The sequence below is a fragment of the Micromonospora sp. NPDC047521 genome (assembly GCF_055587305.1).
In genome coordinates this window covers 115,344-173,014 of the sequence record NZ_JBVJGN010000008.1, presented here as the reverse complement: position 1 = coordinate 173,014, position 57,671 = coordinate 115,344, and the positions used below count along the sequence as shown (strand labels likewise).

Sequence of the window (57,671 nt, the reverse complement as noted above, 5' to 3'; positions counted from 1 at the left end):
GGGCGGTGGAGGCTGGGGTGACCCGCTCGACCGGGAACCCGCAGACGTCGCCGACGACGTCGCGCAGGGATACCTCAGCGCCGCCGAGGCCGAGCGCCGCTACGGCCTGCGGCTCGACGACGACGGCCGCGTCGACACCGCCGCGACCGCGGCGGCCCGGCGGGAGATGCGCGGGGAGCGGCGGTGGCTGCGCGTCACCACGAGCGACCGCAGGCCGTACGCCGGGGAGCGCGGCCGGCAGCGGCTCGCCTACGTGGCCCCCGGCACCGGCCTGGCCGAGGGCGCCCTCGTGGAGATCCACGGCGCGCACCCCGCACCCCTGCGGGCCTGGGTCCGGCACGACGCCGGCCTGGCCGACGACCAACTGGCCCTCGACGACGACGGGCTGCAGATCCTCGGCGCCGAACCCGACGAGCGCACGTTCGTGCGGGTGCTGGCCGACCGGGGCACGACCGGGGAGGGACAGGCATGAGCAGAGTCTTCCGGGTTCCCGTGGCGCCCGCCCGCACGGGCGGTGCCCACCGCACCGACAGCGCGGACCGGCTGCCGGAGGTGCCGTCCGCCCGCGCCGGCATCGTCGCGGGTGTGCTCAGCCCGCATCCACCACACCTGATCTACGCCGAGAACCCGCCGCAGAACGAGCCACGCTCCACCGGTGGGTGGGAGGTGCTGCGCTGGGCGTACGAGCGGCTGCGGCAGCGCATCCGCGAGGTGCACCGCCCGGACGTGCTGATCGTGCACGCCCCGCACTGGATCACGATGGTCGGCCACCACGTGAACTGCGTGCCCAACCCGCGTGGCGTCTCCGTCGAGCCGATCTTCCCGCACCTGTTCCGCTACTCCTACGACTTCCGCTCCGACGTGGAGCTGGGTGAGGCCATCGCCGACGAGGCCAGCGACCTGGGCCTGGTCACCCGCAAACTGCGCGACCCACGGGTACGTGTGGACTACGCCACCATCGGCGCGCTGCACCTGGTCAACCCGGCCTGGGACATCCCGGTGGTGTCGCTGTCGGCAAACAACAACCCGTACTTCTACTCCGACGCGTCGCTGGAGGAGATGGAGGTGCTGGGTGAGGCGACCCGCCGGGCCGTCGAGCGCACCGGGCGCCGCGCCGTGCTGCTGGCCTCCAACTCGCTGTCGCACCTGCACTGGCACGAGGAGCCGGACCTGCCGGAGGACATGGAGCGCGAGCACCCGTACAACAACCACCAGTACCGCTGGGACATGAAGTTGCTGGAGGCGATGCGCCGCGGCCCGACCGCGCCGCTGCGGGAGCTGATCAGCGAACACATCGAGGCGACCTCGTCGGAGACCAAGGCGGGCAGCCTCACGTGGATGCTGGCCGCGATGGGCTGGCCGAAGGTGCCCGGTGACGTCCTGGGCTACGGCACGATCATCGGCACCGGCAACGCGGTAGTCGAGTGGACCCCCAAGGGAGGACACCGTGGCTGACACCGGGATCGTCGCCGGTGCGCTGCTGCCCGGCATGCCGCACCTGCTGGCGGAGAAGCCCGCCCAGTGCTGGGCCGACCTGGCCGGCGCCGCCCGCGACGTCGGCGACCGGCTGCGCCGCCTCAAGCCCGACGTGGTGCTGCTGCTGTCCACGCAGTGGTTCACCGTCCTGGGCCACCAGTTCCAGTGCGACCCGAACCCGCGCGGCGAGCACGTCGACGAGAACTGGTACGCCTACGACTACGGCCTGCTCCGCTACGACCTGCGCTTCGACGTGCCGTTCACCGAGCGGTGGGCCGATCACGTGCAGAAGGGCGGCATGCAGGCCCGGCGTACCCGCTACGACGGGTTCCCGATCGACACCGGCACCATCATCACCTCGGCGCTGCTCGACCCGGACCGCGAGCTTCGCTGGTCGCAGGTGTCGTGCAACCTCTACGCCGATGCGCAGACGCTCGCCGACGTCGGCGCGGCGGGCGCCGCCGCGGCCCGCGAGGCTGGCGTACGCGCCGCCGTCGTCGTGGTCACCGGCATGTCGTCAGGCCTGATCCAGCAGTGGATCGAGCCGCACGAGGACCACATCGGCGACCCCGCGCACGACCGCTGGAACCGGCGGGTGCTGGACCTGCTGACCGCCGGCAAGGTCGACGAGGTGCTGAAGATCCGTGAGGACTTCGCCCGCCAGGCGCAGGCCGACAGCCAGTTCCGCGCGCTGGCGTTCGCCGCCGGCGCCGGGGCGGCTGCCGGTCCGGCGCAGTTGCACGCGTACGGACCGCTCTGGGGCACCGGCGGCGCCGTCCTGTCCTGGAATTTGCCCTGAACACTGGAGAAGGAGAACTCATGCGGAACATGGCTGCCGGCTTCGTCGAGGCCGAGGGCTACACCGCCATCTTCGACGCGGTCGACGCGATGGTGAAGGCCACCGAGGTCGAGGTGACCCGCGTCGTCCGTCTGGGCGGCGGCATCGTCGCCGTCGCGCTGCGCGGCGACCTGGCCACCGTCGAGGAGGCCGTCGACATCGGCGAGGCAACCGCCAAGGCCAAGAGCCGAACGGTGCACTCAATCGTCTTCGCCAGCCCCTGCGACGCGGTGTCGGCGCTCGCCGTGGACCCCCGCCTCGTCGGCAACTGATCCGGTAAGGAGAACAGAACATGCCTTCTGACATCGCCATCGGCATCGTCGAGACCCGGGGCGTCGTGGCCCTGTCCGCCGGAATCGAAGCCATGATCAAAACTGCGGACGTCCGTTGCGTCGCGGTGGAGCGGGTGACCAGCGGCTACCTGGCCGTCGCCGTGCAGGGCAGCCTCGCTGCCGTCCGGCAGGCCGTCGCCGCGGGCGAGGCCGCCGTCCGGGCGCACGGCGACCTGCGCAGCTCGCAGGTCTACCCCAAGCCGCACCCCACCACGGCCGCGCTGCTGGAGGATCCGGAGGCCGCCCGGATCCGCGAGGTCATGGCGAGCATGCGGGGAGAGGGCTGATGCTCCTCGGTGAGGTCGTCGCGAAAGTCTGGCCGGACAAGATCCTGCCGTCGCTGCAGGGCCGCCGGCTGGTGCTGGTCCGGCCCCGCGGCGACGGACCCGACCTCGTCGCGATCGACCCGCTGAACGTGGGCGTCGGCACCGTCGTGCTGGTCGCCACCGACGAGGCGGCCGCCGCGGCCACGGGCGAGCCGACGGCTGACGCGGCCGTCGTGGCGCTCGTCGCCGACTCCGCGACCAAACGATAGGGACCGAGAGGCGTTGCCCATGACATCCGGGCGTACCACCCGCTGGCCGAGCGGCCTGATCGACGGCCGCCCGAGCGGAGATCTGCTGCTGCCGAACTACGTCGGCGGCGAATTCGTCACCGGCGGCACCCCGTTCGCGAAGGTGTCACCGGTGACCGGCGAGACGATCCTGCACGTCGCCGAAGCCGACGCGTCCACCGTGGATGCCGCCGTGGACGCCGCCCGGGCCGCGCTGCGCGGGCCGTGGGGCGCGATGGGCGAGGGCGAGCGGGCCGTCGTGCTCCGCCGCGTCGCCGACGAGTTGGAGCGCCGCTTCGACGACCTCGTCGCCGCCGAGGTCGCGGACACCGGAAAGTCGGTGACGCAGGCCCGCACGCTGGACATCCCGCGCGGTGCCGCGAACTTCCGGGCGTTCGCCGACATCATCACGTCCACTCCGACGGAGTCCTTCACGACTGTCACGGCGGGTGGCGGGCGGGCGCTGAACTACGCGGTCCGCAAGCCGGTAGGCGTGGTGGCGATCATCGTCCCGTGGAACCTGCCGCTGCTGTTGCTGACCTGGAAGGTGGCGCCCGCGCTGGCGTGCGGCAACGCGGTGGTCGTCAAGCCCAGCGAGGAGACACCGTCGTCGGCGACCGTTCTGGCCGAGGTGATGGCCGCGGCCGGTGTGCCCGACGGCGTGTTCAACCTGGTGCACGGCTTCGGCCCCGGTTCGGCGGGCGAGTTGCTCACCCGCCACCCAGGCGTGGACGCGATCACCTTCACCGGCGAATCCGCGACCGGCTCGGCCATCATGCGCTCCGCCGCGGACGGCGTGAAGGCCGTCTCCTTCGAGTTGGGCGGCAAGAACGCCGGGCTGGTCTTCGCCGACGCCGACCTGGACGCGGCAGTCGAAGGCTCCGTGCGGTCCAGCTTCACCAACGGCGGCCAGGTGTGCCTGTGCACCGAGCGGCTGTACGTACAGCGGCCGGTATTCGACGAGTTCGCGGCCCGGCTGGCCAAGCGTGCCGGGGAGCTGGCGTACGGCTGGCCGTCGGAGGCCGCGACGATGACGATGCCCCTGATCTCCGGCAAACACCGGGAGAAGGTGCTCGGCCACTACGACCTGGCCCGCACCGAGGGTGCCACGGTGCTCGCCGGCGGCGGCGTGCCCGCGTTCGGCGACGACCGCGACGGCGGCGCGTACGTGCAGCCCACGGTCCTGACCGGGCTCGGGCAGGACGCCCGCACGGTCCGCGAGGAGATCTTCGGACCGGTCTGCCACATCGCGCCCTTCGACGAGGAGGACGAGGCGTTCGCGCTTGCCAACGACAGCGAGTACGGCCTGGCCGCCACCGTGTGGACCCGTGACGTGGGCCGCGCGCACCGGGCCGGGGCGCGACTCGACGCCGGCCTGGTGTGGGTGAACACGTGGTTCCTGCGGGACCTGCGCACCCCGTTCGGTGGGGTGAAGGCGTCCGGCGTGGGCCGTGAGGGCGGCGTGCACTCGCTGCACTTCTACTCCGAACTCACGAACGTCTGCGTGGACCTCGGATGAGCGCCGACATCGACGGCGCGGCCGCTGCACTGCGGGACGCGTACGCCACAGGGGTCGCCCGCAAGCCGCTGCGCGACGACCTGCTGCCGGCCGGGGACCTGACTGCCGCGTACGCCGTGCAGCAGGCGCAGGTCGAATCCTGGCTCGCCGGGGGCCGCCGGCTGGTCGGGGCGAAGGTGGGTCTGACGTCGCGGGTGGTGCAGGAGTCGTTCGGTGTCTTCCAGCCCGACTTCGGCGTCCTCTTCGGCGACATGGCCGTCCCCGACGGCGCCGAGATCGACCCGCGAAACCTGCTGCAACCGCGCGTCGAGGCGGAGGTCGCGTTCGTCCTCGGGCGCGACATCCCCGACGAGCAGGTCACCGTCGCCGACGTGGTGCGGGCCACCGATCACCTGCTGCCCGCCATCGAGATCGTCGATTCGAGGATCGCCGGCTGGGACATCTCCATCGTGGACACGGTTGCGGACAACGCGTCCAGCGGCCGGTACGTGCTCGGCACCACCCCGCGCCGGGTGCGCGACGTCGACCTGCGGCTGTGTGGGGCCGTGCTGGAGCACGCCGGCGAGCCGGTCTCCGTCGGGGCGGGGGCGGCCTGCCTCGGCAACCCGCTGCACGCCGTCGCCTGGCTGGCGGCGACGCTCGCCGCGAACGGTCGTCCGCTGCGCGCCGGGGACACCGTGTTGTCCGGCGCGCTCGGGCCGATGGTGGCGGTCACCCCGGGCGCCGCGTACGAGGCCCGGATCTCCGGCCTGGGCAGCGTCCGGGCCTGCTTCTCGAAGGGCGACGCATGAGCACCGGCGTGGCGGTGATCGGTTCCGGCAACATCGGCACCGACCTGATGATCAAAGTGTTGCGGCTGTCGGAGTCGCTGCGGATGGTGGCGATGGCCGGCATCGATCCGAACTCCGACGGCCTGGCCCGGGCCCGCCGGCTCGGCGTGGCCACCACCGCGGGGGGTGTCGACGGGCTCGTCGCGATGCCGGAGTTCGCGGACGTCGGCATCGTCTTCGACGCGACGAGCGCGGGCGCGCACCGGCACAACGACGCGGTGCTGCGCCGGCACGGCACGCGGGTGGTCGACCTGACACCGGCCGCGATCGGCCCGTACGTCGTACCCCCGGTGAACCTCGACGCCCACCTGGGTGAGCGCAACGTCAACATGGTCACCTGCGGCGGGCAGGCGACCGTGCCGATCGTCGCGGCCGTCGCGGCGGTCACGCCCGTGGCGTACGGCGAGATCGTGGCCTCGATCGCCTCCCGCTCGGCGGGGCCCGGCACCCGCGCCAACATCGACGAGTTCACCGAGACGACGGCCCGCGCCATCGAGGTGGTCGGCGGGGCCGGCCGCGGAAAGGCGGTGATCGTACTGAACCCGGCGGAGCCGCCGTTGCTGATGCGCGACACCGTCTACTGCCTGTGCCCGGACGCGGACGCCGACCGGGCGGCGATCGCCGCGTCGGTGGAGGCGATGGCGGCCGCGGTGCGGCAGTACGTGCCCGGTTACCGGCTCAAGCAGGAGGTGCAGTTCACCGAGGTCGACGCGCACGTGCCGGCGCTCGGCGGGCACTTCTCCGGCGTGCAGGTCTCCGTGTTCCTGGAGGTTTCCGGTGCCGGTCACTACCTGCCCGCGTACGCCGGCAACCTCGACATCATGACCAGCGCCGCGCTGCGCACCGCCGAACGGATGGTCTCGTCGTGACCGACCTCTACATCCAGGACGTCACACTGCGCGACGGCATGCACGCCATCGGGCACCGTTACACGGTCGGTCAGGTCACCGAGATCGCGGCGGCGCTGGACGCCGCAGGGGTGGCGGCGATCGAGGTGGCGCACGGCGACGGCCTCGCCGGGTCCAGCGTCAACTACGGCCACGGCGCGGCGACCGACGCCGACTGGATCAGCGCGGCCGCGTCGGTGCTGACCCGCGCGAAGCTGACGACGCTGCTGCTGCCCGGCATCGGCACGATCGCCGATCTTCGGGCCGCCCGCGATCTCGGCGTCACGAGCGTGCGGGTGGCGACGCACTGCACCGAGGCGGACATCTCCGCTCAGCACATCGCGTGGGCCCGGGAGAACGGCATGGACGTCGCCGGGTTCCTGATGATGTCGCACATGGCCGACCCGGTCACCCTGGCGCGGCAGGCGAAACTCATGGAGTCGTACGGGGCGCACTGCGTCTACATCACCGACTCCGGTGGCCGGCTCACCATGACGGACGTGGCGCAGCGGGCGGACGCGTACCGGCAGGTGCTCGACCCCGGGACGGAGATCGGCATCCACGCGCACCACAACCTGTCGCTCGGGGTGGCGAACAGTCTCGTCGCGGTCGAGCACGGGGTGCGCCGGGTGGACGCCTCCCTGGCCGGGATGGGTGCCGGGGCGGGCAACGCGCCGCTCGAGGTGTTCGTCGCGGTGGCCGAGCTGAACGGCTGGCCGCACGGCTGTGACGTGTTCGCGCTGATGGACGCCGCCGAGGACCTGGTGCGCCCGTTGCAGGACCGGCCGGTACGGGTGGACCGGGAGACGCTGTCGCTGGGCTTCGCCGGGGTCTACTCGTCGTTCCTGCGGCACGCCGAGAGCGCGGCCGACCGTTACGGGGTGGACGTGCGCACGATTCTGCTGGAGCTGGGCCGCCGCCGGATGGTGGGCGGCCAGGAGGACATGATCGTCGACGTGGCGCTGGACCTGGTCCGGGACGCCGGGAAGGACATCCAGTGATCGACACCCTCGCCGGCCGTCTCGACGAGGCCGCCGTGTCGCGGACGGCGGTGGCGCAGTTCGGGGCCGACGCCGGCCTCGACGTGGCCACCGCGTACTCGGTGCAGGAGGCCCTGGTGGCGCGGCGGCTGGACCGCGGCGAGACGGTGGTCGGGCTCAAGCTGGGCCTGACCAGCCGCGCCAAGATGGCACAGATGGGCGTCGACGAGGTGATCTGGGGCCGGCTCACCGACGCCATGCACGTACCGGACGGCGGCACGGTGAGCCTGTCCGAGCGCATCCATCCGAAGGTCGAGCCGGAGGTCGCGTTCCTCGTCGAGGGCGGTGCGATCGTCGCGGTCGCTCCCGCCATCGAACTCATCGACTCCCGCTACCTGGACTTCCGGTTCACCCTGCCGGAGGTGATCGCCGACAACACGTCCGCGTCGGGCTTCGTCGTCGGGCCGTGGCGGCCGGTGCCGGACGGTGTCGACAACCTCGGCGTACTGCTGGAGGTCGACGGCCGGGTCGCGCAGGTCGGCTCGACGGCGGCGATACTCGGCGACCCGCGTCGCGCCCTGCCCGAGGCGGCCCGTCTCGCCGGGGAACTGCGGGACGGCTGGGTGCTGCTGGCTGGCGCGGCGACCGCCGCTGTGCCGCTGACGCCGGGCGCGCACGTGCGGGTCACCGTCGAGCAGATCGGCACGGCGTCGCTGCGGGCGTCGGCATGAGCGGGGCCCGGACCGTCACCGGCAAGGCCGTCCCGCGCGGCCGGTTCCCGCATGTCAAGGTCGCGGGCGGTTTGGTCTTCGTCTCCGGTACGAGCAGCCGCCGCCCCGACAACACGATCGCCGGTGCGACTGTGGACGCGCTGGGCACCGCGTCGCTGGACATCGCCGTGCAGACCCGCGCCGTGATCGAGAACATGCGCGACATCCTGCGCGACGTCGGCGCGGACCTGTCCGATCTGGTGCAGGTCACCACGTACCTGGTCAGCATGAACGACTTCGGTGGCTACAACGCCGTGTACGGCGAGTTCTTCGACGAGACGGGGCCGACGCGCACCACCGTGGCCGTGCACCAACTGCCCCACCCGTACCTGCTGATCGAGATGCAGGGGGTCGCGGTGCTGCCGCTCGGGTGACGTCCCCGGCCGGCCGCCCCGCACCGACGGACCGGGGACGGGCGGCGATGGTGTCCCGTTTCACCGCGGTCTGCCCGACAGGACCACGGTTGGGGGCCGTACTGTTGATCGGGTCCAGACTGCACCCAAATGTCCGCCATCCGGAGGGGTGACCATGCCCGATCACGCGTCTGACCGTATCGATCTCGCAGGCCTTCAGGACGTACTCGACGGACCGTGGGCCAAGGTGCGCAACGCGCACCGGGAGCACCTCGACGAGCGCTTCCTCCCGGTGTACGGCGAGACCGGTGACCAGGCACGCGAGCGGATCACCCGACTGCTCGGCGAACTCCCCGCCGAGCTGGGAATGGCGTCCGCCTTCCCCGCCGAGTACGGCGGCAGCTCCGACATCGGTGGCTCGATCATCGCCAGCGAGATGTTGGCGCAGGTCGACCTGTCGCTGATGGTCAAGGCGGGCGTGCAGTGGGGCCTGTTCGGCGGCGCGGTCGCGGCCCTGGGCACCCGCCGGCACCACGACGCGTACCTCCGGGACATCGTCTCGGGCAAGATCTTCGGCTGTTTCGCCATGACCGAGACCGGGCACGGCTCGGATGTCCAGCAGCTGCGCACCACCTGCACGTACGACCCGCAGACGCAGACCTTCGACCTGCACACCCCGCACGAGGCGGCCCGCAAGGACTACATCGGCAACGCCGCCCGCGACGGACGGATGGCTGTCGTCTTCGCGCAGCTGATCACGAACGGTGAGCGGCACGGCGTACACGCGTGGTTGGTGCCGATCCGCGACGCGCAGGGCAACCCGATGCCCGGCGTGAGCATCGGCGACGCCGGGCCCAAGGCCGGCCTGCTCGGCGTGGACAACGGGCGGCTCACCTTCGACCACGTGCAGGTGCCGAGGGACATGCTGCTGGACCGTTACGGTCAGGTCGCCGAGGACGGGACGTACGCCAGCCCGGTCGAGAACGACTCCCGGCGCTTCTTCACCATGCTCGGCACCCTGGTCCGCGGCCGGGTGAGCGTGGGCGGCGCCGCGTCGGCGGCCACGAAGTCGGCGCTGACCATCGCGGTGCGCTACGGCGACATCCGGCGCCAGTTCGGCACGCCCGACGCGGAGCGCGAGGTGCTGCTCAACGACTATCTGGCCCACCAGCGCAAGCTGCTGCCCGCGCTGGCCACCACGTACGCGCTGCACTTCGCCCAGACCGAGCTGGTCGCCGCGCTCAGCGAGGTGCAGGGCGGCGACGGGCCGGTCGACGAACACCGGCAGCGGGAGCTGGAGTCCCGGGCCGCAGGTCTCAAGGCCGCGCAGACCTGGCACGCGACACGCACCATCCAGATGTGCCGCGAGGCGTGCGGCGGCGCCGGCTACCTGGCCGAGAACCGGCTGCCCAGCCTCAAGGCCGACACCGACGTCTTCACCACCTTCGAGGGCGACAACACGGTGCTGTTGCAGCTGGTCGCCAAGGGGCTGCTCACCGGCCACCGGGACGAGTTCGGCTCGCTGGACGGCTGGGGGCGCGCCTCCTTCGTCGCCGAGCAGGTCCGCGAGATGGTGCTCGAACGCACCGCCGCGCGGTCGCTCATCGAGCGGCTGATCAGCGCCGTGCCCGGTCGCGACGAGGAGGTCGCCGTCACCGACCGCGGCTGGCAGCTCAAGGCCTTCGAGGACCGCGAGAGGCACCTCCTGGACGGCGCGGTCCGCCGCCTGCGGGGCGGCGCGACCACGAAGAAGGACCGCCCCTTCGACATCTTCAACGACGTCCAGGACCACGTCCTGACCCTGGCCGCCGCGCACATCGACCGGATCACCCTCGAGGCGTTCGTCGCCGGCATCGAGGACACCGCCGACCCGGCGGTCCGGGCGCTGCTGTCCCGGGTCTGTGACCTGTACGCGCTGAGCGTCATCGAGGCCCACAAGGGCTGGTTCCTGGAGCACGGCCGTCTGACACCGGCCCGTTCCAAGGCCATCACGGGCGTGGTCAACGCTCTGCTCAAGGAGCTACGCCCGCACATGCGCACCCTCGTCGACGGTTTCGCCATCCCGGATCCGTGGCTGCACGCCGCGATCCTGCGCGAGGAACCCCTGCGGCAGGACACCATGGCCGCCGACGACGAGCAGACACGCGCCGCGGCGGCGTGAGGCAGTTCGCGGACAGGACGGAGTTGTGATGCGCTACGCCGTTCACCACGTACGCAGGCCGAGCCTGACCCGGGACCTGCCGTACGGCCCCCAGGACCTCTTCTGGGTCACCAACACCGCCACGCTCCTGATGGGAGACGAGGACGCGGTGCTCGTCGACACGTTCGTCACCGTGGAACAGAACGAGCAGCTGATCAACTGGGTGCGGTCGTTCGGGCGCCGGCTGACCCACGTCTACGTCACCCACGGCCACGGCGACCACCTCTTCGGCCTGAGCCAGTTGGCGCAGGCGTTCCCCGGCGTGCGCGCCGTGGCAACCGAGGCGACGGTGGCGGCGGCGCGGGTCCAGACGGGGCCCGAGATGGTGAGCTCGTTCTGGCAGCGCCTGTTCCCCGGCCAGATCCCGGCCCGGCTGGCGATCCCCGAACCGCTCGGCGACGACCACCTCGAACTCGAAGGGGAGCGGCTGGAGGTTCTCCAGGCCGGCTTCAGCGACACGGCGGGAAGCACTGTCGTCTGGGTGCCGGGCCTGCGGCTGGTCGTGGCGGGTGACGTCGCCTACAACGACACCCATCCGTACCTGTCGGAGACCACCGCCGCGACACGTCGGGAGTGGGCGGCGACGCTCGACCGGCTCGGTGGACTCGACCCGGCCGCCGTGGTGGCCGGGCACAAGAACCCCGACCGGCCCGACGACCCACGGATCCTCGCCGAGACGGCCGCCTACCTCCGCGAGTTCGACGAGCTCGACGCCGACACCGCGACCGCCGACGAGTTGTACCGCGCGATGCTCGACAGGCATCCGCGACGGGTCAACCCCGGCTCGCTCTGGGGTGCCGCGAAGCAGGCGAAGCAGCAGCGCTAGCACGGCACCCGCCGGGGCGTGACCTCACCGAGGTGTCAGGGCGACAGGCAGGGTGCTCAGTCCGCTGATGAAGTTCGACGGCAGCCGCCGGACCGGCCCGGTCACCTCGACGGTCCGCACTGTCGACCGCAGTTCGGCGAGGAGGGCACGGATCTCCTCGCGGGCCAACTGGGCGCCCAGGCAGAAGTGCGGGCCGTACCCGAAGGTCAGATGACGGTTGGGCCGCCGCGCCAGGTCGAAGGTGTCCGGGGCGGGAAAGACCTCCTCGTCGCGGTTCGCCGACACCATCCACAGTGTCACCACGTCGCCCTCGGACAGCGCCCGGCCGCACAGTTCGGTGCCGGCAGTCACGGTACGGCCCACGTGCGCGGCAGGTGTGGTCCAGCGCAGGATCTCCTCGGTGCCACTGTCGACGAGGGCCGGGTCCGTCATCAGCCGTACCCACTGATCGTCGTGTGTGGCAAGGGCCAGCAGTCCGCCCGCGAGGGCGAGCCGGGCCGTCTCGTCCCCGCCGATGACGAGGTTGTAGCAGTTCAGCAGCACCTCCTCGTCGGTCAGTGGGCGATCGTCGACGGTGCCGCCGACCAGCAGGCTGATGACGTCGTCGGCGGGTGCGTCGCGGCGCGCGGCGGCCAGCCGGGTGTAGTAGAGCAGGATGTCGCTCTGCGCGATGCGGGCCTCCATCCCCGCCTGGTCGGCGGACTCGCCGAGCATCGCCGCTCCGGTCAACTCCAGGACGCGCGGCCGGTCCACCTCGGGTACGCCGAGCAGTTCGCAGATCGCCTGAAGGGGCACCTGCGCGGCGACCTCGGCGACGAAGTCCCCGCCGCCGCGCTCCACCAGGCCACGAAGGAGTTCGCGGGTGGCCCGCGTGATGGAGTGGGTCACCGGCCGCAACGCCCGCGGACCGAACCCGCCGGCGAGCAGACTGCGCAGACCCGTGTGGAACCGACCATCGGTGACCACGAGCATCCGGCCCGCACCCGGGTCGCGACCGCGCAGCAGCGTACCGAGCATGTTGCCGCGCATCGAGGTGAAGGTGTCGCTGTCCCGGACCACCCGCAGTACGTCGGCGTGGCGAGTGACCACCCAGAAACCCGTCGCGGCGCCCGCCTGATGCCAGTGCACCGGGTCGTGGCGGCGCAGCCACCGCCACCTGTCGGTCAGATCCCGGGTCGCGTGCACGTACGGGTCGAGCAGGTCGACAGCCTCCGGCTCTCCCGTCACTGCGACGACTCCGCCTCGTCGAGCAGGGCGGCGAGCAGGTCGTCGTCCGCGCCAATGCCCATCGCGGTCAGCCGGGCGACGAGTTCACGGAGGCTGACCGGTTCGAGGAAGAGTTCGATGGGTGCCCGGACGCCCAGGTCGTCGCCGAGCCGACCGATCAGGTGGACAGCGGTGAGCGAGTCCCCGCCCACGCTGAAGTACGACTTGTCGAGGTCGTCCGGTCCGGTCAGCCCGAGGACGGTGACGAGCAGCTCGGTCACGGCGGCCTCGGTGACCGGCCGGGCGGGACCGGCAGGCTCGCCAGGAGGTGGCGACGCCACCGGCTGCGGCGCCGGGGTCGTGGTGGCCGCCGTGGTGAGGCTCAACGCGCCGAGGCTCTCCCCGGCGAACGGATAGGTCGGCAGGTGCGTCCGCCGCGCCCCGTCGGCCGGCGCCGGCCACCGTACGTCCGCGCCCCGGACCCACGACTCGCCGAGCATCCGCAGCTCCTCGGCCTGCCCGGCGTCCGTCACCCGCCTGCCCTCGGCCAGGGCGTCCAGCGCGTCGGCCGCTCCGGCCGTGCTGCCGGCCACCACGTACGCCCGCGCGGCGTGCGCGCTGCGCCCGCTGCGCAGGGTGTACGCGACGTCCGCGAGGATCGGCGGCGCGGGCGCGCGCAGCGCGGCGGCCAGCTCGGCGGCCGCGCGGCGCAGTTGAGTGTCCGTCCGCGCGGAGATCGGCAGCAGCTCGGCACGGTCCGGCGGAACCGGGCGGTCCGGTTCGGGCGCCTCGGCCAGCACCACGTGCACGTTGGTGCCCCCGATGCCCAGTCCCGTCACCCCGGCCAGCCGCTGGCCGCCGTCCGGCCGGTCCCACTGGCTCAGCGTGGTGACCCGCTCGAACCCCGGCATCCGCGCCAGGTCCGGATGCGGCCCGCTGGCGTTTGCCGTGGGCGCCATGCTCCGGTGGCCCAGCATCAGCACGACCTTGATCAGGCTCGCCACCCCGGCCGCCGCGTCGAGGTGCCCGATGTTCGACTTGACCGAGCCGATCCCGCAGGGCCGGCCAGGTCGGGTGGCGCCGACCGCGGCGGCGGTAGCGGCCAGCTCGACACGGTCGCCCAGTTCGGTGGCGGTCCCGTGCATCTCCAGGTACTGGCCGGCGCTCGGGTCGAGGCCCGCCGCCGACCAGGCCTCGACGATCGCCCTGCTCTGCGAGTCGACGCCGGGCGCGGTGAAGCCCACCTTCGTCGCGCCGTCGTTGGTGACCGCCGAACCCAGGATGACGGCGTGGATCGGGTCCGCGTCGGCGAGCGCGTCCGCCAGCCGCCGCAGCACCAGCACCCCGACGCCGTTGCCGCTGACCGTGCCGGCCGCCTTCTCGTCGAAGGGCCGGCACCGGCCGTCCGGCGAGAAGATGCCGCCGTCGCGGTACAGGTAGCCGCGCGGGCGCACCGAGTCCACCGAGACCCCGCCCGCCACGGCCGCGTCGCACTCGCCGAGCAGCAGCGCCTGCGCGGCCAGGTGCACCGCGGTCAGCGAGGTGGAGCAGGCGGTCTGCACGCTGAGGCTGGGACCGTCCAGCCCGAGACGGTACGACACCCAGGGCGCCAGGAACTCCCGGTCGGTGAGGATGCGCAGTTGCAGCGGCCCCAGCTCGGCGGCGAGCCGGCGATCCACCGCGGCGGCGAGCATGTGGTCGGTGGGGCTGCCGCCGACGTACACGCCAGTCCGGTGGGGCACGTGGCGGGGGTCGTAGCCGGCGTCCTCCAACGCGCTCCAGGTGGTCTCCAGGAGCAGTCGGTGCTGCGGGTCCAGGATCGCGGCCTCGGTGCGGTTGAAGCCGAAGATCTCCGCCTCGAAGCGGTCCGCGCCGGCCAGGTGCCCCTTCGCGGGCACGTACGCCGGATGGGCCAGCTCGGCCGGGTCGACACCCGCGGCCCGTAGCTCCTCGGAGTCGAAGGTGGCGATCGAGCAGACACCTGAGCGGAGGTTCTCCCAGTACTCGCCGAGGTCCCGGGCGCCGGGGAATCGCCCGCTCATCCCCACGATCGCCACTGCTGGCGCTTCGGTCATGTCAGGCCACCTTCCACTGTGTCGTCACCGGCCGGCCGGGCTCGCGCCGTACGGGTCATGAGCCGGGCCCGCCGGTCCTGGCCCCGACGCCGACCCGCGTCGACGCCGGCTGACGGATCGCCGGGACCGTCCAGGTGCGCGGCGAGGGCGGCGACTGTGGGGTACCGGAACAGGTCGACCATGCTCAGCCCGGCGTCGCCCTGCTCGTGCAGCGCGGACAGCACCCCCAGCAGCCGCAGGGAGTTGCCGCCCAGTTCGAAGAAGTTGTCGTGGACGCCGACCCGGTCCAGCTCCAGCACCTGACGCCAGACCGTCGCCAGCCGGAGTTCGGTCCCCGTGGTCGGCGCCACATACCGGTGCGCCAGGTCGGGTCGGGTGGTCGGCGGTGCCGGTAGCCGGGAGCGGTCCACCTTCCCGGTCCGTCCGGTCGGCAGCTCGGCGAGCGGCACCACGCTCTCGGGCACCATGTAGCCGGGCAGCCGCTCGGCGAGCCAGCCGCGCAGTTCGCCGGCGCCCGGCGGCGTGCCGTCCACGCCCACCACGTACGCCACCAGCCGGCGCAGGGCGCCGTCACCGAGCACCGCCGCGACGGCCGCCGACACCGCCGGATGGCGGACCAGCACGGTCTCGATCTCCCCCAGTTCGACCCGGAAACCACGGATCTTCACCTGGTTGTCGGACCGGCCGAGGTAGCTGAGCGTCCCCTCGGCGTCGTACCTGCCGAGGTCCCCGGTGCGGTACATCCGCTCCCCCGGCCGGCCGAACGGGTTGGCGACGAAGCGCTCGGCGGTGAGCCCGGGCTGGTTGGCGTACCCCCGGGCCAGGTGGGCTCCGGCCAGGTAGATCTCGCCGACGACGCCGACCGGCACCGGCCGCAGCCGGCGGTCCAGCAGGTACGCGCGGCCGTTCGCCACCGGCCGGCCGATCACCACGGGCTCGCCGGGGCGCAGCTCGGCGGTGGTGGCGTAGATGGTGGCCTCGCTCGGCCCGTACGCGTCGAGCAGACGGCGGCCGGCCACAGCCCACCTGTCGACGAGTTCCGCCGGGCAGGGCTCGCCGCCGACGGCGATCGTGCGCAGGTCGGGCAGGGCGTCCGGCGAGCAGGGCAGCGACATCGCGGCCGTGGGTGGCAGGAAGACGTACGTGATGCGGGAGTCCCGCAGCCGTCGGTACAGCGCCTCGCCGAGCCGTTCGTGCTCACCGGCGATGTGCAGTTCGGCTCCGGCGACCCAGGTGAAGAACAGGTCGGACACGGCGACGTCGAAGCCGAACGCGACGTACTGGAGGACCCGGTCCGTCACGGTGACCGGGAACTGTGGACGCACCGCGGTGGCCAGGTTGGTCAGCGCCCGATGGGGCACGCTCACGCCCTTGGGAGTGCCTGTCGAGCCGGACGTGTAGAGGATGTACGCCGCGTTGTCCGGGCCCGGCGCTCCCGTGCCGATCCGGGGGGCCGGCTCCGGGCGGCTGAGCACGTCGGCCGCGCCTGCCGTCACCACGAGCGCCGGCAGGCCGAGTTCCCCGGAGCGCCGGGCGGTGCCGACGCCCAGCAGCACCAGTCGGGCACCGGCACCGGCGAGCATCTCGCGCAGCCGCGCCGACGGCTGGTCCGGGTCGAGCGGCAGGTACGCGCCGCCGGCCCGGAGCACGGCGAGCGCGCACACGGCCATCTCGGCGGACCGGGGCAGGCACAGTCCGACCGGAACCTCCGGGCCGACCCCCGCGGTCACCAGCTCGGCCGCCAACCGGTCGGCCCGGGTCAGCAGCTCGCGGTAGCTCAGCACGATGTCGCCGCAGACCAGCGCCGTCGCCTCGGGACGTTCGGCGGCGCGGTCGGCCACCAGGTCGGGAACGAGGCGGGCCGACACTTCCGCCGTGGTGCTGTTCCACTCGTGCAGCATCAGGTGCCGCTGCCGCGCGTCGAGCATCTCGGCGGCGGCCGTCGGCCGGTCCGGAGCGTCGAGCAGGTCGTCCAGCAGCACCTGGAAGCCGCGTACCCAGTGCCTGACGGTGGCCGGATCGAACAGGTCGCTGCGGTAGATGAACTGCCCGACCAGGTCGGTCCCCCAGCGCTCGACGTACAGCAGGAGGTCGAACTTCGCCACGTCCAGCACGAGCGGCACCCGCTCGACCCGGGCCGGCGGCAGGTCCAGTTCCAGCACCGTCTCGTCGTCGTAGGCGAACACCACCTGCACGACCGGGTCGTGGCTCGGCTGACGTTGCGGGGCCACCGCGTCGACCACGGCGCTGAACGGCGCGTCCTGGTAGTCGCGGGCGTCGTGCAGCAGGTCCCGAACCCGGTCCACGAGGTCGGTGAAGCTCGGCCCGTCCGCCAGGTCGACACGCAGCACCTGGGTGTTGGTCAGCAGGCCGACCATGCCCTGCACGTCGGGGTGGTCCCGGCCGGCGACCGGGATGCCGACGACCAGGTCGTCGTGGCCCGACAGCCGGTTCAGGAACGCGGTGTAGGCGGCCAGCAGGACCACGAACGGCGTGGTGTGCCGGGTACGGGCCAGCCCCGCCAGCCGTTCCCGCAGCCCGACAGGCAGGAGGAACGACTCCACCCCGCCGGCCGGGGTCTGCACCGCGGGGCGGGGCCGGTCACCGGGCAGGGCGAGCACCGTCGGCGCTCCGCACAGCATCTGCCGCACCTGGGCCACCGAGTCGGCGTACCCGCCGGTGGCGAGGCGGTCCCGCTGCCAGGCCGCGTAGTCGGGGAACTGGATCGGCAGCGGCTGCGGGGGCGCGCCGTCGCCGTCGCGTTCGGCCCGGTAGCTGTCGGCCAGCTCGCGCAGCATGATCTCCATCGCCCAGCCGTCGCAGACCAGGTGGTGGACGGTCACCAGGATCCGGTGGTCGCCGTCGGTGAGGGCGTACACGCGGCAGCGCAGCAACGGGCCGCCCGCGAGGTCGAACGGCCGGGCCGCCTCGGCGCGCATAGCCGCGTCGACCTCGGCCGGCGACACGTCCCGGTCGACCCGCACGTCGGCGGTCGCCTCGGCGGCCACCACCTGACGGTGCTCGCCGTCGACGGTACGGAAGACGGTGCGCAGCGACTCGTGCCGGGCCACCAGCGCGTCGAGGGCGCGGGTGAAGGCGTCGACGTCGAACGGGCCGTGGACGGCGAACGCGACAGGCACATGGTATTGGGCGCTGCCCGCGTGCAGCCGCTCCAGCACGAGGAGGCTGGCCTGCGCTGGTGACACCGGAAACTCGTACTCCACCGGTTCGTCGGCGCGGCCGCTCACGTCAGCGGGCAGCATGGTCGGCCCTTTCGAGAAACGGATCGATGGTGGCGGCGATCTCGGCGACGGGCCCCGGCCGGAGCACGTCGCGGTGGGCGCAGTCGAGGTCGCGTACCCGGACCCTTCCGGCGGTCCGTCGCCAGGCGGCGGCCTTCGCCTGCGAGGTCAGGCCGCCGGGTTCGGCGGTGGCCGAAAAGAGCAGCACCTCACCGTCGTACCGCGACGGCTGGTAGCTCTGGGTCAGCCGGAGATGATGGCCGCCCAGCTCGACAAGCGCGGTGAGCCGCTGCTCGGTGGCACCCCGCAGCGGGCCGTCGGCGGTCCGCACCGCCGCGAACACCTCGGCGCGGCGCAGTGGGCCGGGTCGGTCGAGCAGCTCCGGTGGCCCCGCCTGGAGCAGGATGCGCAACATCTCCTGCTCCAGCAGGTAGTCGTCGGGCGGCGCGGGCGGCGGGTCGGCAAGCGCCGTGACCGGCACGGCGTCCAGCACGGCCACCAGTCCCACCTGCTGCCCGGCCCGGCGCAGCTGGCCGGCCAGCTCGTACGCCAGCAGGCCGCCGAACGACCGGCCCATCAGCAGGTACGGCCCGCTCGGCTGCGCCGCCCGGATCCGGGGCAGGTACTCCCGGGCCATCTCCTCGATGCTCACCGGCGGCGGGGTGTGCCCGCCGAGCACTGTGGACTGCAGGGCGTACACCTGTCGGCCCGGCAGGTACGGCAGCAACGCCGTGTACGACCAACCGAGCCCCATCGCCGGGTGCAGGCAGAACAGCGGCGTACGGTCGCCGTCGCCGCGCAGCGTGAGCAGGGGCGCGAGCCCGAGGTCGCCTCGGGGGGCGTCGAGCCGGCCGGCGAGAGCGCGCGGGGTCGGCGCGTCGAACAGCGCGCCGATCGGGATCCGGCTGCCGAGGGCACCCTCGACGGCCGCGACGAGGCGCATCGCGAGCAGCGAGTGACCGCCGGCCAGGAAGAAGTTGTCGTCCGGCCCCACCGCCGGCACGCCCAGCACGGTGGCGAACAGCTCGCACAGCTTCGCCTCCCGTGCCGAGGCCGGCGTCGTCGCGGTCGGCGGGCCGACCTGGTTCACCTGCTGTGGCAGGGCGGCCCGGTCCAGCTTCCCGTGCCGGGTCAGGGGCACCTCGTCGACGCGCTGGTATCCGGTCGGCAGCAGGTGAGCGGGCAGCCGCTGCGCCGCGTACCCGCGAACGGCCGCGAGGTCGCCGTCGCCGTCCAGGACGAGGTAACTGACGAGCTGCCGGCCTCCGTCCGGTCCGGCCGTGGCGGCGACCACCGCGTGGCGGACGCCCGGGCCGGAGCGCAGGACGGCCTCGACCTCGCCCGGCTCGATCCGGTAGCCCCTGACCTTCACCTGGTCGTCGGACCGACCGACGAACTCCAGTTCGCCGTCGGTGTTCCAGCGCGCCAGGTCGCCGGTGCGGTACATGCGGGCACCCGGTTCGGGCGTGTACGGCGAGGCGACGAACCGCTCGGCCGTCCGGGCCGGCTGACCGAGGTAACCCCGGGCGAGGCCGGCACCGGCCAGGTACAGCTCCCCCACGACGCCTACCGGAACCGGGCGCAGCCGCGCGTCCAGCACGTACGCGCGGGTGTTGTCCAGTGGACGGCCGATGGGGACCGGGCCGGCGGCCGGTGGGCGGCGGATCGGGTGGCGGGTGGCGAAGGTGGTGGTCTCGGTGGGGCCGTACCCGTTCACCACCCGCAGCCGGGGAGCGGCCCGCTGGACCCGGCGCACCGCGTCGGGGTCGACGACGTCCCCGCCGGTCCACACCTCGGCGAGCCCGGCGAGGACGTCAGGGGCGAGCTGCGCCACGGTCCGGAACAGCTCGGCGGTGAGCCAGAGCGCGGTGATCCGGCTGTCCGTGAGGATCCGTTTGAGGGCGTCCGGTTCGAGTGGTCCGGGTGGCGCGACCACCACCGTGCCGCCGGTCAGCAGCGGCACCCACAGTTCGTAGCTGGCCGCGTCGAAGGTGTGCGGGCTGTGCAGCAGCACCCGGGCGTGCGCGCCGCCGTCGAAGCACCTGTCGGCGGCCAACGCCAGCAGGTTCCGGTGGGTCGCGACCACGCCCTTCGGGGTGCCTGTCGAGCCGGAGGTGTACATCACGTACGCGGCGCGGTCGGGGTGGGACGCCGCCGGGGCGGGCAGGGGTGCGGTCGCGTCGGTGCTGTGTGCGGTGAGGGCGCGCATGTCGTCGGGGAGCCAGTCCGGCACCCGGTCGGCAAGGACGATCCGTACTCCGGCGTCCCGCATCAGGCGGACCAGCCGGGACCGGGGTTGGGCGGGGTCGAGCGGCACGTAGTGCCCCCCGGCCACCAGCACCGCGAGCTGGCCGACCACCAGCTCCGTCGACCGGCCCAGCAGCAGCGCGACCGGCGACTCCGGGCCGACGCCCGCCGCGGCGAGCCGACCGGCCAGGTCATCGGCCCGGGCGGCCAGCTCGCGATAGGTGAGGACGCCGCCGGGGGACTCGACGGCCACCGCGTCGGGAGTGACTGCCACCTGGGCCGCGAACCGCTCGGGCACGCTGTCGCCGGGCACCGGGCGCGCGGTGTCGTTCCAGGCGCTCAGCAGGTCGCGCCGCTCGGTCGCCGGCAGGACGTCGATCCCGTCCACGCGTGCGTCCGGATCACCCGCCAGCAGGTCGAGGGCGCGGACCAGCCGCCGCGCCACCAGATCCGCCTCGGCGGCGCCGAAGCAGTCGGGGCGGTAGCCGAGCCGCAGCCAGAGGCCGTCGGCGGCCACCAGCGTGACGGTAAGCGGATAGTGGGTGGCGTCCCACACCTCGACCAGGCGTGGACCGGTTGCCTCGTCCGGGGCGGTCGCGCCGCGCGGGAAGTTCTCGAACGCCAGCATCGTGTCGAACAGCTCGCCCACGCCGGCCAGGCGCTGCGTCTCGGCCAGCCGTACGTGGTGGTGCGGGGTCAGCGCCACCTGCTCGTCCCGCACGCGGGCGAGCAGGTCGCCTACCCGCTCGCCCGGACGAAGCCGGACCCGGACCGGCACGGTGTTGATCAACAAGCCGACCATCGTCTCCACACCGGTCAGCTCCGGAGCGCGACCCGACACGACCGCACCGAAGACCACATCGTCGGTACCTGTCATCCGGGCGAGAACCAGCGCCCAGGCGACCTGGACGATGGTGTTCACCGTCAGCCCGGCCCCGCCGGCCCGCCGGCGTACCGCGGCGACAAGCGCGGCGGACAGTTCACACTCGACGGTCGCGGGTTGGGCCGGAGTGCGGGACGCCGGGCCCGGCGCGACAAGCGTCGGCTGCCCGAGGCCGGCCAGGGCGTCCCGCCATGCTCCGGTGGCGGCCTCGCCGTCGAGGCCGCGAAGCCAGGCCAGGTACTCCCGGAACGGCGGCGCGGACGGCAGCTCGGCGCTCCGACCCGCGTACAGCGCTGCCAGGTCCCGGGCCAGGATCGGCATCGACCAGCCGTCGACAAGGATGTGGTGCAGCGTCACAATCAGTTCGGCCCGCTGCGCGCCGAACCGGACCAGGGCGCACCGCAGCAGCGGCGGGCGGGTCATCTCGAACCGGCGGACGCGGTCGGCCGCCAGCAGGCGCCGCAGCTCCTCCCGCGCCTCGGCCGGATCGCGTCCGGTCAGGTCGACCTCGGTCCACGGCACCGACACCTCGCGCGGCACCACCTGCACCGGCCGCGCCAGGCCCTTGTGCCGGAAACAGGCCCGCAGGTTCGGGTGCCGCACGAGCAGCGCCGCCACCGCCTCCCGCAGCCGGTGCGGGTCCACCGGGCCGTCGATCCGGAACCGGACCTGCACCAGGTAGACGTCCAGCCCGGAATCGTCGACCAGGGCGTGGTAGAGCAGACCCTCCTGAGCCGGTGTGAGGGGCAGCAGGTCGGCCAGGGCGCCGCCGCTCACCACGAACCGCCCCCGTCCGGGGCGTCCAGGTCGTCCACCAGGGCGTCGAGCTGCTCCTGACTGAGATCCACAAGCGGAAAGTCGGAGCGGGTCACGCCGCCGGCACCGGCGGTCGACGCGTGGTCGGCGAGCACCAGCAGGGCTGACCTCCAGTGCCCGGCCAGCTCGCGTACATCCGCCTCGCCGAGCGTGCCGCTCGCGTACGACCAGGTGGTGAGCAGGTACGGGCCGTCCGGGCCAACCCGTGTGACGGCGTCCACGTCCAGCGCGTGGGTCACCGGCAGCGCCTCGGCGCACACCACACCGAGCAGCTCGACGCCGCCGGCCGTGGACTCGAAACGACCCAGGTAGTTGAACCCGACGTCCGGCTCGGGCAGCTTCGCGAGCGTCGAGGCGGTCTCCGGGTTGACGTACCGCAGCAGGCCGTAGTCCAACCCGCCGGCCGGCACCGCGCGGAGCTGCTCCTTCACCTCCTTGAGCGCCGCGCCGGTGTCCGCCCCGCCCTGCCAGAACGCCTCGGTCGCCGCCGCCGGGGCGTCCAGCCGGACCGGGTACCTGGTGGTGAACCATCCGACGGTGCCGGCGAGGTCCACCCCGTCCACAGGCGCGTCCCGGCCGTGCGCCTCGCGGTCGAGCAGCAGCCCGGTACCCCTGCCCCGCCACCGTACGACGGCCGCGAGCAACGCCGTCAGCAGCACGTCCTCGGGCCTGCAGCGGAAGGCCTCCGGGATCTGGGAGAGCACCGGCTCGGTCTCGGCCGCCGGCAGGCTGACCGTCACTGTGGCCCGCAGACCGGTGGTGGCCCGGTCGGGCAGCAGCCTGGTGTCCGGCCCGGTCAGCACCTCGGTCCATCGTGGAAGCTCGTCGGCGACCTCGCCGGCCCGCGCGTGGAGAAGTTCCGCCCAGCGCCGCAGCGACGTACCCGGCGCCGGGCCGGCCAGCGCCGACCCGGCGGGCCGGTCGGCTGTCAACAGCTCCACCAACTCCCGGTGCAGGACGTGCAGGGAGACCGCGTCGACGGCCAGGTGATGCACTGTCAGCAGAAGGCGCCCGTCCTGCCCGGGACCGTTGTCGAACCACACCGCCGCCAGCAGCCGGCCGGCCTCCGGTGCCAGCCGCACTCGGGCCGCCGCCTCGCGTATCGCCGTCGCGCGCTCGGCCTCGCTCATCGCGCCGGCGTCCACCCGCACCACAGTGTCGATCCGGACCGAGCCGGGCGGCGAGATCTCCAGGCCCGGGTCGTCGGCCGCGGGCCGCAGCAGCCGCAGCCGCAGCGCGTCGTGCCTGTCGGTCAGGATCCGCAGCGCCTCGTCGATGCGCCAGGCGTCGAGCGCGGCCGGGACCGGGAAGTGCACCGACAGGGCGAACGCGGCAGGCTCGGTGCCGTGCTCGCACCACCAGGACATGACAGGGGTGAGCGGGAACCGCCCCGGACCGGACCACTCTGGCGCACCGGCGACCACACCGGTACGGGCGAGCACCGCCAGACCGGCAGGCGTCCGGGCCGTGAAGACCTCGCGCAGGGTGAGTTCCCACCCGGCCGCCCGGGCTCTGCTGACCAGCAGCAGCGCCATGATGCTGTCCCCGCCGAGCTCGAAGAAGCCGTCGTCCACGCCGACCTGCGGAACCCCCAGCACCTCGGCGAAGAGCCCGCAGAGCACCTCCTCTGCGGCGTTGCCGGGCCGGGCCGACCGGGGCTTCGGCGGGATGACCGGAGCGGGCAGCGCGGCCCGGTCGAGCTTGCCGTGCGCCGTGGTGGGAAGGGCGTCGAGCGTGACGAACGCGCTCGGCACCATCTGCACGGGCAGTGCGGCCAGCGCGTGCGCCAGGACCTCGTCCGGTTCGAGTCGCGCTCCGGGGCGCGGCACCAGGTAGGCGACAAGTCGGCGGTCGCCCGGGGTGTCCTCACGCAGCAGCACCACCGCGCGGGCCACCGACGGGTGCCCGGCCAGCACCGCCTCGATCTCGGCCGGCTCGATCCGGAATCCGCGCAGCTTCAGCTGCTCGTCGGTGCGGCCGAGGAAGTCCAGTTCGCCGTCCGCCCGCCACCGCACCAGGTCACCGGTGCGGTACATCCGGGCACCGGGCCGCCGGGCGTACGGGTCCGCGACGAACCGTTCGGCGGTCGCCGCCGGTTGGCCCAGGTACCCCCGGGCCAGGCCCTCGCCGGCGAGGTACAACTCGCCCGGCACCCCGACCGGCACCGGGCGCAGCCGCGCGTCGAGCACGTGCACAGTCGTGTTGGTGATCGGGCGGCCGATCGGCGGGGCGCCGCCGCCGGCCGCGAGCGGATCGCTTACCGTCACACCCACAGTGGTCTCGGTCGGCCCGTACGCGTTGTGGAACCGGCGACCCGGCGACGCCCACGCCGCGACCAGCTCCGGTGGGCAGACGTCCGCCCCGACGCACACCGTCCGCAGCTGCGGGTACTCGTCGGCGGGAACGCTTGCCAGCACGGCCGGCGGAAGCAGCACGCAGGTGACCCGGCGCTCGCGCAGGACGTCCCCGAGGGCGGGGCCGACGAGCGGCCCCGACGGTGGGATCACCAGGGTCCCGCCGGAGCCGAAGGCCATGCACAGCTCACTGACGGAGATGTCGAAGCTGGGCGAGCTGAGGTGCAGGACGCGGCTCTCCGGGGTCAGCCCTAACCGGCGTACCAACGCCTCGGCCAGGCTCGCGATGCCGCTGTGGGTGACCACCACGCCCTTGGGCCGGCCGGTCGAGCCGGAGGTGTACATCAGGTAGCCGGCGGCGGCGGGCACCGTCCGGACGGCCGCGCCGGCCGGTTCGCCGGCGAGGTCCGCAGGATCCAGCACCAGCAGGGGTACGCCTGTCTCCGGCAACTCCGCCGCGCCGTCGGTGACCACCAGCACCGGCGCGGCGTCGTCGACAAGCAACCGGATCCGGTCGACCGGATAGTCGAGGTCGATGGGCAGGTACGCGCCGCCGGCCCGCTGCACCGCGAGCACGGCGACGACGGTCGCCACGGTACGGCCCAGTGCCAGCGCCACCACGCTCTCCGCGCCGACGCCGTGCTCCCGCAGGCGGCCCGCCAGCCGGTCGGCCCGGTCGAGCAGTTCGGCGTACGTCAGGGAAAGGTCGTCCGATTCGACGGCGACCGAGTCGGGTGTCTCGGCGGCCCGGCGGGCGGCCAGGTCCGCGATGGACGCCGCCGGTAGGTCGAGCCGGTCGCCGTCGCCAGCCGTCCGCAGTCGCCGCCGTTCGTCAGCGCCGAGCAGGGCGACGGCGTCGACAGGCGTCTCCGGTGCGGCGAGCAGCCCGGCCAGCAGGACCGGGAAGCTCTCGGCCCAGCTCCGCACCACCTCGGCCGGGTAGACGTCGGTACGGATCTCGAACGTGCCCTCGATGCCGTCCTCGGTGTCCCTGGTGATGCCGACGAGGTCGTGTTCGCCACCGGTGTGGACACGCTCCGGTTCGGCGATCTCCCGCAGTGCGCGGACGCTCTCCTGTCGGTTCAGGTGCATGAACACCCACTGGAACAGCGGGGAGCGGCCGTGTGTGCGCTGCGCGCCGACCGCGCTCACGATCCGGCCCACAGGCACGTCGGCGTTGGCAAGCATCCGGGGAAACCCGGCGGTGAACCGGCCCAGCAGGTCGGCGAAACTGTCGGTGGGTCCGATCCGCCAGCGGGTGGGCAGAGCGTTCATCACGTAGCCGATGACCCGGTCGAGACCCGTGGCCGAACGGTTGGCCGTCGGGGTGCCGATGACGAAGTCGGCCCGCCCGGACAGCCGGTACGCCAGCACCGCGAACGCGGTCATCAGCACGCCGTACGCGGTCGCGCCGCGCTCCCTGGCGAACGCCCGCAGGGTCGCCTCGGTGCCGGCGTCGATGTGGAACGGGATCTGCCGGATCCCGCTGCCGGTCGCCGGTGCGACGGCCCCGGTGCCACCGACGGTCAGCGGCCCGGGTGGGTCGGCCAGGCGCTCGCGCCAGAACCCGAGCTGCGCGTCGAACACCCCGGCGGCCTCCAGCTCACGCTGCCAGGAGGCGAAGTCGGCGTACTGGATCCGCGGACGCCCCCGACGGGGCGCGACGCCGTCCCGCACCGCCCGGTACGCCTCGACGAACTCGCCGTGCAGCACGTCGAAGGACCACCAGTCGGTGACGATGTGGTGCAGCGCCAGCACCAGCGACGAACGGGTGTCGTCGACGGTGATGAGGCATCCCCTCATCAGTTCGTCGCGGGTCAGGTCGAACGGTCGGCGGCTGAACGCCGCGAGTTCCTCGGGCAGGGTCGTGCCGCGGTCCCGAACGTCGATCCGCTCCAGGACGAACCGGTCGGCGGGAAGGAGTTCGAGGCGTAGGTCGCCGACGTCGCCGACGATAGTGGTGCGCAGGATGTCGTGCTGCTCCCGCACGATCGTCAACGCCCGCTCCAGGTCGGCGGCCGCCACCGGCCTGTCGAAGTGGTACGCGCAGCAGAGGTTCAGCGCCGCCGTACCCGGATAGAGCGATTCGTAGACCCAGAGGTCCTCCTGGGCGAGGCTGAGCGGTACCGGGCCACCGTCGTCACGCGGTGGCACGACTGCCGGGATCTCGCCGAGCCGGTCCGCCTCGACGAGCCGGCGCAGAAGGCGGATCCGCTGCTCGCCGCGGAGCGCGGCGAAGCGGGCGGCCGTCGAGGTGCTGGCCGGGCCCGCGCCGGGCCCACCGCTTGGCACCGTCATGCCGTCAGGTCCTTTCGCAGTTCGGCGAGCCGGTGCAGCCCGGCGAGGATGTCCGACCGGTCGAGGCCGAAGTCGACGAAGCAGGCCACCTCGTCGCAGCCGAGGTCGCGCAGGTCGAGCAGGGATCTGCGGCAGGTCTCCGGTGAACCGAGCAGGCTCCCCCAGCTCAGGTAGCGCTGCCTGGCGAATTCCACGAGCGCGTCGGTCTGCTCGGCGGTGAGCGCCGCGGCCCGGCCGTCGCCGGCCCGGTTGGCGGCCGTCTGCGCCACGTACGACCGCAGGTACGCCCGCAGCGACCCGCTCGCCAGCCTGGTGGCCTCGGCGTCGTCGGCCCCGACGTACGTGTGCGCCATCAGCGTGACAGTGCCCCGGTCGGTGGTGCCCAGCTGCTCGGGTGCGGCCTGGTACGCCGTCCGGTAGCGCCGGATCTTCTCGGCCAGCTCCTCCCGGGTCTGCCCGATGGTCGCGCCGAGCACGTTCGTCCGGAGCCGTCCGGCGGCCTCCCACGTCTGCGGGCTACCGGAGGTGGTCAACCAGATCGGAAACCTGGGCGACACCGGTCGGGGCTGGGGTCGTACCGCCACCGGACGCCCGGTGCCGTCGGGCAGTTCGACCGCCTCGCCCGCCCAGAGCCGGCGCAGCAGCGGGATGTCGGCCAGGGCCCGCTGCCGCCGGTCGGCGTACCGGTCGGGGGCCAGGACGAAGTCGGTGGAGTGCCAGCCGGTGGCCACCGAGATGCCGGTCCGGCCCCGGGACAGGTTGTCCACGACCGACCAGTCCTCGACCACCCGCAGCGGGTGGTGCAGGGGCAGCACCACACTGCCGGCCCGTACGGCGACCCGGTTGGTGACCGCGGCGAGGGCCGCGCAGAGCACCGGCGGGCTGGGGAAGACCTGCCCGACCTGCTGGAAGTGCCGCTCGGGGGTCCACACGGCGGTGAACCCGAGCGAGTCGGCGGCCCGGGTGATCTCCAGGATGTCGTCGTACTTGGCGGCATGGCCGCCTGCGCCGTCGCAGTCGTCGGCGCCGAAGAACATCACGCTGAGGTCCATGGCGTCGGTCACTCCTCACCGTGGGAGGTCCGGCCGGAGCGGACCCGTGGGATGCGGGGCAGGCGGGGAATCGGGGTCGTGGCGACCGTCGGGGCGGCGGTCAACGCCCGGGCCAGCTCGGCGATGGTCGGGGCGGCGAAGATGTGGCTTGCGGTCGCCGGCAGCCGTTCCACTGTGGCGATCCGCGCGGCGACACGCACCGCCCGCAGCGAGTTCCCGCCCAGGGCGAAGAAGTTGTCGTGCGCCCCGACGCGCTCGACGCCGAGCGCGTCGGCCCAGAGCGCGGCCAGCCGTCGTTCCAACTCGGTACGCGGCGCGACGTGGACCGGCCGGCCGGACGGCTGCCGGGGCGGCGGAACCGCCGCGTCCGCGCCCGCCGGCAGGGCCAGCCGGGCGTCGAGGTCGGTGAGCCGGGTCCACGGCGCCCCGGCCATCGTGTCGAGCACCCGCAGCAGGACGTCCGCCAGCCACTCCATCACGGGCCTGCCGAAGACCTCCGCCTGGTACTCGACAGTCACCGCGATCCCGGCCGGCGTACGGTCCGGACCGTAGTCGTCGGTCACGTCCACCAGCAGCTCGAACCGTGCCGCGCCGGTGCGGATGACCTCCACCCCGCTCCGTACGCCGGCCAGGGCGAGACTGCTGCGCGCGTTGTTCTGCAGCGCCAGCACGACATCCACCAGCGGGTGCCGACCGGGCGACCGCGGCGGGTTGAGGTCCGCCACCACCTGTTCGAACGGCACGTCCTGGTGGGCGAACGCCGCGACGTCGACCTCCCGGACCCGGACCAGCAGCTCGGCGAGCGTCGGGTCGCCGGACAGGTCCGTTCGCAGGGCCAGCATGTTCACGAAGAACCCGACCGCGTCGGTCGGGGCGACTGTCCGTCCGGCGATCGGCGCGCCGACCGCGATGTCGTCGCCCGCGCCGGCCCGCCTCAGCACGACGGCCAGCGCCGTGTGCAGCACCATGAACAGGGTGGCCCGATGCCGCCGGCCCAGCTCGACGAGCTGGGCGTGCACGGCCGGGTCCACCTGCCGTACCGCGGTCTCCGACCGAGGGCCGGGGGCGGCGGGCCGGTCGGCGAGCCGGGGCAGGGCCAGCCCGCCCGGCAGGCCGGCCAGGACCGAGCGCCAGTGGGCGAGCTGCCGGGCGGCCACGCTGCCCGGGTCGGCCGGGTCGCCGATCCGCGTCCGCTGGTCGACGCCGACGGCGTGCCGTTCGGGCGCCGGCAGCGCGGGCGCCGCGCCGACCCGGCGGGCCTCGTACGCGCCGGACAGGTCGTGCAGCAGCGGCGCCAGCGACCAGCCGTCCGCGGCGATCTGGTGCATCACCAGCAGCAGCGCCGCTCCGGGCTGGTCCTTCTCGACCGTGAACACCACGGCCCGGAACGGAAGCTCGGCGCTCAACCGGAACCGGTACCGGGCGGCAGACGCGACCCGCTCGGCGAGTTCGGCGTCGTCGGCGACCCGGACCACCGCGACGTCGAGCCGTGCCCGCCCCACCGGCAGCACCCGCTGCTCGGGTTCGCCGTCGTCGACTGTGAACACCGTCCGCAGCGCCTCGTGCCTGTCGACCAGATCCTGGAGCGCGACCCGCAGGGCGGCGGTGTCGACCTCGCCACGGAGCCGGACGAGGATCGGCATGTTGTACGCGATTCCCGCGTCGACCTGGTCGAGGAACCAGAGCCGCCGCTGGGCGAACGACAGAGGCGTACCGCGCCCGGCGTTCCCGGTCCCTGTCGACGGCGGCTGCTCCGTCGCGGGGCCGCGGACCTCGTCCAGGCGCCGTGCCACCGCGGCCACGGTGGGCGCCTCGAACATCGCCCGTACGCCGATCTCGGCGCCCAGCACGGTGTGGATGCGGCTCAGCAGTCGCGCCACCCGCAGCGAGTCACCGCCCAGGTCGAAGAAGTCGTCGTCGACCCCCACCGACGGTACGCCGAGCACCTCGGCGAAGAGTTCGCACAGCGCCTTCTCGGCGTCGGTGCCCGCCGGGCGCGACGGACCGGAGCCGTCCGCCCCGAGCGGCGGGTGCGCCGGCAGGGCCGCGCGGTCGAGCTTGCCGTTCGCGGTGAGCGGCAACGCGTCCACCGCGACGACCACCGCCGGCACCATGAACTCGGGCAGCATCCCGGCCACGTGGGTCCGCAGGTCGTCGCGCCCGGGCGGGCGTTCGCACCCCTTCGCCGGCACCACGTACGCCACGAGCTGCCGCTCCCCGTGCCTGTCGTCGGTGGCCGCGACGGCGGCCCGTTCCACAGCCGGATGCCTCGTCAGCGCCGCCTCGATCTCGGCCGGTTCGACCCGGAAGCCCCGGATCTTGACCTGGGCGTCGGCGCGTCCCACGAAGTCCAGCGGACCGTCCTCGCCCCGGCGGACCACGAGGTCCCCGGTGCGGTACATCCGTTCACCGGGCCCGCCGAACGGGTTGGCGACGAACCGGTCGGCGGTCAGCCCGGCACGGCCGAGGTAACCGTCGGCCAGGCCGGCCCCGGCGGCGTACAGCTCACCGACCTCGCCGTCGGGCACCACCCGCAGCCGCTCGTCCAGCACGTACGCGTCTTTCGCGGCCAGTGGCCGGCCGATCGGCACCGAGGCGCCCTCCGCCTCGGCCCGGACCACCGGGTGGGTGGTCACGAAGATCATCGCCTCGACCGGCCCGTACCCGTTGCGCAGCCGCAGCCCGGGGAAGCGGTCCAGGGCCCGGCCGACGTGCGCCGGCGAGAGCGCCTCGCCGCCCACCAGCAGGTCGCGGACGCCGTCGAGCGCGGCCGGGTACTCGTCCACCACCACGTTGAACAGGCTGCTGGACAGGTACATCGTGGTGACGCCGTGCTCGCCGGCCAGGCGGGCCAACACCACCGGGTCCACGCGGCGCCCCGGGTACAGCACGCAGGTGCCACCGTGCAGCAGCGCGCCCCACAGCTCCAGCACGCAGGCGTCCCAGGAGACCGGCGCGCACTGCAACCACACCGCGTCGGGCGCGGCCGGCAGGTCCTCCTGCCCGGTGAGGGTGCCGACGATCGCCAGGTGCGGCGCCGCGACGCCCTTGGGCCTGTCGGTCGAGCCGGAGGTGAACATGACGCACGCGACGTCTCCGGGCCGGGCCCGACCGGCGCCCCGGGGCAGCTTCCGTCCCTGGTCCGCGTCGACGCCGACGAACCGCGCCCCGTTCCCGAGCCGCCGCACGGCCGCGTCGGTGGCGGCGACCACAAGGGCCACGCCGGCATCCTCCGCCATGCCGCGCAGCCGGTGCGGTGGAAAGGCGGGGTCGAGCACCAGGTATCCGGCCCCGGCCTTCAACACCGCGAGGACCGCGACCACCAGGTCGACGCCGCGCTCCAGGTGCACCCCGACCACCGCGCCGGGCCGCGCGCCGGCATCGGCGAGACACCGGGCCAGGCGGTCCGCCCGGGCGTCCAGGCCGGCATAGGTCACCCGTTCCGAGCCGTGCACCAACGCTGTCGCATCAGGGGTACGGGCGACCTGCTCCTCGAAGACCTCGTGTACGCAGTGGGCGTCCACCTCAGGAACCCGTGGACGCGGTGTCCGACGAGACCGGGTCGGCTCCGGAGCGGTCACCCAGAAGACTCGCCGGGCGGATGTCCGACCAGTGGGTCTCGACATAGGACAGGCAGTCCGCCCGACCGGCCGCCCCGTGAACGGTCCGCCATCCGGCCGGCACGTCGATGTCGGCAGGCCACAGTGAATGCTGGTTCTCGTCGTTGACCAGCACCAGGTACTCGCCGTTCTCGTCCTCGAACGGATTGCTCGTCATGTCGGCACCTTCCTCTCTTCCTTCTGCTCGGCAACGCCGTCCCAGTCGGGAAGGATCACGTCGATGTCGCGTACCTGGCGGTTGGCCATCCCCCACACGGCGACAGCCATCCCGCACGCGCCGGCGATCAGCAGCATCGTCGCCATTCCGCTGCCGGGGCCGCTCCCGACGACCGGCCGGAGCAGGCCGACCAGCCCGGTGCCCGCGGCGGCCTGCGGCTCGAAGACCCGGTCGGCGACCAGGCCGGAGCAGACCATGGCCAGCGGCGCGGAGATCTGGGACACGAACATCACCGCACCGAAGACGCGGCCCTGCCGCTGCGCGGGCACCTTGGTCTGGATGATCGCCTGCATGGTGCCGTTCACGATCGGCATGAGCAGTGCCCCGGCCAGGATGGCCGCGCACCAGGCGGAGACGTCGCGGGACGCGGCCACCAGAACCTGGGAGGTCAGACACATGCCGACCACGCCCAGCAGCATGCCCCGGATCCGTGCCTTCGGGCCGCCCCACACAACCATCAGCAGGCCACCGAGGATTCCGCCGACGCCGATGCTCGCCATGACACTCGCCAGCGCGGACGCGTCGTTGCCGGTGCGGGCCAGGATCATCGGCTGCACGATCGCGTACCCGAAGACCATCACCAGGTTGACCACGAAGATGACGATCACGAGGCCACGCAGGCTGGGCCGTGCGAACAGGTATCGCAGTCCGTCGAGCGACTCGGCGCCGAGCCTGCGGCGAGGCTCGGCTGTGGCGCCGTCGCGGGGCTGTTCGTGCAGGCCGGCCGCCTGGATGGTGAGCAGGGCGAGGACGAAGCTGAGCAGGTCCACCAGGAGGATCGTCCCGAGCCCGGAGGTGGCGACGAGCACCCCGGCCAGGGCGGGTCCGCAGATCTCCGCCGTGCTGCGGGCCGTCCCCAGCAGACCGTTGGCGCGTTGCAGCTGGTCCTTGGCGACCAGCAGGGGGATCGCCGAGAAGAGCGCCGGGTACTGGAAGGCGGCGGCGGCGCCGAGAAGCGCGACGGCCACGTAGATCTGCCAGAGCTGAAGGTGCCCGGAGAAGTGCAGGGCCGCCAGCGCGCCCACGACCGCCAGCCCACCGATGTCCGCGAGTTGCAGCGCCGTCCGCTTGCGCAGCCGGTCGACAAGCGCCCCCGCCGTGGGACTCAGCAGTACCTGCGGCACCACCGCGAGGACCGAGAGGAGCACGACGGCTGTGGCCCGCTGGCCGGACGTCCAGGCTTGCACCACGAAGGCGAACCGGAGGACCGAGTTTCCGATCAACGTGACGAGCTGCCCTGCCCAGATGATGCTGAATCTGCGCATGAACGGGCCAGCCCCCCGAAGTCACTGCCCGGCTGACAACGTTCGCCCGCCCGACATGATCGCTTCCCCGAGGCTAACGACGCGCATGACAACGGTCAATGTCCGTACCCGTTGATCATTCGCATGCGTGGATCAGCGCCGGGTCAGCGGTCCTCGTCGTCGAACGCCGTACGCGGGTCGAGACGCTGACCCTGCGCGTACTCCTCGGCGAAGCCGGCCGGGCCGAGCGCCTCGACCGCGGCCGCCCGTACGGCGGCCAGGTCTGCCGCGTCGTCGGGATCGGGCACCTGACCCAACGCCGTGAACGCGTCGTCCGCGACGGCGACCATCCGGGCCGCCCGGGGATGGTCGCCCTCGGCCGACGCGAGCGCGGCGCCCGCCACGCAGACGTACGGCACGAAGTCCGCCCAGCCGTTCCGGAACGCCGTCGCGCGACTCGTGGCGAACAGTTTTCTCGCCGCGTCGAGGTTGCCGAGACCCAACTCGCAGAAGCCGAGGTTGTGCGTCTCCGAATTGACGATCGTGGGCTGGCCCAGGGCCTCGTTGAGCGCGATGCTCTCCCGGTACAGGTCCCGGGCGCGGGTCAGGTCGCCGGACATCCGGGCGACGGCCGCCAGGACGTGCCGCGGCCGCTCCTCCAGCCTGCGGTCGCCCGAGCGCAGGGCGACCTCGAGGGCCTCCCGGGCGCGGGCCTCGCCGCCCGGCAGGTCGCCCCCACGGATGGCGACCCGGGCGAGGCTGTACCGGGCCTCCACCTCCCCCGCCGGATCACCTGCCGCCCGCGCCCTGTCGATCTCCGTCTCGCTCATCCGCACCACGGCGTCGGTCTCGCCCCGCCGAAAGGCCGCGCGAACGTCGTCGCTGAAACCCATGTCTGTCACCTCCTGCGTCGCTCCTGTGCTTGCGGGCGTGCGCACCCGTCACAACACCTCGAACACCGTCCAGGTCTCCACGAGCCGGAACCCGATCGACTCGTAGAGCGGCCGGCCCATCGCGCTGGAGTGCAGGTACGCGGCGTCCGCGCCGGCCGCGATGCCGTCCAGCAGCGCGACCTCCGTGAGCGCCCGTCCCAGCCCTCGCCCCCGGGCGGCGGGAACGACGGCGACGTTGAACACACCCACCACTCCGGAGGTGAGCACTCCGAGCCCGGTACCGACGGCCTGCCCGCCCTTCTCGCCCAGATAGCCGGTGACGGGACCGGCGTCGAGCACCCCACCGCCCATCAGCGAGCCGAAGAGTCCCTCGGGAGCATCGAAACCCCTGGTCAGAACGTCTGTGTAGAGGTCCGCCTCCGCCGCACCGACCCGGCGGACCAGTCGCCGCTGCGCCGCGCCGGCCCGGACCACGACGTCGTCGGCGGCGCAGGCCATCATCGGCACCTCACGGCGCCCGAGCAGCCCGTGCCGCGCCGCGAGGTCGGCGACCCCGTCGGTCGCCTCGCCCCGAACCATGATCGACCAGGGCACGGCCCGCCTGCCGACCTCCGTCGCCAGCTCGTCGAGCGAGCCCAGGTCCGGCGCGAGCGACGTGTCGTAGGCCATGTTCAGAGACGCGACCCCGGCGTACGTCACCGCGGCGCGGGCGGTGCCCCGCTCCGCGTACCAGCCCTTCGGGGTGACCCGAAGGAGAGCTTCGATGGCGTCGACATAGGCCGCCGCCACGAGTTCGGCGGTGCTTGTCACAGCGTGCTCCTTCCGTCTTCTTCGACAGCTCACAGCACGCTAGCCCCGGCGACTTGACGAACTCTGGATCGTGCGGTCAGAGCGGCCCCGCCGCCGGCTGTCTATGCCGTCCAGTCCTCGACAGGGGTGAGCGGGACGGGCGCGGGCCGTCGTACCACAGTCGTCAGCTCGATCCGTCGCCCTTCGGCTGCCGAGCGCAGCAGGGCGGTCATGGTGTCGAGGACGTGCAGCGCGAGGTCGCCACCGGCGCGCGGCGGACGCCGACCGTCGGCCCGGACGAGGTCGATCAGACCGACGCCCCGGGAAGCCCCGACGTACCCGGCCAGCGGTTCGAGGACCCGCCATTCGCCGACGCCGAGCGCGAACAGGCGGACCTCACCGTCGAAGACGTTCGGATCGGGTACGGCGAGGGTGCCGGTCTCGCCGTGCACCTCGATCGGCGCGGCGCTCGTCGCGACGCCGTCGAAGCTCGTCGTGATGGTGGAGAGCGCGCCGTTGGCGTGTTCGAGCACACCTGTCACGTGGCTGTCCACCTGCACGGGGATCCGCTGGCCGGTGCGGGGGCCCGAGCCGATGACGCGCTCGGTGCGCAGCCGGCTGGCGGCCCCGACGACCGCCCGGACCGGCCCGAGCAGGTGCACGAGCGCCGAGATGTAGTACGGCCCCATGTCCAGCAACGGGCCGCCGCCCGGGGCGTAGTAGAAGTCGGGCTGGGGGTGCCAGCGTTCGTGCCCCGGCGTGACCATGACGGCCGACGCGGACAACGGCCGCCCGATGAGCCCGTCGTCGATCGCCGCCCGCGCGGTCTGCGTACCCGTACCCAGAACGGTGTCCGGAGCGCACCCGACGCGGACGCCTGCCGACGCGGCCCGGCTGATGATGGTTCCGCCGTCCTGGAACGTCACGGCGAGCGGCTTCTCGACGTAGACGTTCTTGCCGGCGCCGATCGCGCCGAGCGAGATCTCGGCGTGCGCCGCGGGGATCGTGAGGTTGAGGACGGTCTGCACGTCCGGGCGGTCGAGCAGGCGCGGCACGCTCAGCGCCTCGGCGCCGGGAATCGTGGCGGCGACAGCTGCCGACCGGGAGGCGTCGAGGTCGGCCACCGCGGCGATGGACACCGCGGGGTGGTTCGCGAGCGTGTCCAGGTACGCGCGGGAGATGACCCCGAGACCTACTACGCCGACGCGATGCGGGTCGCCCACACCATGCCCCTCTCGATGACGGTACGGACGCTCGGGTGCTCCAGCACGTCGAGGCTGTGCCCCGGGGTGGTCACGACGATTCGCCCGGCACCCCACAGCCGGGTCCAGATCGCCGGGGACGTGACCGGCCGCTGCCACGGATGCCAGGCCCGCGTCGGGTGGGTCGTGGTGGCCAGGACGTCGATCAGGTCGTCGTGCAACACCCAGTACTGCTCGGTGACCAGGTCGAAGTCCTCGACGCCAGTGGTGACGGGGTGCTCGCGACCGAGGTCCGTGATGGCCACCGTGTGCGGCAGGAAGTTGTCCTCGGCCCCACCGTGCCGCTCGCACGGCTCCTTGCCCGGGTGGGTGGCGAACTGTCCGCCCACCAGGTGCAGGTAGTCCGACGACGCGCGGAACGAGTCGACGATGCCGCCGTGCCAGCCGGTGAAGCCCGTTCCGGCGGCGACCGCCGCGCCGAGGCCCGCCACCTGCTCCGGGGTGATCTGCGACATCGTCACGCACTGCACGACGAGGTCGGTGTCCGCCATCTCGACGGCGTCGGCGTAGATCTCGGTCGACCCCTCGACGCGTACCGTGTAGCCGTTGCCCTCGAGGAACGGGATGAACAGGTCTGTCGCCTCGACCGGCTGGTGCCCCTCCCACCCGCCTCGAACCACGAGTGCTCTCCGCTGCGTCACGCTCGCTCCCTCCCCCGTCCGTCGTCGGTGGGCTGGCCGCTCCCGCCCGGCGACGAACCGCCGATGCCTGTGCTCGTCGAGCATCGAAAACCGTACTCGTCGTTGCCGCCGGAACCACCGGGGGCCACGATCGACGCGTTCTCAGTGCGTCAACCAGGGTGGGTACGGCCGTTCGGGTGGCTTTCCGTGGGCACGGATCGCGTCGGAGGTCGCGATGCCGGCGAGGACGACGACGGCGGTGACGGCGGCGGCCAGTGGGGGCAGGAGGGTCATGACGGGCGCGGCGCCGACGAGCGCCAGTGCGCCGATGATCCGGGAGCGGGACACCCTGTTGAACACGGCGTGCTCGACCAGGGACCGGCCGATCAGGAACAGCGTCGGTCCGCCGAGGACGACGAAGATCCACCCGGTGTCGGTGTCACCGAACGGGTGATCGATCACGATCTCGTATCCGACGGCGACGGCCACGATGCCGGCCACCATGAGTACGTGAGCCAGAAAGACCTCCCGGATGAGGCGGGCGGGTTCACCGGAGACCCGGATCGCTTCGGGCAGCAACTGGCCCGCCCGGAAGAGGTAGACCCGGAACAGCAGAATGGTCGTGACGAATGACACCGCGAAGGCCGCCGCGGCCCCACCCTGGCGAAAGGACGTGTCGCTGTACGCCGAACCCGTCGTCAGAATCAGCTCGCCGAGCGCGATGATGAAGAACTGCCGGTAGCGCTCGGAAAGGTACTCGGCCAGGACGGGCCATTGACGTTGGGTGGGGCGGGTCCACGGCGCGGGATAGAACAGCAGCAGCGCCGCGCAGTCGATGCTGATCGCGAGCGCCCACAACCACCCGCGTGCCGGATCCGACACGATCGCTCCGGCGATCCACGGCACGGCGGATATCGAGAACCAGAGAAACACCCCTGCCGCTCGGCGCTGCGCTTCGTGGCCGCGCAGCCCGGGCACGATGACCAGCCCACGGACGATGTGCACGGCAACGTACGCGCCGGCGAAGGCAAGGGCCCGGTCACCGAACGCCTGCGGCACCGCGACCGCCATCATCATCGCGCCGAGCATCGCCGCGTAGACAAGCAACTGGAGTCGCAGTCTCTGCGGATCGTAGAGGTCGGTGACCCAGGCCGTGACGAACCACAGCACCATGAAGGCCAGCAGCAACAGCAGCGATTCGCCGACTTCGCTGGGGATCATCCGCCGCTCGGTCAGGTCCTCGACCAGCCTCTTGGAGACCCGGTTGAGGGCGAAGACGAACACCAGATCGAAGAAGAGTTCGAGAAGACTCGGTCGCTGCGGTTGCCCCGGTTTACGAAGCAGCGCCGCTGCCCTTGTCGACATGGCCGCCCGATTCTGCCGGTCTCGTCTACTCGGGTATTGGTACCACGGCCGGCGGGGACGTCGAGTCGATACGACGGTCTCCGGAAGGGCCCGGACCGTCGGCACATCGACCGGCGCCTCTCCGGCGTGTCGCGTGACGACATGGCCTGCTCACGGGCGATCCCTTGGGAGCGGTACCAGTCGGGGCCGAAATCCATCCCTCCCTGTCGCTACACTCGCCGCAACCCCGGCACCGCCCGCAGCTTCGGCGGGCGCTGATCCGAATCGAATGGAGACGCCTGTGACCGGCGACAAGGCGGCACCCCCCGGCATCGACCCCAGTATTCCCAGCGTGGCCCGGGTCTACGACTTCTTCCTGGGCGGCAAGGACAACTTCGAGTCCGATCGAAGGGTCGCCGAACACGCCCTGCGGATCACACCGGACGGGCCGGCGGCCGGCCAGGCGAACCGCGCCTTCCTGCGTCGGGTGATTCGCTTCCTCGTCACCGAGGCGGGCATCGACCAGTTCCTCGACATCGGCTCGGGGCTGCCCACCCAGGGCAACGTGCACGAGGTCGCCACCGAGCACAACCCGAAGGCCCAGGTCGTGTACGTGGACAACGATCCCATCGTCCTGAGCCACGGGCGCGCCCTGCTCGCCGCGGAGGGCACCGCGACGGTGATCCAGGCGGACATCCGGGCACCACAGGAGATCCTCAACCACCCGGACGTACGTCGGTTCCTCGACTTCGAGCGGCCGGTCGGGCTGCTGCTCTTCGCGATCCTGCATCACCTCGGAGACGACGAGGATCCGCGGGCGGTGGCGGCAGAGTTGATCGACGCGCTGCCCTCCGGCAGCTACGTGGCGATCTCGCACTTCCGCGACCCGGGTGAGCGGGACCCGGAGGGCTCCCGCAAGGCCCGCGAGGTCGAGCGGGTCTTCAACGAGTCGCTGGGCACCGGTCGCTGGCGTACGGACGAGGAGATCGTCTCCTTCGCCGACGGGCTGACGCTGCTGGAGCCAGGTCTGGTGCCGCTGGCCGAGTGGCGTCCGGAGCCGGGTGCTCCCGCCCCTACCCAGACCGACACCTACCACACCTTCGTCGGGCTCCTCGCCCGCAAACCGTAGGCCCCGCCCTGCGGTGAGGCGGTCGGCGGGGACCGCCCCGCCGGCGCCGCCGAACCTCCCCCGCCGATCCATATTTTGCGTGGCACGCATATTTGCGTGCCACGCAATAAGTGCTAGCGTGATGGCATGACGGGGCTGCGGGAGCGCAAGAAGGCCGAGACGCGGGCGGCGCTCGGCTGGGCCGCGATCCACCTCACCGTCGAGCGCGGCTACGACAACGTCCGCGTGGAGGACATCGCCGAGGCGGCCGGCGTCTCCCCGCGTACCTTCAACAACTACTTCTCCAGCAAGGCCGAGGCGATCGCCTCCCGTCACCTGGACCGCAGCCTGCGCACCGCCGCCGCGCTGCGCGAACGCCCCGCCGACGAGCCGCTCTGGGCGGCACTGACCCAGGCCGCGCTGGAGCAGTTCACGCCCGGCCCCGAGGTCGAGGCGATGCCGTCTCCCGCCCATACCCAGTGGGCGGCAGGCATCCGCACCATGCTCGCCGAGCCCGCGCTACAGGGCGAGCGACTGCGCGCCGTCGCGACAGCCGAGGCCGAACTCGCCGCCGCGGTCGCCGACCGCACCGGCACCGACCTCGCCACCGACATGTATCCGCGACTGGTCGCGGCCGCCGCCAGCGCCGCCGTCACCGTGGCCATGCAGCACTACCTCGACAACGCCGACCCGCCCACCCCGATCGAGCGCCTCATCACCGACGCCTTCACCCAGGTCGCCGCCGGCCTTCCGCCGCCCCGCCGCTGAAGCACGCACTCGACGCCGACAGCACCCACATCCTCAGCCGCGCACACCCCGCGGCGGGCCGGCCGCGCGCCGCCGCCCGCCGTGGCGATGACGCACGTCCGAAAAGGATCACGATCATGATTGATGTCCTCATCGTCGGGGCCGGCCCCAACGGCCTCATGCTCGCCTGCGAGCTCGCCCTCGCCGGCGTCCACCCGGTCGTCCTCGAACGCCACGCCGCACCCACCGACGAGCCCCGCGCCAACGGCCTCGTCGGCCAGGTCGTCCGCCTGCTCGACCGACGCGGCCTCTACACAGGGCTCACCGGCGGGAGCACCCCGCCGCTCCCCCAGCCCGCCTTCGTCTTCGGGGCGTTCCCGCTGGACCTCACGGTGCTCACGGAGAACCCGCACTACGCGCTCGGGGTGCCACAGGCCCAGCTCGAGGCCGCCCTGGCCGCCCGGGCCGTCGAGCTGGGAGTCGACCTGCGTCGCGGTCACGAGGTCGTCGACCTTGCCCAACGCCCCGACGCGGTCGAGGTCCGACTTGCCGACGGTACGCGGCTCACGTCCCGTTTCCTCGTCGGCGCCGACGGCGGCCACAGCGCGGTGCGCCGCCTCGCCGGCATCGACTTTCCCGGCGTCACCAACGACCGGTCGGTCTCCCGTACCGCCACGGTGACCGTCCCCGCGTCCTTCCTCGATCCCGGGACCGGCGGCCTGCGCGCCCCCGGCTATGGCGTCGTCCCGCCGTTCCAGCACACCCGCACCCCGCGCGGCCTCATCGCCTGGGCTCCGTTCCCCGGTCGCCCGGCGATCCTGAGCACGACGGAGTGGCCCGACGCGCCGACGGGTGACGAGCCCCCGATGACCCTGGCGGAGCTACGGGCCAGCGTCGCCCGGGTACTCGGTGCCGACATCCCTCTCGGGCCGCCCGACGGTCCCGGGCTGCTGCGGCGGCTGACCGCCGGCAACACCCGCATCGCCACCGGCTACCGCGCGGACCGCGTGCTGCTCGTCGGCGACGCCGCGCACGTGCACCCCGCGATCGGCGGCCCCGGCCTCAACCTGGGCCTGCAGGACGCCGCCAACCTGGGTTGGAAGCTCGCCGCCACGGTGCGCGGCCGGGCACCGCAGGACCTGCTCGACACGTACGAGACCGAGCGCCGCCCCGTCGCCGAACGGGTGGTCATGTCCACCCAGGCGCAGTCGGCGCTCATCGGCCCCGGCGACGAGATCACCGGCCTGCGGGAACTCTTCGCCGAACTGTTGCGCATCCCGGAGGTGACCGGGCACATCGCGGCGCTGATCTCGGGCGCGGACGTCCGCTACCCCGCCGACCCCGCCGACCCGCTGGCCGGCCGTAACGCCCCCGACGTGGTCGTGCACGGGGAGCACGGCCCGACCCGTCTCGCCGAGCTGACCCGCGCCGCCCGGCCGCTGCTGCTGGATTCCACAGGCGCCTACGCCGAGGTCACCGCGCCATGGCGTGACCGCGTCGACGTGGTGACCGGTCCACTGGAGGGCACGACCGCCAGCGCGCTGCTGGTACGCCCCGACTGCTTCGTCGCCTGGTCGGCCGGAGACGCCGGTACGCTGCGCGCCGCCCTCACCCGCCACTTCGGCCGTCCACAGTGATCAGCGCACTCCCCTCGTCCCCGACGGGCTGGCTGCGACAGCGCGACCGGCGGGCGTACCGGAGGGCCGCAGTCATCCGGCCGACGCCCGCGCTCCGACGAGGAACATCGGCACGGCGAGGAAGAGGCGGTCCCTGCGCGCGCGTTCGGCCTGCCGACGCATGTCCTGCGGCACTGGGAGTCGGTGGGCCTGCTCTCCCCCACCCGCGCCGACGGCGACCGCCGCCGCTACACCCGCGACGACCTCTTCCGGGTCGCGTCGATCCTGCGTGCGAAGCAGTCGCGGCGCTGACGGCGATGCGCTGGTACGACAGACTCGCTCGCATGCTCACGTCATTTGCGCAGTGTCTCGGCAGCAGCGCCACGACATCGTGGTGGCCGGCAACACGGCGACGTTCGGGCAGGATCCCGCGCTGCGCGCCTACCTGCTCGGTACCGGTGAGCGGGTGGTCGTGGAGGCGAGCCTCTCGACCGGATCTGGGCATGGGCCTGGTCGCCGGGTGAACGGCCTCGTCTGCCGACAGCGTCACGAGGCCGGCGCTTCCTGAACGGTGAAGGCCGCGCGGGTTACCCACGCCGCGGAGGGGCCGACGGAAGGTTCCCGCCGGCCCCTCCGAGCCGAGGTCACCGTCCGTACAGCTCGAACTCGTAGAGCGAGAACCCGTAGGAGGTTGCCCGCTTGACCCCGTACACCCGCACGTAGCGGGCGCTGACCGGCGCGAAGGTGGCGTTGTCGACGCCGCCGTTGCCGGCGGTGGTGGTGAACACCGGCGTCCAGGAGTTGCCGTCGCCGGAGACCTCGATCCGGTACGACGTGGCGTACGCGGATTCCCAGCGCAGCACCGCCCGGCTCACCGTGCGGGCCGCGCCGAGGTCGACCCGGAGCCACTGGTTGTCGTTGTAGCTGCTGGCCCACCGGCTGCCGAGGCTGCCGTCGACCGCCTTGTCCGGCGTGTAGCTGGTCAGGAACTGGGTGCTCGACGCGCTCGCCGGGCGTCCCTGGGCCAGGTTGGTGACGTCGTCGCCCCGGCGTGCCGGGAACGAGACGACCTGCTGGTAGGTGGGGCGGTTCTGCCAGGCGATCAGGGGGTGGGTGATGCCGCCGAGGCCGGACTGGGCGATCGAGTCGGCGCACCACTGGTCGCCGGCCCCGCAGGACGTGTCGCCCGGGTAGACGGTGGTCGCCGGCACGGCGGCGGCCTGGCCGAGCGTGCCGGTCAGCGACTGCCGGCACGCGCCGAGGTTGCCGTTGCCGCAGTACGCGCGGCCCAGTCCACCGGCGACGGGGTCGCCGAGCACGGTACGCAGGTCCTTGTCGACGTAGCCCCACCAGCCGTACTGGAACGACGATCCCTTGTGGGCCTGGCCCTGGGGCGCCCAGCTCACCGCGCCGTCACGCCCGCCGTTCTGGCCGCCCGACGGCGCCTCGTTCACCTCGATGGCGTCGACGAGCGCGCCGTAGAGGTCCGGCCCGAGGCCGGGGCGGAACTCCGCCGAGGCCAGCAGCGGCCACCACGCGTCGAAGATCCGGATGGCGTCGGCGTGCTGGTAGACCTTCGAGCCGGGTGCGGTCTCCACCCGCCGGGAGCCGGCCTGCTGCCAGGCCCGCAGCTTGCCGATCGCGTCGGCCAGCGCCGGGTCGGTGACAGGCGCGCTGTCCAGCACCCGCAGCAGGTCGCCGAGGACCTGCTGACCGCGCAGGTCGGTCACCGCCGCGTCCGCCATGATCTTGACGAGGTCGGCGCGGCCGAGCTTGCGCTGGGCGATCGCGGCGCGCACCGGGCCGTCGAGCAACTGACCCCTGTGTACGGAGCCGAAGCTGAAGTTGCCGTCCGCCGCCCCGAAGTCCCGCGCCTGCTTGTTGTTCCAGCTCACGTAGTAGTCCTGGTTCACCGACTGCGGGTGCGCCGACGGCGGGGCGTACGTGGCGTCGTTGGTGTCCGGGTTCCAGCCGACCCACTCGTACGCCGGTTCGGCCTTCGCTGGCAGGTTCGGGTCGGTCATCGACGACCGGATCGGGTTGGAGCCGGAGTTGTAGTACGCCGCCTCGGTCGAGTTGACGTAGAACCAGTTGAACGCGTAGCCGACACTTGCCGCGGACGCCTGGAACGCCGCCGCGCTGCCCATCGCCGTCGGGTCGTTGAAGGCCTGGAAGCCGATCGCCGAGTCGGCCTCGTGCCGGTAGGTCGAGCGCAGCTTGGTGAACGCGGTCGGCTGCCCGTTCACCAGGCCCCGGTAGGAGACCAGCCCGTACTTGGTGCGCAGCGCGCGCAGGGTGTACGAGCCGGCCGGGGTGGAGTCGGCGATCGTCGGCGACCAGGAGTTGCGCTGCTCCAGCGCCTCCATGGCGAGGCACTGCCCGTGGTAGAGGTAGCGGTTGGACCGCAGCGTCGGCGCGCTGCCGTCGGTGGTGCACAGCGGCACCGCGTACGTGTCGGTGAGGTCCTGGGAGGCGGAGGTCGCGCTCCACGCGTAGTCCTGTCCCCGACCGAGCAGCACGTAGAGGTTCAGCCCGGCGAACGCGGCGCCGCGTGCGCTGATCCCCGGCCCCTGCAACTCCTGGAGCATCAGCAGTTGCGGGGCGAAGTAGCCGGTCTGCGGGCCGAACACGGCTACCGGATTGCCTGTGGTGGTGTGCCGCCCGGAGACCACCACGGCGTTGGACATGCCGTGCGCGCGCAGGTTGGACAGCCCGCCGATCAGCCCCTCGGTGGTGGTGCTGGTGCCGGTGCGGGCGGCGGCGCCGCCGGTCTGGTCGTAGGCGAGCGGCTCGGCGACCACCGAGCCGGCGTCGGGCAGCACCGCGCTCGTCGCACCGGGCGGCGTCGCACCGTACGGGAAGCTCTGCCCGTCGTGCAGAGTGAGCACGGTCTCCGGGTCGTTCTGCGACCGGAACGCCGCCCACACCCGGTCGCCCTCGGTGGCGCCGTACTTGGCGCGGGCGGCCACCCGGACCAGCGCGGACTGGATCTCGCTGCCGCCGCCTCCGCCGAAGAGCCCGCCGACGACACCGGCGGTGGCGATCAGGTCGGTCATGGTGAAGTGCTTCGGCTTGCCGGCGCCGGCGAGCACGTACTCGCCCGGGTAGTTGTCGTCGGCGATCGACTTGTCGATGTAGGCGTTGATGCCGGCGATGTAGTCGACCACGTCGGTGTAGAGCTGCTGACCCCGCGCGCCCTTGGTGCGCAGCGCGTCCACCTGGGCCTGGAGGTCCGCCTCAGTGTAGGGCGAGTTGGCCCAGACGCTCTGCTCCAGTTCCCGGTTGCCGGGGGCGCCACCGGCGAACGAGGTGACGTTGCCCCGGCCGACGTGCCGCAGCAGGTCCATCACCCAGAGCCGGTCCTGGGCACCGGCGTAGCCGGCGCCGAACATGGTGCCGGCGCGGGTGGTGCCGGTGATGTGCGGGACTCCGGTGGCCTTGTCCCGCACGATCGTGACGTCCGCGCGCGGCGAGACGGTGCTCTCCACCTGCGCGGCGGGTACGCCGAACGAGGCGTCGTTGTAGAAGTGCGCGATCTGTTCGTCGGTCAGCCCGGCGTAGTTGTAGACGAGGTTCGCGTACTCGTCGAGCTGGTCGCTGGAGTGCGCCGGGCGGGTGCCGAGCGCCTGGTGCGCCAGGATGTCGACGAGAGTGGCGTTGCCGTTCTGCCCGGGGGGCAGGATGTCGGCGCACTGGCCGAGGCAGTAGTCGTTTGCGGCGAACGTGCTGGCGGCCAGCGCCGGTGACGGCGGGATGACGGTCAGGACGCTCGCGGTCAGGGCTGCGGCGGTGAGCGCCGCGAGCCGGGCACGGAGAGCGGGACGGGGCATGGCGATCCTCCGGGGGACGCGGAGTCGGGCCGTTCGGTACGCCCGGCTACCGGTGCCGACGTCTCGCCCTCCGCGCCCGGGCGTTCCACCCGGAGGTGAGAATGACTCATATCTATCTCCGGGCAATGATCGACGCACTGCCGCCGTCCGGGATAGCCGTCGTTCACCAGTCGCCAATGCCGACGTTTCGTCACCTTCCGGCGCGGGGGCGGGAGGCGATGTCGTGGCTGGCCCTCGAACCAAGGGATCGCCAACCTTCCCGCCTGTAACACAGCCGAAACTACCGGTTGAAAGGCCCGGAATTTTCTGCGAACCTAGGGCCATCGATGAGTGTGAACGCTAACAAGATCATCCGGCTCCTGGAGGCGCCCCACCCCCGACCATCAGGTCCATTCACCACCAGGTGACCACGTCCACCACCTGGAGAGCCACCAGCCCGCACCCGCTCCCGGCGGGCGACCCGGCCCACTCATCGCCATCTCGATCCGCTGGTCAGCAACCCGGGACGACTCGCCTCCGGGAGGGCAGCCGAGGTGGGTCCGTGGTCCGGTCAGGCGGACTCAGCACTGTGGTCGCTGCCATCCGCGCGGGATCCACCCCTCTCGGCCAGCGACGCGATTTCCCATCCACCACTGGAGGATCAGCATGGTTTCCCGGACCCGCTCGACGGGACGCACCCGACTACGAACACTCGGTATTTCCGGAACAGCGGCGATAGTTGCGGCCCTTGTGGTGTCGCTGCTGCCCAATCTCGCCCAGGCCGCCGAGACGACCCTCGGCGCCGCCGCGGCCCAGTCCGGCAGGTACTTCGGTGCCGCCGTCGCCGCCAACAAGCTCGGCGACAGCGCCTACACGACGATCCTGAACCGCGAGTTCAACGCCGTGACGCCCGAGAACGAGATGAAGATCGACGCGACCGAGCCGCAGCAGAACAACTTCACCTTCGGCAACGCGGACCGGATCGTGAACCACGCCCTCTCCCGGGGGTGGAAGGTCCGCGGCCACACCCTGGCCTGGTACTCGCAGCAGCCGGGCTGGATGCAGAGCATGGAGGGCACCGCGCTGCGCAACGCCATGCTGAACCACATCAACCGGGTGGCCGGCTACTACAAGGGCAAGATCTACTCGTGGGACGTGGTGAACGAGGCGTTCGAGGACGGCAACAGCGGCGCCCGTCGTAACTCGAACCTCCAGCGCACCGGCAACGACTGGATCGAGGCGGCATTCCGCGCGGCGCGGACGGCCGACCCGGACGCGAAGCTCTGCTACAACGACTACAACACCGACAACTGGACCTGGGCCAAGACCCAGGCCGTCTACAACATGGTGCGGGACTTCAAGTCCCGTGGCGTCCCGATCGACTGCGTCGGGTTCCAGTCGCACTTCAACGCCAACTCGCCGTACAACAGCAACTACCGCACGACGCTGTCCAGCTTCGCCGCCCTCGGGGTGGACGTGCAGATCACCGAACTGGACATCGAGGGCTCCGGCACGACGCAGGCCAACACCTATCGCAGCGTCGTCAACGACTGCCTCGCCGTGGCTCGCTGCAACGGGCTCACCGTCTGGGGGGTGCGGGACTGCGACTCGTGGCGCTCCGGCGGTACGCCGCTGCTCTTCGACTGCAGCGGCAACAAGAAGGCCGCCTACACGGCGACCCTGGAGGCGCTGAACAGCGCCGGCCCCGGTACCACCCCCACGCCCACCACGCCCGGTCCGACCCCCACCGTCCCGCCGGGCTCGGCCAGTGAGATCGTCGGCACCCAGTCCGGCAGGTGCGTCGACGTACCCAACGCCTCGACCACAAACGGCACCCGCGTGCAGCTCTACGACTGCAACAAGCAGACGAACCAGGCCTGGACCTACACCTCGGGCAAACAACTCCAGGTCTACGGCAACATGTGCCTCGACGCCGCCGGCACCGGCAACGGCGCCGCCGTGCAGATCTACAGCTGCCACAGCCAGACCAACCAGCAGTGGAACGTCAACTCCAACGGCACCATCAGCAACGTCCAGTCCGGCCGCTGCCTGGACGTCTGGAGCACCTCCAACGGCGCCCAGATCCAGCTCTACGACTGCCACGGACAGACCAACCAGCAGTTCCGGCTCGCCTCCCTCGGCGGTGGCACCCAGACGCCCACCCCGACGCCGACCACGCCGCCGCCGACCGGGGGCGCGTGTGACCTGCCCTCGTCGTACCGGTGGTCGTCGACCGGCGCGCTGGCCCAGCCGAGGTCGGGATGGGTGTCGCTGAAGGACTTCACCGTCGCGCCGTACAACGGCCAGCAGCTCGTCTACGCCACCACGCACGACACCGGCACCACGTGGGGCTCGATGAACTTCGGTCTCTTCAGCAACTACTCGCAGATGGGCTCGGCCAGCCAGAACGCGATGAACTCGGCGACCGTCGCGCCGTCGCTGTTCTACTTCGCCCCGCGCAACATCTGGGTCCTGGCCTACCAGTGGGGCGGCACGGCCTTCTCGTACCGGACCTCGAGCGACCCGACCAACCCGAACGGATGGTCGGCGGCGCAGACGCTGTTCACCGGAAGCATCTCCAACTCCTCGACCGGCCCGATCGACCAGGCGATCATCGGTGACGACCAGAACATGTACCTGTTCTTCGCCGGCGACAACGGTCGGATCTACCGGGCGAGCATGCCGATCGGGAACTTCCCCGGCAGCTTCGGCTCCTCCTACACGACGATCATGACCGACTCGACGAACAACCTCTTCGAGGCCGTGCAGGTCTACAAGCTCCAGGGCCTGAACAAGTACCTCATGATCGTCGAAGCGATCGGCGCGAACGGGCGCTACTTCCGCTCGTTCACCGCCAACAGCCTGGGTGGCACGTGGACGCCGCAGGCCACGTCCGAGAGCAACCCGTTCGCGGGCAAGGCCAACAGCGGTGCCACCTGGACCAACGACATCAGCCATGGTGAATTGCTGCGGACCAGCGCCGACCAGACCATGACCGTCGACGCGTGCAACCTGCAGCTGCTCTACCAGGGTCGTTCCCCCAGCTCCGGAGGCGACTACGGCCTCCTGCCGTACCGCCCGGGCCTGTTGACGCTGCAGCGCTGACGATCGGAAACCGCCGGGGCGGGTGGGCTCGCGCAGACCGAGCCCGCCCGCCCCGAATCCATCCACCACCAGGAGGTACGACAGTGCCAGGACACGCCAACCACCAACCACCCCGGGGAGTAGCCGGCACGACCCCGGTGTCCCCCCGGCGCCGGAGAGGGTTGTTCACGCTCGCCGCCGCCGGGCTCGCCGCCGTGGTCGGGTTGTTCACCATCACCGTGGCGACCGGATCGGCGTCGGCCGCCGACAACCCGTACCAGCGCGGCCCGGACCCGACCCGGACGAGCGTCACCGCGGTCAACGGCCCCTTCGCCAACACCTCGGTCAGCGTCCCCACCGGGTACGGCTTCAACGGCGGCCGGATCTACTACCCGACCGACACCAGCCAGGGCACGTTCGGGGCCATCGCGATCTCGCCCGGCTACACCGCGTTGTTCTCCGCCGAGCTGGCCTGGATGGGACCGTGGCTCGCCTCCCACGGCTTCGTCGTGATCGGCATCGAGACCAACAGCCGCAACGACTTCGACACGGCCCGAGGCACCCAGCTGCTCGCGGCGCTTGACTACCTGACCCAGCAGAGCCCGGTACGGGACCGGGTCGACCCCAACCGGTTGGCGGTCGCCGGGCACTCGATGGGCGGGGGCGGCGCGCTGAGCGCGGCCATCAGGCGTCCGTCGTTGAAGGCGGTGGTCGGCATCGCGCCGTACTCGCCGTCGTCGAACCTGGCCAACGACCGGGTGCCCACGATGATCTTCGCTGGGCAGGCGGACACGGTCGTCACACCGTCCTACGCAACAGGCCTGTACAACAGCATCCCGGCCACCACGGAGAGCGTCTACGTGGAGGTCGCCGGCGCGGACCACGGGTTCATGGTCGGACGGTCGAACCCGGTGATGGTCCGCACCATGCTGCCGTTCGTGAAGATGTTCCTCGACAACGACACCCGGTACAGCCAGTTCCTCTGCCCGCTGCTGGACTCCAGTGGCGTGGTCACCTACCGCAGTACCTGCCCGCTGCTGCCCGGGACGCCGACCACCCCGACACCGACCCCCACCACGCCCGGTCCGACCCCCACCGTCCCGCCGGGCTCGGCCAGTGAGATCGTCGGCACCCAGTCCGGCAGGTGCGTCGACGTACCCAACGCCTCCACCACAAACGGCACCCGCGTGCAGCTCTACGACTGCAACAAGCAGCCAAACCAGGCCTGGACCTACACCTCGGGCAAACAACTCCAGGTCTACGGCAACATGTGCCTCGACGCCGCCGGCACCGGCAACGGCGCCGCCGTGCAGATCTACAGCTGCCACAGCCAGACCAACCAGCAGTGGAACGTCAACTCCAACGGCACCATCAGCAACGTCCAGTCCGGCCGCTGCCTGGACGTCTGGAGCACCTCCAACGGCGCACAGATCCAGCTCTACGACTGCCACGGACAGACCAACCAGCAGTTCCGGCTCTCGCGTCTCGCGTAACGGTCATTACCGGTCGACGATGACGGGTGGGCGCGGCGTCACGCCGGGCCCACCCGGATCGCACGGGGCTGCCCCAGACCGCCCTCACCCGTCGTCGGCGCTGGCGGCGTGCCGATTTTGCAGTGATGCGCGTCGATGTTTTCAGCGCGTATCCAGACGTGTTGGCAGGTCGCCGTCAAGGCCGTGGTCGCCCGACAGCGGCCGGCGCTGCTGCTCACCGATGTGCTCCTGCGAGAGACGATCAGCGGGCGGTACGGATTTCCCTCGGGCCACGTCGCCGTCGCGACCGCCCTGGCGCTCGTCGCGGCGCGAGCCGGGGGGCAACCGGCCAGCTTCGAGCGAATAGCTTATTTCTTCACCTTTCCATCTGGACGATGGAGAAACCTCCGGACTGGAGATAATTCCTGACTCACCGCTGAGCAGGCCCGGATCGCGCCGTCACTCGGTCGCCCGGGCTGTGCGGACGGTCCTGCTCAGTGTCGCGACGAGGGCGATGAGTGCGAGCCACCCGGCCAGGACGAGCGTCAACGTCGTCGTGCCGAGCAGAGCTATCAACGTGCCACTGGCCATGGTGCCTATCGCTGCGCCTCCGGTGGTGAGGGTCTCGATCGCGCTGGTGACTCGGCCGCGCAGAGCATCGGGCGTGACGGCGAGCCGGTACGAGTCGAGGGCGACGGTGTAGACCGGCGACACCACCGACTCCGCGAAGGCCACCAGCGAGAGCAGCCACCAGGTAGGCGCCACGGCGTAGAACGGAAAGGCCAACGCCTCAACCCACAGCATCGTGATCGAGAGCGCCCCGAGGGGGAACCGGCGGGCGAGCGTCGGCGCCATGACGCTGCCGAGAAGTGCGCCCGCGCCGGCACTGGCGAACACCGCGCCGACCTGGGTGGGGTTCGCATGCAACTCCTGGGCCAGGATGATGATCAGCAGATAGCCGGCGCCGTACCGCAGGCTGTCCGCCGCATCGAGCAGGGCCAGCGTCCGGATCACCGGCTTGCGCCACAGCCAGGCCAGACCGCGGCCGATGTCGGCCAGCAGCGCTCTCGGCGAGGTCGGTGCCGTGACCCGTACCTGCTGGAAGTCTGTGCGGATGGCCCGCAGGGTCGCTGCCGACGCCAGGAACGAGACGACGTTGAACGCGAACGGGAGCATCCGGCTCACGGCGTAGGCGGTGCCCGCCACGGCCGCGCCGGCGATACGCAGTGCGTTGGACATCGCGCCGAGCGTCCCCAACGCGGCGGGGAGGTCACGGCTGGGGACGATGTTCGGTAGCGCCGAGCTGTTCGCCGCCCCGAACACGGTACTGAGCACACCGTTGAGCACCGCCACGGCGTAGAGCTGCGGCATCCCCAGCGATCCGAAGACGGCGGCGGCGGGGATGGTGGCGGTGAGCGACCCACGGCCGATCTCGCACCAGATCATCGTCGCCTTGCGATCCCACCGGTCGACCAGAGCGCCCGCGAGCAGCCCGAAGACGAGGTGGACCACGGTTTGCAGGCCGAGCAGGATCCCGGCCTGCGTGGAGGACCCGGTGAGGGCGATGACCAGGAGAGGTAGAGCGAGGAACTGGAGCGAGTCGCCCAGCTGCGACACCAGCCGCCCGCCGAGCAACAGTCGGAAGTCGTGCCGGCACCACAGGGGCTCAGGCAGCGTCGATGAGAGAATGTCCACTGTGCACTCCGGTCGATGAGTGCGCCTGTCCGGCGCGCCGTCACGGGCTGACCGACACGCGGGCACCGCGAGGCCCGGGGCGTCACAGTGAATGGGTGCGGAGCACCAGGAACCGCCGGAGAACGGACAGACTCCACCCGCGTGTCGAAGCGCGACAGCTAGACGTCACGGGGGGTGAACATGAGCCGAGACGGTACGGGGTGCGGCGACCGCCAGCAACACAATTCGTCCGGCCCCGCGCCGGTCTACCGGAGAACGGGCTGCGGACCTGCCGCGGCGGTCAGTGATCCCCGCCCGGGTGCAGGAAGCACGACAGCAGGTGCCGGAACTCGTGCGGGTGTTCGATCGCCGGCACGTGCCCGCATCGGCCGAACACGTGCAGGCGGACATCGGCCAGGTGTTCGAGCAAGGGCTGGGCCGTCGTCGCGAGCGGGGTGACCCGGTCCTCGGCGCCGTGCACGAGCAGCACGGGCGCGCGCACCGCGGCCAGCCTCTGCGCCGAGAGGGTGAGGTCGGCGACCCACCGCGCCCTGGGTGGAGGGAACAACGACGCGTAGGCGGACGCTCCCGCCCGCATCGTAGCCGCCCGCGCGGCGATGGCCGAGTCGGTCACGAGCGCCTGGTCGAGGACGAGGCGACTCAGCATGTCCCGTGCCCCGAGCGGGCCGGCGGGGGCAGCCCAGATCGCGTCGAGGTCGGCGGACAGCGGCGCCCCGGGGGCGCCCATCGTCGAGACCGCCACGACACGGGTGACCTGCTCCGGGCGCGCGGCCGCCAACGCCAGCGCCACGGCGCCGCCCATGGAGTGACCCACCACGGCGTACTGCTCGACACCGAGAGCGTCCATCAGGCCGGCGGCCTGCTCCGTCCACAGCCGGAGCCCACCCCTGGAGCCCGCAGGGACAGGGGTACGGCCGAACCCGGCCTGGTCGGGAGCCACCAGGTGCCAGGACGCGCCCAGCGCCCGCGCCGTCGTCGCCCAGGCGCCGGACCCGGTCGTGCCGGGCCCGGAGCCGTGCAGCATCAGCACCGCGGGCCCGGTGCCGCTCTCCAGGACGTGGACCGGGGAGCCGTCGACTGTGACCGTCCGAAGTGGGGTCACCGGGGCGGGCCAGGTGCGCTCATGCCGATGCGGGGTCGACCGACTTCGAGAAGACCTCCATCATCGCCCTGCCGAACTGCGGCATGTCGGGCCACCCCCGGCAGGAGACGAGATTGCCGTCCACGACGTCCGGAGCGTCGATGACCGTCGCGCCCGCGTTCTCCATGTCACCGGTGATGGGGGGAAAGCACGCCGTCTTGCGGCCCTTCAGCAGCCCGTACACCGCTGGTACCTGCGCGCCGTGGCATACCAGCGCGATGGGGAGGTTGCGCGCGAAGAAGTGCTCCGTGATGCGCCTGACGTCGGCGTCGACCCGGATCCATTCGGGGGCACGTCCGCCGGGGATGATGAGGGCGTCGTAGCGCTCGACGTCGACCTCGGCCCAGGGCACGTCGACCGGCAGCTTCCGGCCGTTCTTCTCCACGTAGGCGTCGGAGTTGGGGTCGAACTCGTGGATGACCAGTTGCACGTCACGCGTCGTCCGTGACGAGACGTCGACGTCCCAACCGCCCTCCTGTACGCGGTAGTAGGGATACATGGTGTCGAGTTCCTCGGCGGCGTCGCCGGTCAGGAGCAGCGCTCTGGGCACCTGCTTCTCCTCGCATCTGGGGGCGGTGAGGTAGATCCAATCGGATCCGATCCGGTGGGCTTAGCATTCCTCGGCCCCGCCCGGCCGTCAAGACTCGACCACCACTCCGCGCCCGTCCCTGACCTCGTCGAACAATCGGCGGAAGCGCTCGCCGGACCGCAGGATGTGCCGTCGCATCGCGTAGGCGGCGGCGTCGGGGTCCCGCGCGGCGATCGCGGCCACCACGTCCTCGTGCTCGGCCATCGCCAGGTGGGTGACCTGGGTGTCGTGGTGAAGCCGGAAGAGGTGCACATGGCTGTGCAGGCGGGCGAGCGCTTCGCGGATGACCTGGTTCTCCGCGCTCAGGGCGACGAGATCGTGGAAAGCGGCGTCGCGTAGCCCGAAGGCGCCATAGGCCATCAGCCCGTTGCCCCCCTCCAGCTCCGCCATCTCCTCCAGCATCCGTCGCAGACCCGCCACCTGCTCCGGAGATGCGCGTTCGGCGGATCTGCGCGCCGCCGCCGGCTCGAGGAGCAGGCGGACCTCGAGCATGTCCTCGAATCGGTGACGGGTGATCTGGGGAGGGATGCGGTAGCCGGCGTGGGGCACACGTACGACAAGGCCTTCGGCCTCCATGCGGTTCAGCGCGTCCCGGATCGGCGTCTGCGAGACCCCCAGCTCCCGAGCCAGGACGTCGATCGTGACGCGGGAGCCGGGCTCGATCCGGAGCGACATCAGCTGCCCGAGCAGCGTGTCGTACACCTCGTCGGCGAGCCGGCCGCCAGATCGTCCGGGCGGCGTTCCGCCCGTCACGGCCCTACGGCCCCGCGCGATCATCGCTTCGTCGTCCATCGTGACCTGAGGTCCTCTCGTGCGTCCTCGCGAACCCGTTGACATCAGTCACAATGCTGCGGCATGCTGACGCCCCCAGCAGATCGTATAGGAAAAGTGGCAGATGATCTTCATCGGCCACCATCGCGGAACCGCCCGCCGTCGCCACGTCGACCCACCTGGAGGACGTCGCCGCGGCAGACGACCCCGTACGTCGCGGCGTACTCGTGACGCCGGTACGTGGGTCGGCCCCGCGACAGCTCGGCAACACGCCTGAACGACCAAGCAACTGCTCGGCGAAGCGCATAGCGAGGCTCCTGGAAGTCCCCAGCCAGAAAGCAGGCGAGAAGATGCGGCATCCACAGCGAATAGGACGAATGTCCACTCCCGGCCGGAAGGTGCGGCTGGCGGCGGCTGCCATGCTGCTTGTCGCCACGACCGCGGCGTGCGGCGACGGCAAGGACGACGACGCGAAGGCGAGCGCCCCCAAGGCGCCGGCTGCCGTCCCGGAACTCAGCAAGGACCCGCTGACCCTCAGCTTCATCTGGTTCGACTGGCCGCCCGCCCAGGCACTGGAAGCCTTCGCCAACGCGGAGTACAAGAAGGAGCGGCCGAACGCGACCATCAAGGTCAACACTGTGCCGAACGCGAACTGGCACGACGCCATGTTCACCCAGTTCGCCGCGCGCAAGACCGACTTCGACATCGCGATCCTGGACTCGCAGCACATCGGCGAGGCCGTGACGAACGGCAACATCCTCGACCTCACCGACTTCGTCAAGAACAACATCGAGGTCCAGGCCTACAACCCGTACCTCCTGGCGGCCTACGGCCAGTTCCCCCAGGCGGAGACCGGCAAGCGCGACGAGAACGCCAACCTGTACGGACTGCCGCTGCTCGGCGACACCTGGACGATGATCTACCGCAAGGACCTGATCGGCGACAAGCCGCCGCAGACCTGGGACCAGATGATCTCGGTCGCCGCGAAGTGCCAGGCGGACAACCCAGGCGTGAGCGGACTGGCCTTCCACCAGGCCAACGGCTCCGACGCGGCGGCCGTCACCTACAACACTGTGAACGGCGTCTACGGCGGCAACCTCTGGGACCCGAAGGCACGCAAGATCCAGGGCGTCCTCAACGACGCGGCCGGCCAGCAGGCGATGGACGTCCTGGTCAACAAGATGAAGCCGCTGACCGCCAAGGGCTCCGGCAACTGGTTCATCGACGAGGTGAACGCGGCTGTCGCCCAGGGCAAGGCGTGCGTCGCGTTCAACTGGATCGCCGCGAGCGGCGGCCTGCTCGATCCGAAGCAGTCGACGCTCGGCACCACCCGTGAGCAGATTCTCGACAAGCTGGGCTTCGCCACCCTGCCGACCCAGAAGACGGACCTGGTCCCGCTCGGCGGCATGGGGATGCACGTGTCGGCCTACTCCGGCGCGGCGAACCAGGCGGAAGCCCTGAACTTCATGAAGTGGTTCCAGCGGGCCGACATCCAGAAGAAGTGGGCCGCCGCCGGTGGCGTGCCATCGCGTACGGACGCGATCCAGTCACCCGAGTTCCTCAACGCCGGCCCGTTCAACAAGGTGTACGCCGACTCGGTTCCGCGGATGCGGGACATGTGGAACGTGCCCGAGTACGCGCGCCTCGTCGACATCGAGAACACCAACGTGAACGCCGCCCTGAACGGCGCGAAGAAGCCGAAGGACGCGCTCGACGACATCGCCAAGGAGCAGCAGGGAGTGCTCGACTCCAGCAACCGCAAGGGCGGCGGCGGGCTGTGAGCGACGTCCCCCTGACGACCGATCACGCCGGGCCTGTGGCGTCTGCGACGCCACAGGCGCCGGGTCGATCCCGCCGGCTGAGCGACCGCGGGCTCGCCGTGGCCTTCATCTCCCCCGCGATGCTGCTGTTGCTCGCCATGTCGGTGTTCCCGTTGCTGTGGGCGTTGTACCTGTCCTTCACCGACTACTCGGCGACCCGTGGCGGCCCTGCGAACTTCATCGGGTTCGGGAACTACACGGCCATCCTGACCTCGGCGCAGGTCCACCAGAGGGCCCTGACGACGTTGATCTACGTGGTCGGCGCGGTCGGTCTGCAGACCGTGCTCGGTTTCGGTATCGCCTACCTGATCTCGCGACGCACGCACGGACGAGGAGTGCTGACCACGCTGTTCCTGGTGCCGATGATGCTGTCGCCGGTCGTGGTCGGGCTGTTCTGGCGATTCATGCTGGACGCCCAGTTCGGCGTGGTCAACAGCATGCTCGGCTCGGTCGGTCTGGGGCAGGTGGAGTGGCTCACCCGGCAGCGGACGGCACTGCTCTCCCTGATCGTGGTGGACACCTGGCAGTGGACGCCGTTCATCATGCTCATCGCCCTCGCGGGCCTCACCGCGGTGCCCAGGTACCTGTACGAGGCCGCCTCGATCGACCGGGCGTCCGAGTGGTTCCGGTTCCGCACCATCACTCTTCCGCTGGTGTGGCCGCTGCTCCTCATTGCCGTGATGTTCCGGGCCATCGAGGCCTTCCGGCTGTTCGACCTCGTCTACATCCTCACCAACGGCGGCCCGGGCGTCTCCACCGAGACGATGTCGTTCCACATCTACAAGGTCGCGTTCCTGGGCTTCAACACCGGAACCGCGTCGGCGTACGGAATCCTCCTGGTCCTCGTCGTGATCGTCCTGACGCAGCTCTACCTGCGCTACCTGAACAAGCTCAAGGAGGGCTGATGGCCGTCTCCGTCGACGAGGCCGTGTCCACAGGTCCCGCCCGGGATGAGGCGCCCCGCGCGCGCCGCCTCGGCGGCCGGGGCCGATCCGGGCTGGAGGTCGCGTTGCTGACCGTGCTGGCCGTCGTGATGCTCTTTCCGGTGCTGTGGATGATCACGACGTCCATCAAGGAGAACAGGGACGTCTACGCCATCCCGGCCAAGTTCTTCGGCTTCACGGTCACCATGGACCATTTCAAGGACGTGTTCGTCGCCCCCGACGGCGGTCGCTCGGCCCTGTCCGTCGCGTTCCTCAACTCGGTAGTGGTCGCCGGGGTCTCCACGGTGCTGGCCACCGTGCTGGGCGTCCCGGCGGCCTGGGCCTACTCACGCTTCGCTGTGAGGGCCAAGAAGGACCAACTGTTCTTCATCCTGTCCACCCGCTTCATGCCGCCCGTGGTGGTCGTGATTCCGATCTTCCTCATGTACCGCCAGGTCGGACTCATCGACTCCAAGCTCGGCCTGATCCTCATCTATGCCGCGTTCAACGTCCCGTTCACGATCTGGATGATGAAGGGGTTCATCGACGAGGTGCCCGCCGAGTACGAGGACGCCGCGATGCTCGACGGCTACACCCGATTGCAGGCGTTCTGGCGGTACACCCTGCCTCTGCTCGTGCCCGGCATCGCCGCGACGGCCGTCTTCGCCCTCATCTTCTCCTGGAACGAGTTCGTGTTCGCCATCTTCCTCACCTCCAGCGACGGTGTGCGGACGGCCCCACCGGCAATCGCCGGCCTCATCGGCGGCACCACCACGGACTGGGGTCTCGTGGCCGCCGCCTCCGTGGTGTTCGCCCTACCGGTGCTCGTCTTCGCCTACCTGGTGCGCAGGCACCTCATCGCCGGCGTGACGCTCGGGGCGGTGCGACGCTGATGGCGGGCATCGAGGTGACAGCCCTGCACAAGCGCTACCCGGACGGGACGGTCGCGGTAGACCACGTGGACCTGTCCATCGACGATGGTGAGCTGTTCGTGATGCTCGGTCCCTCGGGTTGCGGCAAGACGACCACGCTGCGGGCCATCGCCGGCCTGGAGAGGCAGACGACAGGCGACATCCGCATCGGCGACACGCTCGTCAACGACCTGCCGCCCGCCGAGCGCGACATCGCCATGGTGTTCCAGTTCTACGCGCTCTACCCGCATCTGCGGAC

The 57,671-nt window shown here is 71.8% G+C and carries 44 protein-coding genes and 1 pseudogene (2 of these 45 cut by a window edge); 26 read left to right on the top strand and 19 right to left on the bottom strand.

Going from position 1 to position 57,671, the window contains the following annotated elements:
• The 14 genes from ACZ6N8_RS19250 to ACZ6N8_RS19185 form a co-directional block, all read left to right on the top strand.
• Positions 1-472: the 3' end of a hydantoinase B/oxoprolinase family protein gene (locus tag ACZ6N8_RS19250; protein ID WP_466011596.1), read on the top strand. It extends 1,568 nt beyond the left edge of the window; the window shows 472 of its 2,040 coding nt (coding positions 1,569-2,040); its start codon lies beyond the left edge, outside the window; the stop codon is at positions 470-472.
• Positions 469-1,455, top strand: coding sequence for a DODA-type extradiol aromatic ring-opening family dioxygenase (locus ACZ6N8_RS19245; RefSeq protein WP_466011594.1), 987 nt, complete (start codon positions 469-471; stop codon positions 1,453-1,455). The genes ACZ6N8_RS19250 and ACZ6N8_RS19245 overlap by 4 nt, the downstream gene beginning before the upstream one ends.
• Complete coding sequence (locus ACZ6N8_RS19240) at positions 1,448-2,275, top strand: DODA-type extradiol aromatic ring-opening family dioxygenase (RefSeq protein ID WP_466011592.1); 828 nt, start codon at positions 1,448-1,450, stop codon at positions 2,273-2,275. Before ACZ6N8_RS19245 ends, ACZ6N8_RS19240 begins: the two co-directional genes overlap by 8 nt.
• 20 nt (positions 2,276-2,295) lie before the next feature.
• The gene (locus ACZ6N8_RS19235; RefSeq protein ID WP_354824231.1) at positions 2,296-2,586 is read left to right on the top strand and encodes a BMC domain-containing protein; all 291 of its coding nucleotides are present in this window, start codon (positions 2,296-2,298) and stop codon (positions 2,584-2,586) included.
• Positions 2,587-2,606: 20 nt separating this feature from the next.
• Positions 2,607-2,933, top strand: a complete 327-nt coding sequence (locus tag ACZ6N8_RS19230) for a BMC domain-containing protein (RefSeq protein ID WP_466011590.1) — start codon at positions 2,607-2,609, stop codon at positions 2,931-2,933.
• Entirely contained in the window at positions 2,933-3,181 is a 249-nt protein-coding gene (locus tag ACZ6N8_RS19225; RefSeq protein ID WP_466011588.1) for a EutN/CcmL family microcompartment protein, read from the top strand. The genes ACZ6N8_RS19230 and ACZ6N8_RS19225 overlap by 1 nt, the downstream gene beginning before the upstream one ends.
• Before the next feature lie 58 nt (positions 3,182-3,239).
• Positions 3,240-4,718, top strand: a complete 1,479-nt coding sequence (locus ACZ6N8_RS19220) for a 2-hydroxymuconic semialdehyde dehydrogenase (protein ID WP_466011779.1) — start codon at positions 3,240-3,242, stop codon at positions 4,716-4,718.
• Positions 4,715-5,509, top strand: coding sequence for a 2-keto-4-pentenoate hydratase (locus tag ACZ6N8_RS19215; protein WP_466011586.1), 795 nt, complete (start codon positions 4,715-4,717; stop codon positions 5,507-5,509). Before ACZ6N8_RS19220 ends, ACZ6N8_RS19215 begins: the two co-directional genes overlap by 4 nt.
• The gene (locus ACZ6N8_RS19210) at positions 5,506-6,417 is read left to right on the top strand and encodes an acetaldehyde dehydrogenase (acetylating) (protein ID WP_466011585.1); all 912 of its coding nucleotides are present in this window, start codon (positions 5,506-5,508) and stop codon (positions 6,415-6,417) included. Before ACZ6N8_RS19215 ends, ACZ6N8_RS19210 begins: the two co-directional genes overlap by 4 nt.
• A complete protein-coding gene (gene dmpG / locus ACZ6N8_RS19205) occupies positions 6,414-7,436 on the top strand; it encodes a 4-hydroxy-2-oxovalerate aldolase (protein WP_466011583.1) in 1,023 nt (340 codons plus the stop codon). Before ACZ6N8_RS19210 ends, dmpG begins: the two co-directional genes overlap by 4 nt.
• Complete coding sequence (locus ACZ6N8_RS19200) at positions 7,433-8,146, top strand: 2-keto-4-pentenoate hydratase (RefSeq protein ID WP_466011581.1); 714 nt, start codon at positions 7,433-7,435, stop codon at positions 8,144-8,146. The genes dmpG and ACZ6N8_RS19200 overlap by 4 nt, the downstream gene beginning before the upstream one ends.
• Entirely contained in the window at positions 8,143-8,559 is a 417-nt protein-coding gene (locus ACZ6N8_RS19195; protein ID WP_466011579.1) for a RidA family protein, read from the top strand. Before ACZ6N8_RS19200 ends, ACZ6N8_RS19195 begins: the two co-directional genes overlap by 4 nt.
• A gap of 154 nt (positions 8,560-8,713) precedes the next feature.
• Positions 8,714-10,699 (top strand): acyl-CoA dehydrogenase family protein, encoded by a 1,986-nt coding sequence (locus ACZ6N8_RS19190; RefSeq protein ID WP_466011577.1) that lies wholly within the window; start codon positions 8,714-8,716, stop codon positions 10,697-10,699.
• A gap of 28 nt (positions 10,700-10,727) precedes the next feature.
• Entirely contained in the window at positions 10,728-11,564 is an 837-nt protein-coding gene (locus tag ACZ6N8_RS19185; RefSeq protein ID WP_466011575.1) for an MBL fold metallo-hydrolase, read from the top strand.
• Positions 11,565-11,588: 24 nt separating this feature from the next.
• On the opposite strand, the gene ACZ6N8_RS19180 is transcribed toward ACZ6N8_RS19185, so the two are convergent.
• From ACZ6N8_RS19180 to ACZ6N8_RS19115, 14 genes are all read right to left on the bottom strand, one after another.
• On the bottom strand, positions 11,589-12,791 hold the full coding sequence (locus tag ACZ6N8_RS19180) for a cytochrome P450 (protein ID WP_466011573.1): 1,203 nt from the start codon (positions 12,789-12,791) through the stop codon (positions 11,589-11,591).
• Positions 12,788-14,845 carry an acyl carrier protein gene (locus ACZ6N8_RS19175; protein WP_466011571.1) on the bottom strand — a complete coding sequence of 686 codons (2,058 nt, stop codon included), beginning with the start codon at positions 14,843-14,845 and terminating at the stop codon, positions 12,788-12,790. Before ACZ6N8_RS19175 ends, ACZ6N8_RS19180 begins: the two co-directional genes overlap by 4 nt.
• Positions 14,842-18,108: a non-ribosomal peptide synthetase gene (locus tag ACZ6N8_RS19170; protein ID WP_466011570.1), complete on the bottom strand. Its 3,267-nt coding sequence runs from the start codon at positions 18,106-18,108 to the stop codon at positions 14,842-14,844. The genes ACZ6N8_RS19175 and ACZ6N8_RS19170 overlap by 4 nt, the downstream gene beginning before the upstream one ends.
• Positions 18,095-21,997, bottom strand: a complete 3,903-nt coding sequence (locus tag ACZ6N8_RS19165) for an amino acid adenylation domain-containing protein (protein WP_466011569.1) — start codon at positions 21,995-21,997, stop codon at positions 18,095-18,097. The genes ACZ6N8_RS19170 and ACZ6N8_RS19165 overlap by 14 nt, the downstream gene beginning before the upstream one ends.
• Positions 21,991-26,685 carry an amino acid adenylation domain-containing protein gene (locus ACZ6N8_RS19160; protein ID WP_466011568.1) on the bottom strand — a complete coding sequence of 1,565 codons (4,695 nt, stop codon included), beginning with the start codon at positions 26,683-26,685 and terminating at the stop codon, positions 21,991-21,993. The genes ACZ6N8_RS19165 and ACZ6N8_RS19160 overlap by 7 nt, the downstream gene beginning before the upstream one ends.
• Entirely contained in the window at positions 26,682-27,737 is a 1,056-nt protein-coding gene (locus ACZ6N8_RS19155) for a MupA/Atu3671 family FMN-dependent luciferase-like monooxygenase (RefSeq protein ID WP_466011566.1), read from the bottom strand. Before ACZ6N8_RS19155 ends, ACZ6N8_RS19160 begins: the two co-directional genes overlap by 4 nt.
• A gap of 8 nt (positions 27,738-27,745) precedes the next feature.
• Entirely contained in the window at positions 27,746-31,261 is a 3,516-nt protein-coding gene (locus tag ACZ6N8_RS19150; protein WP_466011564.1) for an amino acid adenylation domain-containing protein, read from the bottom strand.
• 1 nt (position 31,262) lies between these two features.
• Entirely contained in the window at positions 31,263-31,514 is a 252-nt protein-coding gene (locus ACZ6N8_RS19145) for an MbtH family protein (RefSeq protein WP_364363008.1), read from the bottom strand.
• Positions 31,511-32,839: an MFS transporter gene (locus ACZ6N8_RS19140; RefSeq protein WP_466011562.1), complete on the bottom strand. Its 1,329-nt coding sequence runs from the start codon at positions 32,837-32,839 to the stop codon at positions 31,511-31,513. Before ACZ6N8_RS19140 ends, ACZ6N8_RS19145 begins: the two co-directional genes overlap by 4 nt.
• Before the next feature lie 143 nt (positions 32,840-32,982).
• Positions 32,983-33,711 (bottom strand): tetratricopeptide repeat protein, encoded by a 729-nt coding sequence (locus tag ACZ6N8_RS19135; protein ID WP_466011560.1) that lies wholly within the window; start codon positions 33,709-33,711, stop codon positions 32,983-32,985.
• A gap of 48 nt (positions 33,712-33,759) precedes the next feature.
• The gene (locus tag ACZ6N8_RS19130; RefSeq protein ID WP_466011558.1) at positions 33,760-34,521 is read right to left on the bottom strand and encodes a GNAT family N-acetyltransferase; all 762 of its coding nucleotides are present in this window, start codon (positions 34,519-34,521) and stop codon (positions 33,760-33,762) included.
• A 101-nt stretch (positions 34,522-34,622) separates the two neighbouring features.
• Positions 34,623-35,723 (bottom strand): Gfo/Idh/MocA family protein, encoded by a 1,101-nt coding sequence (locus ACZ6N8_RS19125; RefSeq protein WP_466011556.1) that lies wholly within the window; start codon positions 35,721-35,723, stop codon positions 34,623-34,625.
• Positions 35,696-36,403: a ThuA domain-containing protein gene (locus ACZ6N8_RS19120; protein ID WP_466011554.1), complete on the bottom strand. Its 708-nt coding sequence runs from the start codon at positions 36,401-36,403 to the stop codon at positions 35,696-35,698. The genes ACZ6N8_RS19125 and ACZ6N8_RS19120 overlap by 28 nt, the downstream gene beginning before the upstream one ends.
• Before the next feature lie 141 nt (positions 36,404-36,544).
• A complete protein-coding gene (locus ACZ6N8_RS19115) occupies positions 36,545-37,747 on the bottom strand; it encodes a low temperature requirement protein A (RefSeq protein ID WP_466011552.1) in 1,203 nt (400 codons plus the stop codon).
• Between the two features lie 280 nt (positions 37,748-38,027).
• On the opposite strand from ACZ6N8_RS19115, the gene ACZ6N8_RS19110 reads away from it, so the two are divergent.
• From ACZ6N8_RS19110 to ACZ6N8_RS19090, 5 genes and pseudogenes are all read left to right on the top strand, one after another.
• Positions 38,028-38,855, top strand: coding sequence for an SAM-dependent methyltransferase (locus tag ACZ6N8_RS19110; protein ID WP_387123018.1), 828 nt, complete (start codon positions 38,028-38,030; stop codon positions 38,853-38,855).
• 126 nt (positions 38,856-38,981) lie between these two features.
• Positions 38,982-39,602, top strand: a complete 621-nt coding sequence (locus tag ACZ6N8_RS19105) for a TetR/AcrR family transcriptional regulator (protein ID WP_466011550.1) — start codon at positions 38,982-38,984, stop codon at positions 39,600-39,602.
• 116 nt (positions 39,603-39,718) lie between these two features.
• A complete protein-coding gene (locus tag ACZ6N8_RS19100) occupies positions 39,719-41,218 on the top strand; it encodes an FAD-dependent monooxygenase (RefSeq protein ID WP_466011548.1) in 1,500 nt (499 codons plus the stop codon).
• A 147-nt stretch (positions 41,219-41,365) separates the two neighbouring features.
• A pseudogene (locus ACZ6N8_RS19095) lies at positions 41,366-41,509 on the top strand (MerR family transcriptional regulator); the annotation flags it as partial.
• A 52-nt stretch (positions 41,510-41,561) separates the two neighbouring features.
• Positions 41,562-41,765 (top strand): hypothetical protein, encoded by a 204-nt coding sequence (locus ACZ6N8_RS19090; protein WP_466011546.1) that lies wholly within the window; start codon positions 41,562-41,564, stop codon positions 41,763-41,765.
• Between the two features lie 76 nt (positions 41,766-41,841).
• Here ACZ6N8_RS19090 and ACZ6N8_RS19085 read toward each other — a convergent pair whose 3' ends face one another.
• On the bottom strand, positions 41,842-45,027 hold the full coding sequence (locus ACZ6N8_RS19085) for a penicillin acylase family protein (protein ID WP_466011544.1): 3,186 nt from the start codon (positions 45,025-45,027) through the stop codon (positions 41,842-41,844).
• A gap of 738 nt (positions 45,028-45,765) precedes the next feature.
• On the opposite strand from ACZ6N8_RS19085, the gene ACZ6N8_RS19080 reads away from it, so the two are divergent.
• The 3 genes from ACZ6N8_RS19080 (at position 45,766) to ACZ6N8_RS19070 (ending at position 49,991) form a co-directional block, all read left to right on the top strand.
• Positions 45,766-48,111: a non-reducing end alpha-L-arabinofuranosidase family hydrolase gene (locus ACZ6N8_RS19080; protein WP_466011778.1), complete on the top strand. Its 2,346-nt coding sequence runs from the start codon at positions 45,766-45,768 to the stop codon at positions 48,109-48,111.
• A gap of 161 nt (positions 48,112-48,272) precedes the next feature.
• Positions 48,273-49,583 carry a poly(ethylene terephthalate) hydrolase family protein gene (locus ACZ6N8_RS19075; protein ID WP_466011542.1) on the top strand — a complete coding sequence of 437 codons (1,311 nt, stop codon included), beginning with the start codon at positions 48,273-48,275 and terminating at the stop codon, positions 49,581-49,583.
• A gap of 135 nt (positions 49,584-49,718) precedes the next feature.
• Positions 49,719-49,991, top strand: coding sequence for a phosphatase PAP2 family protein (locus ACZ6N8_RS19070; protein WP_466011540.1), 273 nt, complete (start codon positions 49,719-49,721; stop codon positions 49,989-49,991).
• A gap of 30 nt (positions 49,992-50,021) precedes the next feature.
• On the opposite strand, the gene ACZ6N8_RS19065 is transcribed toward ACZ6N8_RS19070, so the two are convergent.
• The 4 genes from ACZ6N8_RS19065 to ACZ6N8_RS19050 all read right to left on the bottom strand — a co-directional run bounded on the left by ACZ6N8_RS19065 (position 50,022) and on the right by ACZ6N8_RS19050 (position 53,779).
• Positions 50,022-51,257, bottom strand: coding sequence for an MFS transporter (locus ACZ6N8_RS19065; protein ID WP_466011538.1), 1,236 nt, complete (start codon positions 51,255-51,257; stop codon positions 50,022-50,024).
• Between the two features lie 280 nt (positions 51,258-51,537).
• Positions 51,538-52,359 (bottom strand): alpha/beta fold hydrolase, encoded by an 822-nt coding sequence (locus ACZ6N8_RS19060; RefSeq protein ID WP_466011536.1) that lies wholly within the window; start codon positions 52,357-52,359, stop codon positions 51,538-51,540.
• A 19-nt stretch (positions 52,360-52,378) separates the two neighbouring features.
• A complete protein-coding gene (locus ACZ6N8_RS19055; protein WP_364362977.1) occupies positions 52,379-52,948 on the bottom strand; it encodes a DJ-1/PfpI family protein in 570 nt (189 codons plus the stop codon).
• A gap of 87 nt (positions 52,949-53,035) precedes the next feature.
• Complete coding sequence (locus ACZ6N8_RS19050; RefSeq protein ID WP_466011535.1) at positions 53,036-53,779, bottom strand: GntR family transcriptional regulator; 744 nt, start codon at positions 53,777-53,779, stop codon at positions 53,036-53,038.
• Between the two features lie 356 nt (positions 53,780-54,135).
• Between ACZ6N8_RS19050 and ACZ6N8_RS19045 the strand changes: the two genes are divergently transcribed.
• The 4 genes from ACZ6N8_RS19045 to ACZ6N8_RS19030 all read left to right on the top strand — a co-directional run.
• Positions 54,136-55,539: an extracellular solute-binding protein gene (locus ACZ6N8_RS19045; protein ID WP_466011533.1), complete on the top strand. Its 1,404-nt coding sequence runs from the start codon at positions 54,136-54,138 to the stop codon at positions 55,537-55,539.
• A 98-nt stretch (positions 55,540-55,637) separates the two neighbouring features.
• Entirely contained in the window at positions 55,638-56,483 is an 846-nt protein-coding gene (locus ACZ6N8_RS19040; protein WP_466011532.1) for a carbohydrate ABC transporter permease, read from the top strand.
• Positions 56,483-57,394 carry a carbohydrate ABC transporter permease gene (locus tag ACZ6N8_RS19035; protein WP_466011530.1) on the top strand — a complete coding sequence of 304 codons (912 nt, stop codon included), beginning with the start codon at positions 56,483-56,485 and terminating at the stop codon, positions 57,392-57,394. The genes ACZ6N8_RS19040 and ACZ6N8_RS19035 overlap by 1 nt, the downstream gene beginning before the upstream one ends.
• On the top strand, positions 57,394-57,671 hold the start of the coding sequence (locus tag ACZ6N8_RS19030; protein ID WP_466011528.1) for an ABC transporter ATP-binding protein. The gene runs 790 nt beyond the window's last position; only the first 278 of its 1,068 coding nucleotides appear in the window; it begins with the start codon at positions 57,394-57,396; its stop codon lies off the right edge, out of view. The genes ACZ6N8_RS19035 and ACZ6N8_RS19030 overlap by 1 nt, the downstream gene beginning before the upstream one ends.

Coding starts and splice junctions, on each gene's coding strand:
- ACZ6N8_RS19230 (WP_466011590.1), top strand. CDS start 2,607: ATGCCTTCTGACATCGCCATCGGCATCGTCGAGACCCGGGGCGTCGTG.
- ACZ6N8_RS19245 (WP_466011594.1), top strand. CDS start 469: ATGAGCAGAGTCTTCCGGGTTCCCGTGGCGCCCGCCCGCACGGGCGGT.
- ACZ6N8_RS19195 (WP_466011579.1), top strand. CDS start 8,143: ATGAGCGGGGCCCGGACCGTCACCGGCAAGGCCGTCCCGCGCGGCCGG.
- ACZ6N8_RS19085 (WP_466011544.1), bottom strand. CDS start 45,027: ATGCCCCGTCCCGCTCTCCGTGCCCGGCTCGCGGCGCTCACCGCCGCA.
- ACZ6N8_RS19190 (WP_466011577.1), top strand. CDS start 8,714: ATGCCCGATCACGCGTCTGACCGTATCGATCTCGCAGGCCTTCAGGAC.
- ACZ6N8_RS19215 (WP_466011586.1), top strand. CDS start 4,715: ATGAGCGCCGACATCGACGGCGCGGCCGCTGCACTGCGGGACGCGTAC.
- ACZ6N8_RS19225 (WP_466011588.1), top strand. CDS start 2,933: ATGCTCCTCGGTGAGGTCGTCGCGAAAGTCTGGCCGGACAAGATCCTG.
- ACZ6N8_RS19105 (WP_466011550.1), top strand. CDS start 38,982: ATGACGGGGCTGCGGGAGCGCAAGAAGGCCGAGACGCGGGCGGCGCTC.
- ACZ6N8_RS19035 (WP_466011530.1), top strand. CDS start 56,483: ATGGCCGTCTCCGTCGACGAGGCCGTGTCCACAGGTCCCGCCCGGGAT.
- ACZ6N8_RS19100 (WP_466011548.1), top strand. CDS start 39,719: ATGATTGATGTCCTCATCGTCGGGGCCGGCCCCAACGGCCTCATGCTC.
- ACZ6N8_RS19170 (WP_466011570.1), bottom strand. CDS start 18,108: ATGCTGCCCGCTGACGTGAGCGGCCGCGCCGACGAACCGGTGGAGTAC.
- ACZ6N8_RS19145 (WP_364363008.1), bottom strand. CDS start 31,514: ATGACGAGCAATCCGTTCGAGGACGAGAACGGCGAGTACCTGGTGCTG.
- ACZ6N8_RS19070 (WP_466011540.1), top strand. CDS start 49,719: ATGTTTTCAGCGCGTATCCAGACGTGTTGGCAGGTCGCCGTCAAGGCC.
- ACZ6N8_RS19235 (WP_354824231.1), top strand. CDS start 2,296: ATGCGGAACATGGCTGCCGGCTTCGTCGAGGCCGAGGGCTACACCGCC.
- ACZ6N8_RS19160 (WP_466011568.1), bottom strand. CDS start 26,685: ATGACGGTGCCAAGCGGTGGGCCCGGCGCGGGCCCGGCCAGCACCTCG.
- ACZ6N8_RS19155 (WP_466011566.1), bottom strand. CDS start 27,737: ATGGACCTCAGCGTGATGTTCTTCGGCGCCGACGACTGCGACGGCGCA.
- ACZ6N8_RS19135 (WP_466011560.1), bottom strand. CDS start 33,711: ATGGGTTTCAGCGACGACGTTCGCGCGGCCTTTCGGCGGGGCGAGACC.
- ACZ6N8_RS19140 (WP_466011562.1), bottom strand. CDS start 32,839: ATGCGCAGATTCAGCATCATCTGGGCAGGGCAGCTCGTCACGTTGATC.
- ACZ6N8_RS19050 (WP_466011535.1), bottom strand. CDS start 53,779: ATGGACGACGAAGCGATGATCGCGCGGGGCCGTAGGGCCGTGACGGGC.
- ACZ6N8_RS19185 (WP_466011575.1), top strand. CDS start 10,728: ATGCGCTACGCCGTTCACCACGTACGCAGGCCGAGCCTGACCCGGGAC.
- ACZ6N8_RS19045 (WP_466011533.1), top strand. CDS start 54,136: ATGTCCACTCCCGGCCGGAAGGTGCGGCTGGCGGCGGCTGCCATGCTG.
- ACZ6N8_RS19210 (WP_466011585.1), top strand. CDS start 5,506: ATGAGCACCGGCGTGGCGGTGATCGGTTCCGGCAACATCGGCACCGAC.
- ACZ6N8_RS19175 (WP_466011571.1), bottom strand. CDS start 14,845: ATGACCGAAGCGCCAGCAGTGGCGATCGTGGGGATGAGCGGGCGATTC.
- ACZ6N8_RS19115 (WP_466011552.1), bottom strand. CDS start 37,747: ATGTCGACAAGGGCAGCGGCGCTGCTTCGTAAACCGGGGCAACCGCAG.